This window comes from Lachnospiraceae bacterium JLR.KK002 (assembly GCA_036941025.1).
Taxonomy (GTDB): Bacteria; Bacillota; Clostridia; order Lachnospirales; family Lachnospiraceae; genus Petralouisia.
This window is the reverse complement of the sequence record JAYMNP010000001.1, coordinates 1,882,501-1,940,171: the sequence shown is the minus strand read 5'-3', so window position 1 is coordinate 1,940,171 and position 57,671 is coordinate 1,882,501. Positions and strand designations below refer to the sequence as shown.

General features: G+C 47.8%; 51 protein-coding genes (2 of these 51 only partly in view). 45 read left to right on the top strand and 6 right to left on the bottom strand.

Annotation, left to right across the window (positions count from 1 at the left end):
• The 20 genes from smc to VSQ32_09215 form a co-directional block, all read left to right on the top strand.
• On the top strand, positions 1-110 hold the end of the coding sequence (smc, locus tag VSQ32_09310; protein MEH2943055.1) for a chromosome segregation protein SMC. Its footprint begins 3,451 nt before the window's first position; the window shows 110 of its 3,561 coding nt (coding positions 3,452-3,561); its start codon lies off the left edge, out of view; the stop codon is at positions 108-110.
• Positions 111-130: 20 nt separating this feature from the next.
• Positions 131-1,102 (top strand): signal recognition particle-docking protein FtsY, encoded by a 972-nt coding sequence (ftsY, locus tag VSQ32_09305; GenBank protein ID MEH2943054.1) that lies wholly within the window; start codon positions 131-133, stop codon positions 1,100-1,102.
• A gap of 25 nt (positions 1,103-1,127) precedes the next feature.
• Positions 1,128-2,339 carry a threonine ammonia-lyase gene (ilvA, locus tag VSQ32_09300; GenBank protein MEH2943053.1) on the top strand — a complete coding sequence of 404 codons (1,212 nt, stop codon included), beginning with the start codon at positions 1,128-1,130 and terminating at the stop codon, positions 2,337-2,339.
• 33 nt (positions 2,340-2,372) lie between these two features.
• Positions 2,373-4,457 carry an Ig-like domain-containing protein gene (locus VSQ32_09295; protein MEH2943052.1) on the top strand — a complete coding sequence of 695 codons (2,085 nt, stop codon included), beginning with the start codon at positions 2,373-2,375 and terminating at the stop codon, positions 4,455-4,457.
• A gap of 108 nt (positions 4,458-4,565) precedes the next feature.
• Entirely contained in the window at positions 4,566-4,910 is a 345-nt protein-coding gene (locus VSQ32_09290; GenBank protein ID MEH2943051.1) for a YlxM family DNA-binding protein, read from the top strand.
• Between the two features lies 1 nt (position 4,911).
• A complete protein-coding gene (ffh, locus tag VSQ32_09285) occupies positions 4,912-6,267 on the top strand; it encodes a signal recognition particle protein (GenBank protein MEH2943050.1) in 1,356 nt (451 codons plus the stop codon).
• Positions 6,268-6,392: 125 nt separating this feature from the next.
• Entirely contained in the window at positions 6,393-6,635 is a 243-nt protein-coding gene (gene rpsP, locus VSQ32_09280; GenBank protein ID MEH2943049.1) for a 30S ribosomal protein S16, read from the top strand.
• 18 nt (positions 6,636-6,653) lie between these two features.
• Positions 6,654-6,884 carry a KH domain-containing protein gene (locus VSQ32_09275; GenBank protein MEH2943048.1) on the top strand — a complete coding sequence of 77 codons (231 nt, stop codon included), beginning with the start codon at positions 6,654-6,656 and terminating at the stop codon, positions 6,882-6,884.
• Between the two features lie 138 nt (positions 6,885-7,022).
• On the top strand, positions 7,023-7,559 hold the full coding sequence (gene rimM / locus VSQ32_09270; protein ID MEH2943047.1) for a ribosome maturation factor RimM: 537 nt from the start codon (positions 7,023-7,025) through the stop codon (positions 7,557-7,559).
• Between the two features lie 8 nt (positions 7,560-7,567).
• Positions 7,568-8,338 carry a tRNA (guanosine(37)-N1)-methyltransferase TrmD gene (gene trmD / locus VSQ32_09265; GenBank protein MEH2943046.1) on the top strand — a complete coding sequence of 257 codons (771 nt, stop codon included), beginning with the start codon at positions 7,568-7,570 and terminating at the stop codon, positions 8,336-8,338.
• Between the two features lie 87 nt (positions 8,339-8,425).
• Positions 8,426-8,779, top strand: a complete 354-nt coding sequence (rplS, locus tag VSQ32_09260) for a 50S ribosomal protein L19 (protein MEH2943045.1) — start codon at positions 8,426-8,428, stop codon at positions 8,777-8,779.
• A gap of 127 nt (positions 8,780-8,906) precedes the next feature.
• Positions 8,907-9,488 carry a signal peptidase I gene (gene lepB, locus VSQ32_09255; GenBank protein MEH2943044.1) on the top strand — a complete coding sequence of 194 codons (582 nt, stop codon included), beginning with the start codon at positions 8,907-8,909 and terminating at the stop codon, positions 9,486-9,488.
• A gap of 15 nt (positions 9,489-9,503) precedes the next feature.
• Complete coding sequence (ylqF, locus tag VSQ32_09250; GenBank protein MEH2943043.1) at positions 9,504-10,355, top strand: ribosome biogenesis GTPase YlqF; 852 nt, start codon at positions 9,504-9,506, stop codon at positions 10,353-10,355.
• Positions 10,356-10,467: 112 nt separating this feature from the next.
• Complete coding sequence (gene lepB, locus VSQ32_09245; GenBank protein MEH2943042.1) at positions 10,468-10,998, top strand: signal peptidase I; 531 nt, start codon at positions 10,468-10,470, stop codon at positions 10,996-10,998.
• A 52-nt stretch (positions 10,999-11,050) separates the two neighbouring features.
• Positions 11,051-11,821 (top strand): ribonuclease HII, encoded by a 771-nt coding sequence (locus VSQ32_09240; protein ID MEH2943041.1) that lies wholly within the window; start codon positions 11,051-11,053, stop codon positions 11,819-11,821.
• 5 nt (positions 11,822-11,826) lie between these two features.
• The gene (locus VSQ32_09235) at positions 11,827-13,704 is read left to right on the top strand and encodes a flagellar hook-length control protein FliK (protein ID MEH2943040.1); all 1,878 of its coding nucleotides are present in this window, start codon (positions 11,827-11,829) and stop codon (positions 13,702-13,704) included.
• 126 nt (positions 13,705-13,830) lie between these two features.
• Complete coding sequence (locus tag VSQ32_09230) at positions 13,831-14,115, top strand: EscU/YscU/HrcU family type III secretion system export apparatus switch protein (GenBank protein MEH2943039.1); 285 nt, start codon at positions 13,831-13,833, stop codon at positions 14,113-14,115.
• Positions 14,116-14,200: 85 nt separating this feature from the next.
• Positions 14,201-14,569, top strand: a complete 369-nt coding sequence (locus VSQ32_09225; protein ID MEH2943038.1) for a YraN family protein — start codon at positions 14,201-14,203, stop codon at positions 14,567-14,569.
• Positions 14,570-14,871: 302 nt separating this feature from the next.
• Positions 14,872-15,738, top strand: coding sequence for a peptidoglycan editing factor PgeF (gene pgeF, locus VSQ32_09220; protein MEH2943037.1), 867 nt, complete (start codon positions 14,872-14,874; stop codon positions 15,736-15,738).
• A 27-nt stretch (positions 15,739-15,765) separates the two neighbouring features.
• Positions 15,766-16,797 (top strand): M42 family metallopeptidase, encoded by a 1,032-nt coding sequence (locus VSQ32_09215; GenBank protein MEH2943036.1) that lies wholly within the window; start codon positions 15,766-15,768, stop codon positions 16,795-16,797.
• A gap of 43 nt (positions 16,798-16,840) precedes the next feature.
• Here VSQ32_09215 and VSQ32_09210 read toward each other — a convergent pair whose 3' ends face one another.
• On the bottom strand, positions 16,841-18,481 hold the full coding sequence (locus tag VSQ32_09210; GenBank protein MEH2943035.1) for an ATP-binding cassette domain-containing protein: 1,641 nt from the start codon (positions 18,479-18,481) through the stop codon (positions 16,841-16,843).
• Positions 18,482-18,697: 216 nt separating this feature from the next.
• Between VSQ32_09210 and VSQ32_09205 the strand changes: the two genes are divergently transcribed.
• A complete protein-coding gene (locus VSQ32_09205; protein MEH2943034.1) occupies positions 18,698-21,898 on the top strand; it encodes a diguanylate cyclase in 3,201 nt (1,066 codons plus the stop codon).
• Between the two features lie 181 nt (positions 21,899-22,079).
• Positions 22,080-25,616 (top strand): pyruvate:ferredoxin (flavodoxin) oxidoreductase, encoded by a 3,537-nt coding sequence (gene nifJ, locus VSQ32_09200; GenBank protein MEH2943033.1) that lies wholly within the window; start codon positions 22,080-22,082, stop codon positions 25,614-25,616.
• Between the two features lie 183 nt (positions 25,617-25,799).
• Here the strand turns inward: nifJ and VSQ32_09195 are convergent, their stop codons facing one another.
• A complete protein-coding gene (locus VSQ32_09195; GenBank protein MEH2943032.1) occupies positions 25,800-27,089 on the bottom strand; it encodes a GHKL domain-containing protein in 1,290 nt (429 codons plus the stop codon).
• A gap of 9 nt (positions 27,090-27,098) precedes the next feature.
• Positions 27,099-27,833, bottom strand: coding sequence for a LytTR family DNA-binding domain-containing protein (locus VSQ32_09190; GenBank protein MEH2943031.1), 735 nt, complete (start codon positions 27,831-27,833; stop codon positions 27,099-27,101).
• Positions 27,834-28,085: 252 nt separating this feature from the next.
• Here VSQ32_09190 and VSQ32_09185 point away from each other — a divergent pair, with 252 nt between their 5' ends.
• The 9 genes from VSQ32_09185 to VSQ32_09145 all read left to right on the top strand — a co-directional run bounded on the left by VSQ32_09185 (position 28,086) and on the right by VSQ32_09145 (position 39,165).
• A complete protein-coding gene (locus VSQ32_09185; GenBank protein ID MEH2943030.1) occupies positions 28,086-29,405 on the top strand; it encodes an aspartate kinase in 1,320 nt (439 codons plus the stop codon).
• Between the two features lie 352 nt (positions 29,406-29,757).
• Entirely contained in the window at positions 29,758-29,883 is a 126-nt protein-coding gene (locus VSQ32_09180; protein ID MEH2943029.1) for a hypothetical protein, read from the top strand.
• Positions 29,880-30,332 carry an HD domain-containing protein gene (locus tag VSQ32_09175; GenBank protein ID MEH2943028.1) on the top strand — a complete coding sequence of 151 codons (453 nt, stop codon included), beginning with the start codon at positions 29,880-29,882 and terminating at the stop codon, positions 30,330-30,332. The genes VSQ32_09180 and VSQ32_09175 overlap by 4 nt, the downstream gene beginning before the upstream one ends.
• 45 nt (positions 30,333-30,377) lie before the next feature.
• Positions 30,378-32,426 (top strand): TIM-barrel domain-containing protein, encoded by a 2,049-nt coding sequence (locus VSQ32_09170; protein MEH2943027.1) that lies wholly within the window; start codon positions 30,378-30,380, stop codon positions 32,424-32,426.
• Between the two features lie 16 nt (positions 32,427-32,442).
• Entirely contained in the window at positions 32,443-35,250 is a 2,808-nt protein-coding gene (locus tag VSQ32_09165) for an ATP-binding protein (protein ID MEH2943026.1), read from the top strand.
• A gap of 21 nt (positions 35,251-35,271) precedes the next feature.
• The gene (locus tag VSQ32_09160) at positions 35,272-36,540 is read left to right on the top strand and encodes a hypothetical protein (GenBank protein ID MEH2943025.1); all 1,269 of its coding nucleotides are present in this window, start codon (positions 35,272-35,274) and stop codon (positions 36,538-36,540) included.
• Positions 36,537-37,205, top strand: a complete 669-nt coding sequence (locus tag VSQ32_09155; GenBank protein ID MEH2943024.1) for a DUF6320 domain-containing protein — start codon at positions 36,537-36,539, stop codon at positions 37,203-37,205. Before VSQ32_09160 ends, VSQ32_09155 begins: the two co-directional genes overlap by 4 nt.
• Before the next feature lie 20 nt (positions 37,206-37,225).
• A complete protein-coding gene (locus VSQ32_09150) occupies positions 37,226-38,161 on the top strand; it encodes an alpha/beta hydrolase (GenBank protein ID MEH2943023.1) in 936 nt (311 codons plus the stop codon).
• Positions 38,162-38,310: 149 nt separating this feature from the next.
• The gene (locus VSQ32_09145) at positions 38,311-39,165 is read left to right on the top strand and encodes a ZIP family metal transporter (GenBank protein MEH2943022.1); all 855 of its coding nucleotides are present in this window, start codon (positions 38,311-38,313) and stop codon (positions 39,163-39,165) included.
• A 7-nt stretch (positions 39,166-39,172) separates the two neighbouring features.
• Here the strand turns inward: VSQ32_09145 and VSQ32_09140 are convergent, their stop codons facing one another.
• Positions 39,173-40,402, bottom strand: a complete 1,230-nt coding sequence (locus VSQ32_09140) for a 6-phosphofructokinase (protein ID MEH2943021.1) — start codon at positions 40,400-40,402, stop codon at positions 39,173-39,175.
• A gap of 250 nt (positions 40,403-40,652) precedes the next feature.
• Here VSQ32_09140 and VSQ32_09135 point away from each other — a divergent pair, with 250 nt between their 5' ends.
• The 8 genes from VSQ32_09135 (at position 40,653) to VSQ32_09100 (ending at position 48,851) form a co-directional block, all read left to right on the top strand.
• A complete protein-coding gene (locus VSQ32_09135; GenBank protein MEH2943020.1) occupies positions 40,653-42,050 on the top strand; it encodes an ECF transporter S component in 1,398 nt (465 codons plus the stop codon).
• Positions 42,051-42,274: 224 nt separating this feature from the next.
• On the top strand, positions 42,275-43,651 hold the full coding sequence (locus VSQ32_09130; protein MEH2943019.1) for an ATP-binding protein: 1,377 nt from the start codon (positions 42,275-42,277) through the stop codon (positions 43,649-43,651).
• Entirely contained in the window at positions 43,644-43,967 is a 324-nt protein-coding gene (locus VSQ32_09125; protein MEH2943018.1) for a hypothetical protein, read from the top strand. The genes VSQ32_09130 and VSQ32_09125 overlap by 8 nt, the downstream gene beginning before the upstream one ends.
• 199 nt (positions 43,968-44,166) lie before the next feature.
• Positions 44,167-45,840, top strand: coding sequence for a M3 family oligoendopeptidase (locus VSQ32_09120; protein ID MEH2943017.1), 1,674 nt, complete (start codon positions 44,167-44,169; stop codon positions 45,838-45,840).
• Between the two features lie 54 nt (positions 45,841-45,894).
• Entirely contained in the window at positions 45,895-46,530 is a 636-nt protein-coding gene (locus VSQ32_09115; GenBank protein ID MEH2943016.1) for an ABC transporter permease, read from the top strand.
• Between the two features lie 23 nt (positions 46,531-46,553).
• Positions 46,554-47,453, top strand: a complete 900-nt coding sequence (locus VSQ32_09110) for a glycine betaine ABC transporter substrate-binding protein (protein MEH2943015.1) — start codon at positions 46,554-46,556, stop codon at positions 47,451-47,453.
• Positions 47,416-48,216 carry an ABC transporter ATP-binding protein gene (locus VSQ32_09105; protein ID MEH2943014.1) on the top strand — a complete coding sequence of 267 codons (801 nt, stop codon included), beginning with the start codon at positions 47,416-47,418 and terminating at the stop codon, positions 48,214-48,216. Before VSQ32_09110 ends, VSQ32_09105 begins: the two co-directional genes overlap by 38 nt.
• Entirely contained in the window at positions 48,213-48,851 is a 639-nt protein-coding gene (locus tag VSQ32_09100; protein ID MEH2943013.1) for an ABC transporter permease, read from the top strand. The genes VSQ32_09105 and VSQ32_09100 overlap by 4 nt, the downstream gene beginning before the upstream one ends.
• Before the next feature lie 2 nt (positions 48,852-48,853).
• Here VSQ32_09100 and VSQ32_09095 read toward each other — a convergent pair whose 3' ends face one another.
• The gene (locus VSQ32_09095) at positions 48,854-49,093 is read right to left on the bottom strand and encodes a hypothetical protein (GenBank protein MEH2943012.1); all 240 of its coding nucleotides are present in this window, start codon (positions 49,091-49,093) and stop codon (positions 48,854-48,856) included.
• A gap of 194 nt (positions 49,094-49,287) precedes the next feature.
• Here VSQ32_09095 and VSQ32_09090 point away from each other — a divergent pair, with 194 nt between their 5' ends.
• From VSQ32_09090 to deoC, 6 genes are all read left to right on the top strand, one after another.
• Entirely contained in the window at positions 49,288-51,330 is a 2,043-nt protein-coding gene (locus tag VSQ32_09090; protein MEH2943011.1) for a cadherin-like beta sandwich domain-containing protein, read from the top strand.
• A 14-nt stretch (positions 51,331-51,344) separates the two neighbouring features.
• Positions 51,345-51,716: a GntR family transcriptional regulator gene (locus VSQ32_09085; protein MEH2943010.1), complete on the top strand. Its 372-nt coding sequence runs from the start codon at positions 51,345-51,347 to the stop codon at positions 51,714-51,716.
• A gap of 37 nt (positions 51,717-51,753) precedes the next feature.
• Entirely contained in the window at positions 51,754-54,207 is a 2,454-nt protein-coding gene (locus VSQ32_09080; GenBank protein ID MEH2943009.1) for an ATP-dependent Clp protease ATP-binding subunit, read from the top strand.
• Positions 54,208-54,331: 124 nt separating this feature from the next.
• Positions 54,332-54,748: an endosialidase gene (locus tag VSQ32_09075; GenBank protein MEH2943008.1), complete on the top strand. Its 417-nt coding sequence runs from the start codon at positions 54,332-54,334 to the stop codon at positions 54,746-54,748.
• A gap of 89 nt (positions 54,749-54,837) precedes the next feature.
• Positions 54,838-56,205, top strand: coding sequence for a DNA repair protein RadA (gene radA, locus VSQ32_09070; protein ID MEH2943007.1), 1,368 nt, complete (start codon positions 54,838-54,840; stop codon positions 56,203-56,205).
• A gap of 84 nt (positions 56,206-56,289) precedes the next feature.
• Positions 56,290-56,958: a deoxyribose-phosphate aldolase gene (deoC, locus tag VSQ32_09065; protein MEH2943006.1), complete on the top strand. Its 669-nt coding sequence runs from the start codon at positions 56,290-56,292 to the stop codon at positions 56,956-56,958.
• Positions 56,959-57,014: 56 nt separating this feature from the next.
• Here deoC and VSQ32_09060 read toward each other — a convergent pair whose 3' ends face one another.
• Positions 57,015-57,671: the 3' end of a heavy metal translocating P-type ATPase gene (locus VSQ32_09060; protein MEH2943005.1), read on the bottom strand. 1,758 nt of this gene lie beyond the right edge of the window; only the last 657 of its 2,415 coding nucleotides appear in the window; its start codon lies off the right edge, out of view — the gene reads right to left on this strand; it ends in the stop codon at positions 57,015-57,017.

Below are 57,671 nucleotides of genomic sequence, written 5' to 3'. Positions count from 1 at the left end.
GGCGGGGAACCATGGAAGCGGCGGACCGGCTGTATGGAATTACCATGCAGGAAAAAGGCGTGTCCACGCTGGTATCCGTGGATTTAATTGAGACGCTGGCCACAGAGTGAGGACAGGAAGGAGTTTATCAATGAGTGAAGAAAAAGAAAAAAAAGGCTTTTTCAGCCGGCTGGTACAGGGGCTGACGAAGACCAGAGACAATATCGTATCCGGAATAGATTCCATATTCAGCGGATTTTCCAGTATAGATGGAGACTTTTATGAAGAAATCGAGGAGATTCTCATTATGGGGGATCTGGGCGTTCATGCCACGGAAGAAATCATCGGGAACCTGAAAGCGAAAGTAAAGGAACAGCATATCAAAGAACCTGCCCGATGCCGGGAACTGCTGATTTCCAGTATCCGGGAGCAGATGGATGTGGGAGAGACCGCATATCAGTTTGAACATGAAACCTCCGTGGTTCTTGTCATCGGCGTCAACGGGGTGGGAAAGACCACTTCCGTGGGAAAACTGGCGGGAAAGCTGAAAGACCAGGGACGTAAAGTGGTGCTGGCAGCCGCAGACACTTTCCGGGCGGCCGCAGGAGAGCAGCTCAGCGAGTGGGCCCATCGCGCGGGCGTGGAAATGATTGGCGGCCAGGAAGGGGCAGATCCGGCTTCTGTGATTTACGATGCGGTGGCGGCGGCAAAAGCCAGAAATGCCGATGTGCTGCTGTGTGATACGGCGGGACGCCTTCATAACAAAAAAAATCTGATGGAGGAACTGAAAAAAATTCATCGGATTCTGGAAAAGGAATATCCGGAAGCATTTCGTGAGACACTGGTGGTACTGGACGGAACTACCGGACAGAATGCGCTGGCACAGGCGCGGCAGTTTTCAGAGGTGGCGGATATTTCCGGTATTATTCTGACCAAAATGGACGGTACGGCCAAAGGCGGAATTGCGGTGGCCATCCAGTCGGAACTGGGCATACCGGTGAAATACATCGGTGTGGGAGAAACCATCGAGGATTTGCAGAAATTTGATTCGGAGCAGTTTGTAAACGCTTTATTTTCCGGCAGTGAGAAAACCGGGGAGGAAGCGCAGGAACCGGAGCAGTAAGCCGGGAAGACAGGAGAGAGAAACCATGCTGACGCTGGAAAGATTTGAAGAAGCAAGTAAGATTGTAAAAGAAGTGACACTGGAAACGAAACTGATGTACAGTGATTTTTTAAGTGAGCAGACAGGAAACAAGGTCTATCTGAAACCGGAAAACATGCAGTTTACCGGAGCCTACAAAGTACGCGGCTCCTATTACAAAATCAGTACCCTGTCAGAAGAAGAACGGGAAAAGGGACTGATTACCGCATCTGCAGGAAACCATGCCCAGGGCGTTGCCTATGCGGCGAAATGTTTTGGCGTGAAATCCACCATTGTCATGCCCACTACCACTCCGCTGATTAAAGTAAACCGTACCAAAGGTTACGGGGCCGAGGTCATTCTGTACGGAGATGTGTACGACGAATCCTGCCAGAAGGCATATGAGCTGGCGGAGGAACATGGATATACGTTTATCCATCCCTTTGACGACCTGGCGGTGGCCACGGGACAGGGCACCATTGCCATGGAGATTTTCAAAGAACTTCCTCTGGTGGAATATATCCTGGTGCCCATCGGAGGCGGCGGACTGGCGGCGGGCGTATCGGTGCTGGCCAAACTGCTGAATCCCAAAATCAAAGTCATCGGCGTGGAACCGGCCGGAGCAAACTGTATGCAGGCTTCTCTGGAAGCGGGGAAAATTGTGACGCTGCCCGGCGTCAGCACCATTGCGGACGGAACAGCCGTAAAAACTCCCGGTGAGAAAATTTTCCCGTATATCCGGGAGAATCTGGACGATATTATTACTGTGGAGGACGATGAGCTGATTGTGGCCTTTCTGGACATGGTGGAAAACCACAAGATTGTGGTGGAAAATTCCGGACTGCTGACCGTAGCGGCCCTGCGTCACCTCCAGGTGGAAAACAAACGGGTGGTATCTATTTTAAGCGGCGGAAATATGGATGTGATTACCATGTCCTCCGTAGTACAGCAGGGACTGATTTTCCGGGACCGTATTTTTACCGTATCTGTACTGCTGCCGGATAAACCTGGAGAATTATGTAAAATTGCAAATACTATTGCCACAGAGCTGGGTAATGTTATAAAATTAGAGCATAATCAGTTTGTGTCAACCAACCGCAATGCGGCGGTGGAGCTCCGCATTACCATGGAGGCTTTTGGCACGGAACATAAGAAGAAAATTATGGATGCCCTGGAACAGAAAGGCTATCAGCCCAAACCGGTGCAGACCAGTCTGTAAGACGGAATACGGAAGAAACGGAAAGGAGATACCATGAAGAAACTGATATGTGTGCTGCTGATTCTTCTGCTTGGCGGTATGGGAAGCATGGAGAGTTACGCGGCTTCCCTGGGAGAGGACGCATATACGGCAGAATTGTCCGGACGGGGCGCCGGTGAAAGCTCAGGGGACAGCTCAAATCAGAATACCGATGACAAACCGGATGATAATCCGGATAACAAACCCGGTGATAATCCGGATAACAAACCCGGTGATAATCCGGATAACAAACCAGATGATAATCCGGATAACAAACCTGGCGATAATCCGGATGACAAACCCGGCGATAATCCGGATGACAAACCGCCGGTCAGCACGGAAAGCCCCATACGTGTGCTTATGGTGGGAAACAGTTTTACAAAATACAAGCCTCAGAATGTCACATATTCTGTGGAAAAGCCTCTGGAGGAACTGGCAGCCTGGGAAGGCCATAACCTGGATGTGAAAACCGTAAGCCATGGAGGCGCCTGGCTGAGTTATTATGCAGGAATGCAGAGTGAATACCTGTCCTATCACAAAGAACTGATGGTACAGCTTTTGAATGAAAAATGGGATTACATTGTCCTCCAGGAACAGAGCAAATCCATGGTGGAGCAGTTTGACACCAAAACTTATCCGGCTGTGGAACGTCTGCTGCGGATGATAAAGACATATCAGCCCCAGGCTACGCCTCTGCTGTATATGACCCACGGTTACAATGATAATTCTCTTACCAGGGTCAATGGAGTACCCACAATGCTTACCGCGGGAGAGCTTGAGCTCTACGTTGCGGCTGCCTGCAAATCTCTGGAAGTCAGACTGGGCATTGAAGTGGTTCCGGTGGGAATGCATTATAACCGGGCCCATATTCTTTATCCATGGATTCGCATGGTAGGGGCGGATTTCAAACATCCCACCTATGCCGGGTATTATCTGGCGGCCTGTTCCTTTTATTACCAGATTTACCGAAATATTCCGGATCCCAGGAAAGCCAGGCTGAGCAACTGTGATATCGGAGAACGGGAACAGATACTTCTGGCTTCCCTGGTGTCAGGCTCCATTCGGATGAGTACCGGCAGTATTGTAATGAATCCCGGTGAATCCACAAAAGTGACAGCATTGTCCGGATACTCTCCAATTTCCAGCGTGAAGTATAAGAGTCTGAATACCGAGGTGGTATCGGTAAATCCCACCACCGGGGCAATTCGGGCAAAACAGGGCGGAACCACCTCGGTGGCGGCCATAACGCCGGACGGCCTGCAGGCTTTTTGCGATATTACAGTGAGAATTCCTTTATCCTTTCCGCGGGAATGGTATCTGGCCAGCAAGGGAGACCGACTGCAGATTCAGCCTGCCACTAATGCAAAGAATCTGAAATGGACCAGCAGCCGGACAAAAGTGGCCACAGTAGATTCTGCTACAGGAATGGTGACGGCAAAAGCCACAGGCAGGGCTGTGATTACCGTTCGCAACAAAGATGACGCAAACGATAAGGCTTCCTATTATCTGTATGTGACCTGCGACACTCCTGCAGGGCTGAAAGCATCTTCCGTGGATACTTCTGCGGAAAAAGATACTTACGGAAGTATAAAACTGACCTGGAAAACCACGTCCGATGCCAGCAGTTACGGCATTTACCGTTCCACTAAAAAGAACGGTTCCTATACTTTAATCGGAACCAGCAAAAAGCCCACATATACGGATAAAAAGGCAAAGGTAAATCAGTGCTATTATTATAAAGTGGCAGCCAGAAATTCATATCCTCAGTGCAACAGCAGACTGAGTGACAGCGTACGGGGCGTTATCCTGAAAGCTCCCACTCTGAAAGGCAGCATTACCTCCAAAGGATATGCAAAACTTACCTGGAACAAAAATAAAAATGCCAGCGGCTATATTATCTATGCCTCTGCCAGAAAAGATTCCGGTTATAAAAAGATTATAAAGCTCACTTCTTCCTCCAGAAAAACCTATACGGATAAATATCTGAAGAAAAAGAAGCGCCATTACTACAGAATCCGGGCCTTTAAAGTGCTGGACGGAAGAACTTTTTACGGAATGAAATCAAAAACGCTGGAAATTCCGTATACCGCTTCCAGATAGAATATGATAACAGGGCAGTTGTCTGAACTGTCACAAAATATCCGGAGTGTCAGGGAAAAACCCTTGACACCCCGGATATTTTATAGTATGATAGCTCAGGTGATAGAAATGGAAAGAAAAGTAATGCAGACTTACCTCTATGATTTTTACGGAGAACTGCTCACAGAACACCAGAGGGATATTTTTGAAGACTTTGTGCTGAATGATTTATCCCTGAGCGAGATTGCCAGGGAAGAAGGAATCAGCCGCCAGGGAGTTCACGACCTGGTGAAACGGTGTGACAGGATACTGGAAGGATATGAGGAGAAGCTGCATCTTCTGGAACGGTTTCTGAAGACGAAAGAGAAGGTCACCCGAATCCGGACACTCAGCCGGAACTGTCAGGAACAGAGAGAATCGGAGGTAATGGCGGAGATTGAAGCCATTTCCAATGAGATATTAGAGGAGTTATGAAATGGCATTTGACAGCTTGTCAGAAAAACTGCAGAGCGTATTCAAATCTCTGCGGAGTAAAGGACTTCTTACGGAAGAAGATGTAAAAACAGCATTGAAAGAAGTAAAGCTGGCGCTGCTGGAAGCGGATGTCAACTTTAAAGTAGTAAAACAGTTTGTGAAATCTGTGCAGGAGCGGGCCGTCGGCCAGGATGTGATGAACGGACTGAATCCCGGCCAGATGGTAATAAAAATTGTAAATGAAGAACTGGTATCCCTGATGGGGTCTGAGACCACGGAGATTTCCTTAAAGCCGGGCAGTGAGATTACTGTAATCATGATGGCGGGCCTGCAGGGTGCGGGTAAGACCACCACCACCGCCAAGATAGCGGGAAAACTGAAACAGAAGGGCAGAAAGCCTCTGCTGGCAGCCTGCGACGTTTACCGGCCTGCAGCTATTCAGCAGCTGCAGATTAATGGGGAAAAGCAGGGCGTGGAAGTATTTTCCATGGGAGACAGCCATAAGCCTGTGAATATTGCCAGAGCGGCAGTGGAACATGCCAGAACCAAAGGCTTTAACGTGGTGATTCTGGATACGGCCGGACGACTCCATGTGGATGAAGACATGATGGAGGAACTGCAGGAAATCAAGGCACAGGTGGACGTACACCAGACCATTCTGGTGGTGGACGCCATGACCGGACAGGACGCAGTAAACGTAGCTTCCACATTTGAAGAAAAAATCGGTATCGACGGCGTGGTACTGACCAAGCTGGACGGTGATACCAGAGGCGGAGCGGCATTGTCCATCCGGGCAGTGACAGGCAAGCCCCTGTTATATGTGGGTATGGGAGAAAAACTTTCCGATTTGGAGCAGTTCTATCCGGACCGTATGGCCAACCGGATTCTGGGTATGGGAGATGTGCTGACGCTGATTGAAAAGGCGCAGGAGAACATCGACGAGGAAAAAGCCAGAGAACTGGAACAGAAGATGAAGAAGGCGGAATTCGGCTTTGACGACTATCTGGAGTCCATGAACCAGATGAAGAAAATGGGCGGTCTTTCCAGTCTGCTCAGTATGATGCCCGGAATTGGAAGTTCCCAGATTGCTGAAATTGAAAACGCCATGGACGAGAAGAAAATGGCCAGAATTGAAGGCATTATTTATTCCATGACGCCGAAGGAGCGGGCCAATCCCTCCATTTTGAATCCCAGCCGGAAACACAGGATAGCCCAGGGAGCCGGCGTGGACATCAGCGAAGTAAACCGTCTGGTGAAGCAGTTTGAGCAGAGCCGGAAAATGATGAAGCAGATGCCGGGGCTGATGGGCGGCAAAGGGAAACGCCGGGGCGGATTTAAACTGCCCTTTGGATTTTAGAAGGAATTATTTCCGCGGGGTGCTGCCGGTTTGAGGCAGTAAAATAACGTTCGTAACAGGACAGGCATTCGCAGGTTCTGATTACTGATAGAAAACAGTTTAACAACCAGGAGGTGAGATGTGCGATGGTAAAAATCAGACTGAAAAGAATGGGACAGAAGAAGGCTCCTTTCTATAGAATCGTGGTAGCTGATTCCCGGTCTCCGAGAGACGGTAAATTTATCGAGGAGATTGGAACCTATGACCCAACAAGGGATCCAAGCGAGTTCCATGTAAATGAAGAACTGGCAAAGAAATGGCTGGCAAATGGTGCTCAGCCTACAGAAATGGTAGGAAAGATTTTTAAAGCAGCCGGTATCGAAAAATAATCTTCGTGAGGTGACGTAATGAGAGAATTGGTAGAAGTAATTGCGAAAGCACTTGTGGATAATCCTGAAGAAGTTGCAGTTACAGAGACTGAGAACGAAAAGTCCATTGTGATAGAGTTACGTGTTGCCCAGGCAGATATGGGAAAGGTCATCGGAAAGCAGGGGCGCATTGCCAAGGCAATCCGTTCCGTTGTAAAAGCAGCAGCAGCTAAAAGCGAAAAGAAAGTTATTGTGGATATTATGCAGTAACAGACGAAAATCACAGTGAAGTTTCACTGTGATTTTCGTCTGCACAGGCCCGTGCAGAGAAAATATGCCGCTGAAGCAGCGCGCGGGCCGCGCGGCGGGCAGGGAAAATCTCTTCTGCCCGCTCGGAAAGGAAACCCTATGGAAGATTTGTTTCAGGTGGGTGTGATAACCACTACCCATGGAATCCGGGGGGAAGTAAAAGTATTTCCCACCACGGACGATGCAGCAAGGTTTAAAAAATTAAAAAAAGTACTGCTGGACACCGGCAGGGAAAAGCTGGAACTGGAAATTGTCCAGGTGAAATTTTTTAAGAATCTGGTGATTCTGAAATTTAAAGATATTGATAATATAAATGATGTGGAAAAATATAAAGGAAAAAGCCTTTTCGTAACCAGGGACCAGGCGGTAAAATGCGAAAAAGACGAATACTTTATTGCAGACTTGCTTGGGGTCAGAGTTCTGACAGAAGAAGGACAGGCGCTGGGACAGATTGCAGATGTACTGCAGACCGGGGCCAATGACGTCTATGTGATTCAGGCAGATGAAACGTCTTCTTCTGCCGGCAGGAAGAAAGAACTGCTGATTCCGGCAATTAAAGAATGTATTCTGGATGTGGATATGGAACAGAGGACCATGCGGATACATCTGCTGCCGGGCCTTCTGGAAGAGGACTGAGGAAAACCATGAATTTTTATATACTGACTTTATTTCCGGATATGGTAATGAACGGACTGAATACCAGTATCATCGGGCGGGCCATGGAAGCAGGACGACTGCATATTGAGGCCATTAATATCAGAGATTATTCCGCAAATAAACATGAAAAAGTAGATGATTATCCGTATGGCGGCGGAGCGGGAATGCTGATGCAGGCCCAGCCAGTATACGATGCCTGGAAATCTGTGGTGGAGCGAATCGGGAAAAAGCCCCGGTGTGTCTATGTGACCCCTCAGGGAAAAACCTTCTGCCAGAATGACGCCAGAAGGCTGGCCGGAGAGGAAGATATGATTCTGCTCTGCGGTCATTACGAAGGCATAGACCAGCGGGTACTGGAAGAAATTGTGACAGATTACATGTCCATCGGAGATTACGTCCTGACCGGAGGGGAGCTGCCGGCCATGGTGATGGTGGACGCCATTGCCCGTATGGTTCCGGGGGTTCTGGGCAATGAAAGTTCCGGCAGCACGGAGTCCTTTGAAGGCGGCCTGCTGGAATATCCCCAGTATTCCAGACCGGAGGAATGGAATGGCAAAAAGGTACCGCCCATATTGTTATCTGGCCACCATAAAAAAATTGAAGCTTGGCGGCGTCAGCAATCTGTCCTGCTGACCAGAGAGCGCAGGCCGGATTTGCTGGCCCAGGCGGAACTGTCGCCTCAGGAGCGGGAGTGGCTGGAGGAATATGAAAAATCCTCTGATTCCCGCGGGGTTGTTGACTTTTCAGAAAAATTATGATAGAATATCAACCTGTGAGACAGAAAATGATGGTCCTCTGTTACGAAAGGTATTAAGAACATCGGAATATAATCAGGAGGTCACAGGATGAACGCAACAGAAATTATGAAAAGTATTGAACAGGAACAGTTAAAATCAGAGATTACGGAATTCCGCGTAGGCGATACCATTAAAGTATATGGTAAGATTAAAGAAGGAAACCGTGAAAGAATTCAGGTTTTTGAAGGAATTGTGTTAAAGAGACAGGGCGGCAGCAACCGTGAGACTTTCACCGTAAGAAAATTCTCCAACGGTGTGGGAGTTGAGAAGACCTGGCCGCTGCATTCTCCCAATGTTGAGAAGATTGAAGTTGTCCGCCGCGGTAAAGTAAGACGTGCGAAATTAAATTACCTGAGAGGACGCGTAGGCAAGAGAGCAAAAGTAAAAGAGCTGGTAAAATAATCCGGACAGAATGCAGAAGGGACAAATACAATTGTAGTTGTCCCTTTTTCCTCATACAGGAGATTCCTCCGGGTTTCCTGTATGAGGAAAATGATATGCAGGATACAGGCACCTTGCGGAGAGAAAAATGAGAAGGACATCAGGATTAAATTTTAACCGGAAAAAGCGAAAAGTAAATACAGGATTACTGAGAGAGATTGCGCTCTGGACAGGGGAGATTCTGCTGACCATGTTTGTGGCAGTCCTTTTGGTGTTATTTGTGGGATTCCGCATTTCTGTGGTGGGCCCTTCCATGTCTCCCACGCTGGAGAACGGAGAGAAAATTCTGGTCAACCGGCTTGTGTATAAAATATTCAGCCCGAAGCAGAACGATCTGATTGTATTTCTGCCCAATGGAAACGAGAAATCCCATTACTATATCAAGCGGGTCATCGCCATGCCGGGAGACAAAGTGCAGGTAAAGGAAGGCATGATTTATATTAATGGAGAGCCTTTTGAAGAAAAGGTGGAAGTTCCCGCCATTGAAAATGCACTGCTGGCAGAAGAAGAACTCACCGTGGGCGAGGACGAGTATTTTGTGCTGGGGGATAACAGGAACAACAGCGAGGACAGCCGGTACGCCAGTATTGGAAATGTAAAGAAAGAATATATTGTGGGAAAGGCATGGTGTATTGTCTGGCCCTGGGACAGATTCGCTCTGCTGAAATAACGGAAAGGTGATAATATGCAGTTTCAATGGTATCCTGGACATATGACGAAAGCCAGACGTCAGATGCAGGAAGATATGAAATTAATAGATCTGGTAATTGAACTGGTAGACGCCAGAATTCCCTTAAGCAGCCGCAATCCCGATATAGATGAACTTGGAAAGCAGAAAGCCAGACTGATTCTTATGAACAAAGCGGATCTGGCCAGTGAAGAACAGACAGCCGCCTGGGCGGAATATTTCAGGAAAAAGGGCTGGTTTGTGGTAAAACTGGACGCCAGGTCCCGGACAGGGATGAAGACCATCAGCAGCGTGATTATGGAAGCCTGCAGGGAGAAAACGGAGCGGGACCGGAAACGAGGCATTAAAAACCGTCCCATACGGGCCATGGTGGTGGGAATTCCCAACGTGGGTAAATCCACGTTTATCAATACCTATGCGGGAAAAGCCTGTGCCAGAACGGGAAATAAGCCGGGGGTAACCAAAGGAAAACAGTGGATTAAGCTGAATAAGAATGTGGAGCTTCTGGACACGCCTGGAATTTTATGGCCCAAATTTGAAGATCAGCAGGTGGGGCTGCTGCTGGCACTGATTGGCTCCATAAAAGACGAAATTTTAAATATTGACGAACTTTCTCTGGAACTGATTGGAATTCTGAAGGAAAATTATCCTGGAGTGCTGGCTGCACGGTACGGGGTGGAAGAAGACCGGAATCCGCCGGAACTGCTGATGCAGATTGCCGAAAACCGCAACTGTGTCAAAAAGGGAAATGAGCCTGATTACAGCAAAGCGGCAGCCCTTGTCATTGACGAGTTCCGCAGCGGACGCCTGGGAAACATAACCCTTGAATTCCCCAATGAGGAGAGTTGAAAAGAAAGAAGAATGTATGATTATGAATAAAAAGGAAGAGGACAGGAAACAGGAAGAAAACCGGAAGGAGAAAAGGGCGGGAAAGGAGAAATCTCCCAGGGATAAGTCGGATATGGTGAAAGAGACCCTGAGTTTTATTCTCTATATTGCAATTGTATTTCTGGTGACCTATCTGGTGATTCATTATGTGGGGCAGCGCACCCAGGTAAGCGGTACTTCCATGGAATATACCCTCAGTGACGGAGATAATCTGATTGTGGATAAAATCAGCTACCGGTTCCACGACCCGGAACGGTTTGATATCATAGTATTTCCTTTTCAGTACAAAGAAGATACTTATTATATCAAGAGGATTATCGGCCTGCCGGGAGAAACGGTACAGATTGATGACGAAGGGAATATCTATATTGACGGGGAAGTGCTGGAGGAATCCTACGGAAGAGAGATTATTTTAGATCCGGGAGAAGCCGCCAGTCCCATTGAACTGGGAGAAGGAGAATATTTTGTGCTGGGAGATAACAGGAATGCAAGTTCAGACAGCCGGGATCCCAGTGTGGGCAAAATACGCAGAGAAGATATTATCGGAAGAGCCTGGCTGCGGCTTTATCCCTTTGACCGGATTGGATTTATCAAACATCAGTAGGGGGATAAATCCGGAATCCTCAGGAGACAGTACAGGATAAGAGGAGAATACAGTGGGAGAACAGAAGAAAATCAGTGAGATAAAAGAGGAATTACAGGCAGCAGAGGAGACGATGCTGCCTGCCTTTATTTCCGAATATAACAATGACAGTCGCGCCGGAGTTCAGAAATTGCTGCAGCAGGCCGGAAAACGTCTGGAGAAGCTGCAGCAGGAGCGGGAGAGAATCGAGAGACTGAAAGTTTATGAAAGGCAGTACGAACAGGCAGGCCATGTGTGCGGAATCGACGAGGCGGGCAGAGGGCCACTGGCAGGCCCTGTGGTGGCCGGGGCAGTAATTCTGCCCAAAGACTGCGGAATTCTTTATATCAATGATTCCAAAAAGCTCAGTGAGAAAAAAAGAGAAGAACTCTATGAGGTGATTATGGAGCAGGCCCTGGCCACAGGAATCGGCATGGTAAGTCCCGCCAGAATTGATGAAATCAATATTCTTCAGGCAACCTATGAGGCTATGCGGCAGGCTATTCAAAATTTAACTCTGACGCCCGATATATTATTAAATGATGCTGTGACCATTCCCCAGGTGGACATTCCTCAGGTTCCCATTATCAAAGGAGATGCGAAAAGCATTTCCATCGGAGCGGCAAGTATCATTGCAAAAGTAACCAGAGACAGGCTGATGGTGGAATACGACAAAATTATGCCGGAGTATGGATTTGCCCGCAACAAAGGATACGGTTCCCAGGAACACATGCAGGCAGTCCGGACTTTTGGGCCCTCGCCCATACACCGTCAGACCTTTATAAAAAACATAGAAAGGCAGTGATGGATATGTCATTTTTGGAGGGTGTTCATCAATATCAGGCCAATACAGCATCCAATACACAGACCCTGAATTCTGTAAAGGAAACAGCTTCCGTGCGTCCGGCCTCTCAGCTTCAGGAACTGGTTCCGGGCAAAGTGTTTGAAGGAATGGTGACAGACATAAAAAGCAACGGTCAGGTAACCCTTGGACTGAGCGACGGAAGTACCATACAGGCCAGAATGGAGACGGGAGTCACACTGGAACAGGGGCAGCCCATGCTGTTTGAGGTAAAGGGTACCACAGAAGAACAGATTTCCATCCGCCCGGTGGTTCTGGAAAGTGCTCAGAATCCCACATTGATGAAAGCGCTGGAGGCGGCGGGACTGAAGGTAAATCCCCGTAACCTGTCCATGGTAAACCAGATGATGATGGAGCAGCTTCCCATAGACAGAAACAGCCTGCTGCAGATGGCGCGGGCTGCGGCCGGTTTTCCTCAGGCAGACATGCAGACGCTGGTTCAGATGCAGAAGCTGGGATTTCAGATTACGGAAAATTCCCTGAACCAGTTTCAGAATTATCAGAACGGACAGCAGGCAATCCTGCCGGATTTGCAGAACCTGATGGAAGGTCTTGCAAATCTGCCGGAGCAGCTGTTCGGACAGGAAGGACAGGGACTTACGGAGAATTTTACGCTGGGCGGCAGCGGGCAGAATCCGGCGGCAACAGGGGCCGGACAGAATCCGGCAGCGGCAGAAGCCGGACAGCAGACAGGCCGGATTCCCGGAATTCAGCAGCAGATTATGGAAATTCTGCTGGGCAACAGTACACAGGCAGAGGGAGCGGGTGCGACAGGGGGACAGACGGAGACCGTGAATCCGGATTTGCAGAATCCGGTATCTCAGAATCCGGCTTCTCAGGGTACAGGAGTACCGGAAAGCCTTACCGGCGCAGCCCAGGCGGAGTCTCAGGCCCAGGTACAGGCCAAAGCAGAGTCCCAGGTCCAGGTACAGGCCCAGGCAGGAGTTCCCCCGGAAGCTCCGGAATCTGCCGGGAAAGAGAGCGGCGCCCAGGCGCAGAATACCATAAACCAGATACTGACCGGAGAACAACAGGAGAATCTGGCCTCCATGCTGAAAGAATCCGGGGCAGCGGAAAATCAGCAGCTTCTGCCCCAGGGCAGGCTGAATGCGAACCTTTCTGCCGGAGAATTTCTGCAGCAGATGATGAAAGCCCTGGAAAGCAGCGAGTATGGAGAGGCCGGGGCCATGAAGAAGCTGTTTTCTTCAAAAGAAGTGAAAAACCTGATGAAACAGGCCATGACAGAGCAGTGGATGCTGACGCCGGAAAAATTAAAAGAAGAAGGGGCTGTAAAGGAGCTGTACCAGCGTCTGAACCGGCAGATGTCAGAGTTGCAGCAGGTGCTGTCCCAGGCGGGAAAGGAAGGCAGCGCCCTGGCAAAAACAGCTCAGTCCGTGCAGAACAATCTGGATTTTATGAATCAGTTAAATCAGGTGTACACCTATGTGCAGCTTCCGCTGAAACTGCAGCAGCAGAATGCCCACAGCGATTTGTATGTGTATACCAACAAAAAGAATCTGAGGGAAAAGGAAGGCGATTTGTCCGCACTGCTCCACCTGGATATGGAACATCTGGGTTCCACCGATATTTATGTGAAAATGCATGGACAGTCGGTGCAGACGGATTTCTACCTGGCAGATGAGAAATCTTACCGGCTGATTGCCGGATTTACAGATAAACTGGCGGAACGTCTGGAGCAGAAAGGATATAGCTGTGAGATAAAGGTGGAAAACAGGAAACTGCAGAAAGATTCTCCCCGGGAATTTCTGGAGCAGGAAAAGCCTGCCGGAAAGCTGCACCGGTATTCCTTTGATGTGAAAGCATAGAACTTATGTTTTACAGAGAAAGAAAATGGAAATCCGGACTGACAGGCTGTGAGTAAATATGGGAACGGAGGGAGCCAAAGGGCCATGGACGGAACAAGATACAGAAATACAAAAGAGCTGGTAACCATGGAAACCACATCGGGTGAAAAGCAGAAAACCGCTGTGGCCATAGCCTACAATCCGGGGGAAACCGCACCGAAAATCATAGCTACCGGAAAAGGGCATCTGGCGGAGCGGATTATTGAAAAGGCGAAAGAAGACAACATCCCCTTTTACCGGGATGATAAACTGGCAAAAACCCTGTCCAAACTGGAAATCGGCGATATGATACCGCCGGAACTGTATGAAGTGGTGGCGGAAATACTGGTATTTGTAGATGATATGGAGCGAATGCGGGAGAAACTGCGGTAAATCACAGAATAAGAAATAAGCGGAGCAGATACAGGGGAGACCGTATCAGGTGACAGTAAACAGGAGACAGAAGGGGTATGTAAATTTGGGAAAAGCAGGAAATGAGAACCGCAGTCTTGGCATGGCCTTCGAACAGCAGGCGGCAGAATTTCTGAAAGAAAAGGGTTATCAGATTCTGACGGCAAATTTCCGCAGCAGGTATGGAGAAATAGATCTGGTGGCCAGACAGGGGAAATACCTGGTATTTGTGGAAGTAAAATACCGGAAAGATATAAGAGGCGGCCATCCGCTGGAGGCGGTGAATCTTTCAAAGCAGCGGAAAATCTGCCGGACGGCGGAATATTACTGTCTCCGTTATGGATATGGAGAAGAGACGCCCTGCCGGTTTGACGTAATCGGAATTCTGGGAACAGAGATGATTCATGTGGAACATGCGTTTCCTTTTCGGCGCTGAAACTATCCAATTATCAAAATTTCATGTACAATTTCCACAGTTTCTTTTAAATATCTCCTTCATACAAAAGGCCGAAATGCCAGACGCACCGGACATTCCAGCGAGCCTCTGAATGCAAAGAATCATGTTCAGCAGAGGCTTTCATGCTTCTTTAAGTCTCGCTTCCATAGTGCTGAAATGCATTTCTCACCTTTTGCATGAGAAAATATTTATATTCAAATCTTTTGAATTGTACATGAAATTAACACAATTATTGAGTTTCACAATTATCTGTTTATGCATAATAACAGGAAGGAGCGGTTATGGAGCAGCAAATCGTATTTCAGTCCGGAAGCAGGAAACCAGTTCCGGTATTAAAACAGGCAGAGACGGAGGCGGGAATCTTTCCGTACCTGTCTTTTCCGCTGGTGGAAGAAACCCATCTGGTAAAGCACTGTTTTACCACCAGACTGGGCGGCGTCAGCAAAGGCATATTTGAAAGTCTGAATCTGAGCTTTACCAGAGGAGATGAGAGGGAAGCTGTGGAAGAAAATTTCCGCAGAATCTCACAGGCCCTTGGGACAGAGTATGGGAATTTTGTGCTGACAGACCAGACCCATACCGCCAATGTAAGGCGGGCGGGCAGGGAAGATGCGGGAAAGGGACTGCTCAGAGAAAGGGATTATACGGATATTGACGGACTGATTACCAATGAACCGGGGCTGGTACTGTCAGCCTTTTTTGCGGACTGCGTGCCCCTGTATTTTGTGGATACCAGGCAGAAAGCCATCGGGCTGTCTCATTCCGGCTGGCGGGGAACTGTGGGCCGCATGGGAAAAGCCACGCTGGAGGCCATGAAACGGGAATTTCAGACAGAGCCGGAGGATGTGGTCTGTGCCATCGGCCCCTCCATCTGCCAGAACTGCTATGAGGTCAGCGAAGATGTGGCGCTGGCATTTGAGCAGGGATTTCCCGGACGCAGAGACGAGATTCTGCAGGATAAGGGAAATGGAAAATACCAGCTTGATTTGTGGCGGGCCAATGAGATTGTCCTGCTGGAAGCAGGTATCCGGCAGGAACACCTGACAGTGACAGAAATCTGTACCTGCTGTAACCATAAATTACTGTTTTCCCATCGGGCCAGCCATGGGAAACGGGGAAATCTTGGGGCATTTCTGTGCCTGAAATGACAGGAGGAAATATAGAAAATGAAAAAAATGGAAACAATTATGGAATATATTCTGGATGAGACCAGAAAAATTCTGGCCATAGACAGCCCTACCGGATATACGGAAGAAGCGGCGGAGTATCTGATGAAAGCGTACCGCTCTCTGGGATATGAACCGGTAAAAACCGTAAAAGGTGGCGTGCTGGTGAATCTGGGCGGACAGGAGCCGGAGAACGGGATTTTACTGGAAGCCCATATGGATACGCTGGGCGCCATGGTTTGTGAAATCAAAGGGAACGGCAGGCTGAAAGTGTCGCCTCTGGGCGGTCTGAATCCCAACAATGCAGAAGCAGAAAACTGCCGGATTATTACCAGATTCGACGGCGTGTATGAGGGAACCTTTCAGATGGAAAATGCTTCCGTCCATGTAAACGGCGATTACAGCACAGCCAAACGGAGCTTTGATACCATGGAAGTGGTACTGGACGAAAAAGTCAGCTCCATGGAAGAGACGGAAAAACTTGGTATTATGGCAGGGGATATTGTGGCCTTTGCGCCCAGAACTGTGATTACGGAAAAAGGCTATATCAAGAGCCGGTTTCTGGATGATAAGCTGAGTGTGGGTGTTTTGCTGGGATTTGCGAAATATATAAAAGAGGAAAAGATTATTCCTGAACGGAATATTTACCAGCACATTACCGTTTATGAAGAAGTGGGTCATGGAGCCTGCGGAACGGTACCCGACGGCGTAACAGAAATTCTGTCTGTGGACATGGGATGTGTGGGCGAGGGACTGAACTGTACGGAGCACCAGGTATCCATCTGTGTGAAAGACAGCGTGGGCCCTTACAGTTATCCTGTGGTAAGCGGTCTGATAAAGGCGGCGAAAGACCATGGCATTGACTTTGCCCCGGACGTATATCCCCATTACGGGTCAGATGCGGACGCTGCACTGGAGGCGGGTTATGACTGCCGCCATGGGCTGATTGGTCCGGGAGTCTATGCCTCTCATGGCTATGAGAGAAGCCATGTGGACGGAGTAAAGGCCACGCTGGATTTGCTGAAAGCATACTTACTGTAAATTCAGTTCCTGAAAATCAATCCACAGGGATTCCTTTCCGTTATCAGTCGTCTTCTTCCTGTGCGTTACTGGTAGAATATACCTGACGCTTTCTGGCCATTTCGTCGCTTTCCAGATACTCGTCGTAGGTGGTGATTTTGTCAATCATGGAGCCGTTTGGAAGAAACTCAATGATACGGTTGGCAGTGGTCTGTACCACCTGATGGTCTCTGGAGGCAAACAGCAGGACACCGGGGAACTTCATCAGCCCGTTATTCAGGGCGGTGATGGACTCCATGTCCAGATGGTCGGTGGGTTCGTCCAGAATCAGCACGTTTGCTCCGGTAATCATCATACGGGATAAAAGCACCCGTACTTTTTCCCCGCCGGACAGCACTTTCATTTTCTTCACGCCGTCTTCTCCGGCGAACAGCATTCTGCCCAGGAAGCCCCGCACATAGGTGGCGTCCTTGATTTCAGAATACTGGGTCAGCCATTCCACAATCTGCAGGTCGTTGTCAAAAATCTCCGTATTATCCTTGGGGAAGTAGGACTGGCTGGTGGTTACGCCCCATTTGTAATTGCCCTCGTCGGGCTCCATCTCTCCTGCAAGGATTTTGAACAAAGTGGTCTTTGCAGTTTCGTTGCTTCCCACAAATGCAATTTTGTCGTCATGTCCCACAATAAAGGACACGTTGTCCAGTACCTTTACTCCGTCGATGGTCTTGCATAAGTTTTCCACGGTCAGCACCTCATTGCCGATTTCCCGGTTGGGGCGGAAGTCAATATAAGGATATTTCCGGCTGGAAGGCTTGATTTCGTCAAGCTGGATTTTCTCCAGCGCCTTTTTCCGGGAGGTAGCCTGTTTGGATTTGGAAGCATTGGCGGAGAACCGGGAAATAAATTCCTGCAGCTCTTTGATTTTTTCTTCCTTTTTCTTGTTGGCTTCTTTCATCTGCCGGATTAAAAGCTGGCTGGACTCATACCAGAAATCGTAATTTCCCGCATAGAGCTGGATTTTAGCATAATCAATATCTGCAGTGTGGGTGCAGACCTTGTTCAGAAAATACCGGTCGTGGGACACAACGATAACCGTATTGTTGAAATTGATTAAAAATTCTTCCAGCCATGCAATGGCGTCTAAATCCAGGTGGTTGGTGGGCTCGTCCAGGAGCAGGATGTCCGGGTTGCCGAACAGTGCCTGGGCCAGCAGGATTTTCACTTTCTGCTCTCCTGATAAGTCCTTCATAAGAGCGTAGTGGAATTCCGTTTCAATGCCCAGACCGTTTAAGAGCTGGGCCGCGTCCGATTCCGCATTCCATCCGTCCATCTCCGCGAATTCCGCTTCCAGTTCGCTGGCGCGAATCCCGTCCTCATCGGTGAAATCTTCCTTCATGTAAATGGCGTCTTTTTCTTTCATAATGTCATACAGATGCTGATTTCCCATGATAACCGTGTCCAGCGCGGAGAATTCATCGTATTTGAAATGATCCTGCTGCAGGAAAGAGAGCCGCTGGCCGGGAGTGATGAAAACATCTCCTTTGGTAGGCTCTAACTGTCCGTTTAAAATTTTGAGAAAGGTGGACTTTCCGGCTCCGTTGGCGCCGATGAGCCCATAACAGTTTCCTTCGGTGAACTTGATATTCACGTCCTCGAATAAAGCCTTTTTGCCGATTCGCAGTGTTACATTGTTTGCACTAATCATATTAAAATCCTCGTTTTTCTGAATTTTCTGTTCTTTATCGTATTATGATACGCCCATATTTTCTCTTATGGAGCAGACAGTAACTATTATACATAAAATCCCTGTATTTTCAAGGAAAACAATTGAAAATAAGGGAAATATTTGGTATGATTGAAAATAATGAAATTTTCATTTTAAAACAAAGCCACATAAAAGAATGAAACGGGGAATGCTTTTATGGACAAACAGGAAATCAGAGAAACATGTCCGGCGCAGCAGGCCGGAGCGGGGGAAACCGATAAAATGTCTGACCGGACCGTGCAGAAAATGCCTGCGGGCTGTGCAGTTATCCGGGGCTTTGACTGCCGGGAACTGGTGAACGGCAATGAAGAATTTTTTCATGCGGCAGGCTATACGCAGGAAGAAATACAGGCAATGGAGGGGAATTTTTCCGATGTTCTGTACCAGGAGGACAGAGAGTGCCTGAGAGAAATCATGAAAGACGCAACGGACAGCGACAGGGTGGGGCAGTGCGAGGTGCGCTTCTGTGACAAAGCCGGGAAAAAACGCTGGCTGGCACTGAAAGTCCGCCTGTTTTATTATGAGAACAACATACCTTATTTTCTTGTAGCAATCTGGGATATCCACAGCCGGAAACGGATGGAGGAAGAACTGCACCTCCAGACGGAGCGGTACAAGCTGATGGAGGAAATCAACCAGGAATTTCCCTTTGAATACGATGTAAAAAATGAAACCATGTTTATTTCCGCCCGTTCCAATGTTATACTGGCAGACCGGAACGGGAAGGATTACAGTGTACCCAGGACTATTCTGGAGAAGGTGCTGCACCGGGAGGACTGCGAGCAGTTTTTCAAAGTGCTGGACCGGGCTTCGGAGCAGGAAGAACACGGAGTGCTGGAATACCGGGTGAATATTGCCGGAGACGGAGAGCAGCCGGTATATGCCTGGCACAGAACCTGCTATAAGAGTATCCGGGGCGTGGGAGGACGTATTGTGCGTATTCTGGGCAGGACGGAAGATGTTACCAGAGAGCGGCTGCAGCAGGATGAAATGGCGCAGCGTCTGAAACGCGATGATTTAATCGGCCTGCTGAACCGGGCGGCTGCAAAAGCAGAAATCGAGTCATTTTTAAGGAGCAATCCCAACGGTACCCATGCGCTGTTTCTGGTGGACGTGGACAATTTTAAATATGTAAACGATACGCTGGGCCATCTGTTCGGAGATAATGTGCTGGTAAATATCGGGAAGAAAATACAGAGCCTGTTCCGGGGGACAGATATTATCGGAAGGATTGGCGGAGATGAATTTCTGGTGCTTATGAAACACACCGATTCTTTTCAGGCGAAAAACAAGGCCGGGAGTATCTGTGAGCTGGTGCGGCAGACTTATCACGGCAGACACGAGGAAAAAGTGGAGATAAGCTGCAGTGTGGGAGTAGCCATTTACGGAACGGTGAAGGAAAGCTATGCGTCCCTGTTTTCCAAGGCGGATATGGCCATGTACCAGGCAAAGGAAGCAGGGAAGAACCAGTACCGCCTGGCAGAAATTGCAGATCCCCTGTGGAAGACCAGAAAAGTGACGAAGATAGAGTCGGGAAGCGGCCAGTACAGGGCGGGGCAGATACAGGACATGGATTTTATATCCGAGGCCTTTACCCTGCTCTCCCATGCCAGGGATGTGAACGATTCCCTGAATCTGCTGATGGAGCGGATCGGAAGACAGTACGATCTGGACATGGTGTCAGTACTGGAATGCAACAAAGAGAGGAAGGAACTGGTGCAGACCAATTGCTGGACCAGAGAGAACGGAATCCTGACCAGGCCTCAGTTTGTAGACAGATATGAGAACTGGGATGGCTTTTTTGCAGGATTTGACGAGTGGGGCCTGTCTTACATTAACGACTGCCAGGGGGACGATAAGGTTACGGAATCCGATAAGGCGGTATTCCGGGAGCGCAGAATGCGGGCGCTGGTAAACTGCAGCTTCTCCTGGTTTGAACTGGGAGAAGGGTATGTGTCTTTCTGTGATATGGAAAAACCCAGGCTCTGGACAGATTTTGAGAAAGAGACATTTCTGGAACTGTCCCGGATGATTTCCGTATTCGTGGCTCTGCGGGTGCAGAGAGAAGAGGATCAGAAAGCTATTCTGCGTCTGAAGAAGCGGGACCTGCTGACGGGTCTGTATGTGGAGGACGCCTTTAAAAGCCGGGTGCAGCAGGAACTGGAGAACTGGCAGGAGCACAGGCAGTATGCCATAGTTTATACGGATATCAATGATTTTTCCTATTTGAATGATAATTTCGGCCATGAGGCGGGAAACGGAATTCTGAAAGATTTTGCAGCCATGATTCAGAAGGACGGGCGGATGGTTTCCTGCCGGCTGTATTCTGATTTGTTTATTACCTTTCTGTGGGACACGGACCGGGAATCCATTATGCAGAATATTGTGAAAATCAGCCTGAATTTTACCAGGCGCCAGAAGGAATTCTATCCTTCCTGCAATGTCAGGCTGACCACAGGCATTTACTTTATGGAGAGCAGGGATGAGAATCTGGACATGGCCATTGAAAATGCCAATCTTACCAGAAAAAGCATTAAGGGCAACCACAATGCCTTCTGCAAAGTGTATGAGAGCAAAATGCGCAGCCAGCGGGAGGAAGAGAAGCGAATTCTGGCGGAATTTCAGGGAAGTCTGGATAAAGGGGGCTTTCAGGTGTATGTGCAGCCCAAATTTTATCTTTCCCAGTTTGTTCTTTCCGGCGGAGAAGCGCTGGTGCGCTGGAAGAAGGAAAACGGAAGGATTGAGCCGCCCGGCCAGTTTATTCCCCTGCTGGAGAAAACAGGATACATTGTGGAGCTGGATTTTTATGTGTATGAGCAGGTGCTGATTTATATGCGCAGCTGGCTGGAAGCCGGGAAAGAACCACCGGTAATTTCCGTGAATTTTTCCAGGAGCCATTTTGAAAAGGACGGGATTTACCAGCGGATTCTGTCACTGACAAGAGCCTACCGGATTGAACCCGGATATATTGAAATTGAAATAACGGAAAGCCTGTTTGTGGCGGGGTATGATCTGGTGAAAATAGAAGTGCAGCAATTGCGCCAGGCAGGATTCCGGGTGGCTATCGACGATTTCGGGACAGGGTATTCCTCCCTGGGGATGCTCCTCGATATTCCGGCAGATATTGTGAAGATTGACCGGAGCTTTCTGAATCAGGGAACCCGTGAAAATGCCAGAGAATTTATACAGAATGTGGGCAGATTAATTGAGAGCGTCAAGGAGGAAGTGATTTTTGAGGGAATCGAGACGGAAGAGCAGCGGGAGTTCCTGGTGGACTGCGGTTTCCGCTACGGCCAGGGCTTTTTGTTTGACCGGCCTCTGCCCATTGAGGTGTTTCAGGAAAAATACATGAAATAAGCGAAAAACTATTGATTTTTTCAGTCACAATTATTATAGTATAAAGGAAGAATCTGTTATTGTCCGGCCGGATTTTCCGGGTATCAGCGGAAGAAGGCGGCAGAGTCACCGGACGGGCAGCAGCAGGTTAAATTGTAACAATGAAGATGTTACATTAAATTCAGGCAGGAGGAAAAATGTAATGAAAAGATCTATGAAAACCATGGATGGTAACCATGCAGCAGCTCATGCTTCTTATGCATATACAGATGTTGCAGCCATCTACCCAATCACACCGTCTTCTGTTATGGCAGAAGCTACCGATGAATGGGCAACACAGGGAAGAAAGAACATTTTCGGACAGACTGTTCAGGTAACAGAAATGCAGTCTGAAGCCGGAGCAGCAGGTACGGTACACGGTTCACTGGCAGCAGGTGCTCTGACCACTACTTATACTGCATCTCAGGGACTGTTACTGATGATTCCCAATCTGTACAAAATTGCAGGTGAGGGGCTTCCGGGCGTATTTAACGTATCTGCCCGCTGTGTGGCAACTCATGCACTGAACATTTTCGGTGATCATTCTGACGTATATGCCTGCCGTCAGACCGGTGCGGCAATGCTCTGCGAATCTTCCGTACAGGAAGTTATGGACCTGACTCCGGTTGCACACTGTGCCGGACTGGAAGGACATCTTCCTTTCATCAATTTCTTTGATGGATTCCGTACTTCCCACGAGATTCAGAAAATTGAAACATGGGATTATGAAGACCTGAAAGACATGGTGGATATGGACGCAATCGACGCATTCCGTAAGAATGCGCTGAATCCGAATCATCCCCGTCAGGACGGTTCCGCACAGAACCCGGATATTTTCTTCCAGACCAGAGAGTCCTGTAACTCCACCTACGATGCATTGCCGGCAATCGTACAGAAATACATGGACAAGGTAAATGAAAAGATTGGAACAGATTACAAACTGTTCAACTACTACGGAGCTGCTGATGCAGACAGAATCATCATTGCTATGGGTTCCGTATGCGACACCATTGACGAGACCATTGACTACTTAATGGCAAAAGGCGAGAAAGTGGGCGTTGTAAAAGTACGTCTGTATCGTCCGTTCAGCAAAGAAGCATTGATTGCAGCAATTCCTGATACCGTTAAGACTATTGCTGTATTAGACAGAACCAAAGAGCCTGGCTCCCTTGGCGAGCCGTTATATCTGGATGTGGTAGCAGCATTAAAGGGAAGCAAGTTCGACGCTGTTAAGATTACAAGCGGACGTTACGGATTAGGCTCCAAAGATACCACACCCGGACAGATTATCGCTGTATACAACAATACTGAGAAAGAAAGATTCACCATAGGTATCTATGATGATGTAACCAACCTTTCTCTGGAAGTAAAAGAAGACCCGGTAACCACACCGGAAGGAACTATCAACTGTAAGTTCTGGGGTCTGGGCGCAGACGGTACGGTTGGAGCAAACAAGAACTCCATCAAGATTATCGGTGACAACACAGACATGTTCGCTCAGGCATACTTTGATTATGATTCCAAGAAGTCCGGCGGCGTTACCATGTCCCACCTGCGTTTCGGTAAGAAAGCAATCAAATCTACTTACCTGATCAAACAGGCGAACTTCGTGGCATGTCATAATCCTTCCTATGTACGCAAGTACAACATGGTTCAGGAACTGGTACCGGGCGGAACATTCCTTCTGAACTGCTCCTGGACTCCGGAAGAACTGGAAAACCATCTGCCTGGACAGGTTAAGAGATACATTGCGGAAAACGATATCCAGTTCTATACCATCGACGGTATTAAGATTGGTAAGGAAATCGGACTTGGCGGACGTATCAACACCGTGCTTCAGTCCGCATTCTTCAAACTGGCAGCTATTATTCCGGAAGAAAGAGCCATTGAGCTGATGAAGGCTGCTGCAAAGGCAACCTACGGCAAGAAGGGCGACAAGATCGTACAGATGAACTACGATGCAATCGACGCCGGAGCAACCGGAGTTGTTAAGATTGACGTACCTGCAGGCTGGAAAGACGCTCAGGATGAGAGCTTTGCAAAAGTTGCAACCGGAGACAGAAAAGATGTTGTTGATTTCGTAAACGAGATTCAGATTCCGGTAAACGGACAGGAAGGTAATAAGATTCCCGTATCCGTTGTTAAGAAATACGAAAACGGACAGACTCCTTCCGGTTCCGCTGCATACGAGAAGCGCGGTATCGCTGTTGATGTTCCTGTATGGAATCCGGAAAACTGTATCCAGTGTAATATCTGCTCCTATGTATGTCCTCACGCAGTTATCCGTCCGGTAGCTCTGACAGAAGCAGAGGCTTCCAACGCTCCGGAAGGAATGCAGACACTTCCTATGACAGGAATGCCGGAGTACAAGTTCAGCATGACCATTTCCGCACTTGACTGTACCGGATGCGGCTCCTGTGCAAACGTATGTCCTGGCAAGAAGGGCGAGAAAGCGCTTACCATGCAGAACTGCGAAGCAAACGTTGGAGAGCAGGCATTCTTCGATTATGGTCTGACCACAGAGAAGAAAGTGGATGTAGTTGAGAAATTCAAAGAGAATACCGTAAAAGGTTCTCAGTTCAAACAGCCGTTGCTTGAGTTCTCCGGAGCCTGTGGCGGATGCGGCGAGACACCTTATGCAAAACTGATTACACAGCTGTTCGGTGACAGAATGTATATTGCAAATGCAACCGGATGTTCTTCTATCTGGGGTAACTCTTCACCGTCCACACCTTATACCGTAAATGAAAAAGGACATGGTCCCGCATGGTCCAATTCCTTATTCGAAGATGCTGCAGAGTTCGGCTATGGTATGCTGCTGGCTCAGAAGGCAATCAGAGAGAAACTGAAAACAAAAGTAGAAGCACTGGTAGCAGAAGGCAAGAATGCAGACGTTGCAGCAGCAGGAAAAGAGTGGCTTGACACTTACGGAATCGGCGCTGTAAACGGAACAGCTACAGATAAATTAGTTGCAGCTTTAGAAGCATGTGGATGCGACGCTTCCAAAGAAATCCTGGCTGAGAAAGATTTCCTGGCTAAGAAATCCCAGTGGATCTTCGGCGGTGACGGATGGGCATACGATATCGGATTCGGCGGCGTTGACCATGTTCTGGCAAGCGGACAGGATATCAACGTAATGGTATTCGATACGGAAGTTTACTCCAACACAGGCGGACAGTCCTCCAAGGCTACACCTACCGGAGCAATTGCACAGTTCGCAGCAGGCGGAAAAGAAGTGAAGAAGAAAGACCTTGCTTCCATCGCAATGAGCTACGGCTATGTATATGTTGCACAGATTGCCATGGGCGCTGACTACAATCAGTGTATCAAAGCTCTGGCAGAAGCAGAAGCATATCCGGGACCGTCTCTGATCATCGCTTACGCTCCATGTATCAACCATGGTATCAAGGTTGGTATGAGCAAGGCTCAGACCGAAGAAAAGAACGCTGTAGAAGCCGGTTACTGGCATAACTTCCGTTTCAATCCTGCATTGAAGGAAGAAGGAAAAGCAGCATTCTCCCTGGACAGCAAAGCACCTACCGGAGATTACAAGGCATTCCTGAACGGAGAAGTTCGTTACAATGCCCTTGCAAGATTCAATCCGGAAAGAGCAGAAGAACTGTTTGCCGTATCTGAGAAACATGCAAAAGAGCGTTATGAATATCTGAATAAATTAATCACTTTATACGGTGAGAAATAAGACGAAATCGTCTGTAAGAATACCCCTTTCACGTACTGGCGTGAAAGGGGTATTCTTTTCTTTATGGCCGATGATACGGACCGCCTGATTGGGCTTGCGCTGGAGCGGCAAACAGGCAGGTAGTCCGGTTTCTGAGAGGCGGATAAGGCAGCAGAAAACTTCAGAATAGAAATGAACGGAACATCAGAACTTTGCAAACAGTATAATCTGAAATAAGTTATTTTCACAGAAGCAGTCGATGGTACCTCCTGTTTTTTCGGAGAACGCCAGCACACTCTGCATACCCAGACCGTGATTTACGCCTTTTTCGCTTTTGGGAAGGCCGGTTTGGGTATCGAAGGTAAGGGCGTCATGGCACTCATTTTTTACCTGAATCAGCAGATGATCTTCCGTACAGTGGACTTTCATTTCTATGTACCGGTGTGCTTCCTCATAATCTTTCACACAGCTTATGGCATTTTCAAACAGGTTGGCAATCACCGCTGTAAATTCGTAATGGTTGACCGGAATTTTTTCCGGAACCATAAGATCCAGCGTTACTGTAATTCCGAATTTATCCGTCCACTTTATCATTTCAGAGATAATGGCGTTGACAATCAGGTTTTTGCAGTACTTTGTCACTTTGCTCTCGTCCATGACATCATTGATATGGGCCATGATTTTGTCAATTTCCTCGTATTCTCCCTGGCTCAGAAGCTGATGAATCAGCCTGGAATAGTGGCGCATGTCGTGGCGCAGGATTCTGAGTTTCTTTTCTGACTTTTCTACCATATAATACTGATTTTCCAGACCCCTGATATAAGTTTCGAACAGTACATTTTTATAGTAGATATCCTTTCTGTTGGAGTCACTCTCAATATATCTCAGCACCACCACATAAGATACGCACATGGTGAGCATCATGCACAGAATACCCGGAATGTTCTGGGGATTATCGTAAAGGGTATAAGGAAAAAAAGCAATACAGGAAAAGCTGCAGTAAAAGAGAGCAGGTATCAGGCACAGTTCCGGCCAGCCCTTGATATATTCGTTTTCATATTGTCTGAGCCATATGTTCCGGAGGCTTTTATACAGGATGTAAAGGATAACGAAATGGATTGCAAAATTGGCTGCCAGAGCAAGGACCATGCTGCGGGTATTAATCAGCATAATAGGGGCCAGGACACTGCCAATGATGGTGTAATTGGAAGCGCTCAGGCCTATAAAGAGAACTTTGCTGTTTCTTTTGCTGGATATAAAAATACCTGTGAGCTGTGTGATAAAGATTTGCAGGACAGTAACAAGGAAATAGCATGTATCACTGTTCGGAAATATGTTTAACTTGATTACATCGGTAAAACTCAGAAGCAGAAAAGAAGACAGGCATATCAGCCTGGTTACCCTTGCGGAATAGCGGTGGGTGATAAAGAGATAAATAAAACTCATTAAAAATAAATGGCTGATCATATAAGATATATTGTCAAAATAGTTCATGCTGTTACCTTACCTGTACTGTTCTGAGATAAACATAAGATATTGCCTCCTTACGCTTGCGGTATTCTTTTTGCTGACGGGAATCTGGGCGCCGTTATCCATGATGATACTGTTTCCTTCCAGTTTTTTTATATGGTTCAGGTTGACGAGAAAAGATTTGTGAACCTGAATGAAACTTTTTTCCGTAATCAGGTCTCTGATTTCATCGTCAAAGGACTTACGGATGAAAATACTGGTAATTACGGCTCCGTCTGTTAAGTGCACATTCAGCATACGGGAGGAATTCTCGATATATTCAATTTTGGAACAGGGGATGGATATCATGCCCGTTCTGGTTTTCACCAGATACAGAGGGCCCCGTCTGGTTTCCTGGTAAGAGCGGGCATAGTCCATGGCCTCAAAAAATTTATCTTCTGTTACCGGTTTCAACAGATATCTTACCGCATGTACGTCATATGCATCCAGTGCAAAATCATCGGAAGAAGTAATATAAATAATGGCGGCTTCGCTGCCGGAATGTTTGATTTGGTTGCCGATATCAATGCCGGTGGTTCCGGTCATGATGATGTCCAGGATATAAATGTCAGCCATCTTCTTTTCCTGTATTTTCTCAGACAGGTGAGCGGAATTTGTGAACTTCTCTATGGTAAATTCTGCCTGGGGGTAACGTTCCTTATATTTTCCCAGCAGGTGCTCAATCGCTGCCATGTCTTTCATGCTGTCGTCACAGATTGCAATTTTCATTTATTTTTCCTCAAAAAAATACTGCAAAAACAATTACATAACTGTATTTATTTTGCAGTATATGTTATGTTAAATTATAAGTATTATAATATAAGTATCTGGAAAATGCAAGGCCTGTTCCAGGAACGTGTCAGGGAACAGTAACCATATAACTGCCAAAAAGACAGAAAAATTCAAAAAATCAGTTCCCATATGGAAGGTTTTATGGTAAAATGTCCAGTGAAATTTTGAAGAATCCGAAGGAGTGGGGACATGATAAAGGTAGTAAAGTTTGGCGGAAGTTCCCTGGCAAGTGCCGGACAGTTTGCAAAGGTTGGGAAAATCATCCGGGAAGATGAGAGCCGCAGATATGTGGTGCCCAGTGCGCCTGGGAAACGCAACGCCAAAGATACGAAAGTAACAGATATGCTTTACCAGTGTTATGCGCTGGCAGAAGCAGAGGAGAATTTTACATCTCTGCTGAAAAAGATACAGGAACGGTACGATTCTATTATCAATGGGCTGAACCTGAATTTTTCTCTGAACCGGGAATTTGAAGTAATAGGGGAAAATTTCCGGAAAAAAGCGGGAGTGGATTATGCGGCTTCCCGCGGAGAATATTTAAATGGAATCATTATGGCCAATTATCTGGGCTTTGAATTTGTGGATGCGGCGGAAGTGATTGTGTTTGGAAATGACGGAGAATTTGATGCGGATAAAACCGGTAAAATTTTGTCCGAGCGGCTGAAAAGTTGCGAGTATGCGGTGATTCCCGGATTTTACGGTGCCAGAGAAGACGGAAGGGTGAAGACCTTTTCCAGAGGAGGTTCCGATATTACCGGTTCCATTGTGGCAAAAGCGGTACGGGCGGACCTCTATGAGAACTGGACGGATGTTTCGGGATTTCTCATTGCGGACCCCCGGATTATCAAAAATCCGGAGGTGATTAAAGTAATCACTTACCGGGAGCTGCGGGAACTGTCCTATATGGGAGCCACGGTCCTTCATGAGGATGCGGTATTTCCGGTGCGTAAAGAAGGAATTCCCATCAATATCCGCAATACCAACGCACCGGAAGATGAGGGAACACTGATTGTGGAGAGCACCTGCCGCCAGCCGGATTATACCATTACGGGAATTGCCGGAAAGAAAGGATTTGTGGCGGTCAATATTGATAAAGACATGATGAATGCGGAAGTGGGATTCGGCAGAAAGGTTCTCTCCGCTTTTGAAGAACATGGCATTTCCTTTGAGCATGTGCCTTCGGGGATAGATACCATGACGGTATTTGTCCATCAGGAGGAGTTTGAGGGAAAGGAACAGCAGGTACTGTCTGCCATTCATCGTCTTGCCCGGCCGGACAGCATAGATTTGGAGGGAAATCTGGCGCTGATTGCAGTGGTGGGCCGGGGAATGAAATCCACCAGAGGCACAGCAGGAAGAATTTTTTCCGCCCTCGCCCATGTGAATGTAAATGTGAAAATGATTGACCAGGGTTCCAGTGAGCTGAATATTATTATTGGTGTGCAGAACAGTGATTTTGAGGAGGCAATCCGGGCGATTTATAATATCTTTGTAGTGACTCAGATTTAGAATTGCAGCAGATACGGAAAGGTGTATGGAAAATGCAAGATTTTTTCATGTGCCTTTTTGTTGTTTGCCTTTTAGTTGCTGTCAGTGGCTGCCGGCATCCGGCCTCTCACCGAAGGTGACTTTAAATGGCCGGATGCCGTTACCGGAACACCCGTAGGGTGTGAACAGTAACGCATTTTTATCTTATAGGAAATACTGTGTCACTGTGAAGTACTAAAGTATATAGATTTCCTATAAGATAAAGCCCTCCGGGCGGGATGCACAGCTCGCGGAGATGAAGTTTATTGCCAGGCAATCCGCTCGCGCGCGGAGAATGCGCCTGCGCATTCTTTTTTACAGCAGTTTCCTGGAAATGTCAAAATACGGAAGAAATTTTACGGAAGATATGGTAGAATATGCCTTGAGGAGGGACCCGGCAAAGCCGGGAGGAGACCTGAAGGCGAAAAAGCAGAAAACAGCAGGAATCAGAGAACTATGAATCAGACAGAGGGAAAGAGGATGATAGCGGAAATCATCCGTGAATTGAGCAGGGAAGGACGCATCAGGAAATCCCGGAGTTTTACACAGCATGGAAACACTTCGGTGTATGAGCACAGTGTCCGGGTGGCATATTATAGCCTGAAAGCAGCAGAATTTCTGCATTTAAACGGTCACAGAAAAGAACTGGTACGGGGCGCTCTGCTGCATGATTATTTTCTTTATGACTGGCATGAGAAAGACAGAAGCCACAGCCTTCACGGATTCCGTCATCCCTTTACGGCCCTCAGAAATGCCAGTGCAGATTACAGGCTTACCAGGCGGGAGCAGAACATCATTCTTCGCCATATGTTTCCGCTGGTTCCCATACCGCCCGCCTGTCCGGAAGGATGGATTGTGTGTATGGTGGACAAAGGCTGTTCTCTTTATGAAACGGTGCGCAGGCGGTGACAGACGCCGGATGTGAAAAATAAAAAGCAGAAGGAGTATGAGTTTATGAGCAGAATACGCAGATTTTCCATGGGAAATCCCATTAATACGGAAGCAGTGGTACGGAGTCTGCCAGAAGAGAAAGGAAAAATCCCCTATTTTAAGCATATGGAGGTTTCCGTAACAGATACACAGGAAGCCGCAGAGCAGAAGAGTTACCTGATGTATCCGCTGGAGGGGGAAACGCGGATTTACGGGCTGGGAGAGAATATCAGGGGGATTAATAAACGGGGCTGGATTTACGAGAGCAACTGTACGGACGATCCCCATCATACCGAAGGAAAACGCTCCCTGTACGGAGCCCACAATTTCTTTGTGGTGGATGGAGTGGAGACTTTCGGTGTATTTCTGGATTATCCGGGGAAGCTGACGCTGGACATGGGATATGAAAAGATGGATGAGATGCGTATCATGCCGGAAGAATGGAATCTGGATTTGTATATTCTGGAAGGGGACAGCATACCGGAAATTGTAAAAGGGTTCCGGCAGTTAATCGGGCGAAGCTATATTCCGCCCAGGTGGGCCTTTGGATTCGGGCAGAGCCGCTGGGGATATCAGAGTGCGGAAGATATCCGGGAAGTGGTACAGGGGTATCGGGAGCATGGAATTCCTCTGGACAGCGTATATCTGGATATTGATTATATGGAAGAATTTAAGGATTTTACGGTAAATCAGGAGCGGTTTCCGGATTTTCCGGAATTTGTGGAGGAAATGAAACAGCGGCATATCCATCTGGTGCCCATCATTGATGCAGGCGTGAAGATTGAAGAAGGGTACGAGGTATATGAGGAAGGCCTGGAACAGGGATATTTCTGTAAAGATGAGACGGGAAAAGCATTTACCGGGGCAGTATGGCCGGGCAAAGTACATTTTCCCGATGTGCTGAACCGGGAGGCCCGGCGCTGGTTTGGCGGGAAATACCGGTTCCTGCTGGAACAGGGCATAGAAGGGTTCTGGAACGATATGAATGAGCCGGCCATTTTCTATTCGGAGAAGAATCTGGATTATGTGATGGATAAAATCAAATCAACTGAGAGCCGGAATCCGGACATGTGGGAGATTTTTGCATTGAAAGACCTGGTCAACGGGCTGGCTAATAATCCGGAGGATTACAGGAGTTTTTACCATAATCTGAATGGAAGCAAAATCCGCCACGATAAGGTACACAATCTGTACGGATACGGTATGACAAGAGCAGCAGGGGAAGCCTTTGAAGAACTGGAGCCAGAGAAGCGGATTCTGATATTTTCCCGTTCTTCTTATATCGGAATGCACCGTTACGGAGGAATCTGGATGGGGGACAATCAGTCCTGGTGGTCCCATCTGCTGCTGAATCTGAAAATGCTGCCTTCTCTGAATATGTGCGGGTTCCTGTATACGGGGGCAGATTTGGGAGGATTCGGCGCAGATGTTACGGAAGATTTGCTGCTGCGCTGGCTGGCGCTGGGGATTTTCACCCCTCTGATGCGCAATCATTCAGCCCTGGGCACCAGAACTCAGGAATGCTACCGGTTTACCCGGACAGAAACCTTCCGCAATCTTATCGGAATCCGCTATGGCCTGATGCCTTATCTCTACAGCGAATATATGAAAGCGGCGCTGGAAGATGAAATGCTGTTTCAGCCTCTGGCTTTTGCATATCCGGAAGATGAACATGCAAAAGATGTGGAGGATCAGCTTCTGCTGGGAGAGAGCATTATGATTGCGCCGGTTTATACTCAGAATGCCGGCGGCAGATATGTATACCTGCCGGAGCCCATGAAGCTGGTACGGTTAAAGAGCATGGAGCAGATGGAGACAGAGGTGCTGGAACAGGGTCATTATTATATTGAGATTCCGCTGGATGAAGTCGTATTTTTTATCCGTCCGGAAAAAATCGTTCCTTATACAAAGGCCGGCCAGTACATGGAAGTTCCGGAGGGACAGGAGCTGAAACTTCTGCATTTCGTCACAGAAAGAGCCGTATATGAGCTGTATCAGGATGACGGTTACGGAAAGGACTATGAGAATCCTCTCCACAGAAAGAAACTGGTTGTGGAAACATCTGCAAGATAAGATATGAGGAATAGATATGGAAAATGGAATGTTTGATGATAATATAAGAATGGGCTCAATCCTTTACGATGCCAAAATCGGACTGTGGTATATTGAAATAGATGAGGGAAAACCGGGACGCATGTATGCGGACCGGGCCATGATGGAGCTGCTGGGGCTGGAGGAAATTCCAACTCCGGAGGAGTGTTACCGGCACTGGTATGAGCGGATTGAGAAATCTTCCCTGGGACTTGTGGAGGAGGCGGTGGGAACCATGGCCTCCGGACAGCATGGGGAAATCAGCTATCCCTGGTATCATCCCGTAAGAGGAAAGATGTATGTGCGCTGCGGCGGAATTCTTGACCGGGGGTATACCAGAGGCCAGCGGTTCCGGGGGTACCATCAGGATATTTCAGAAATGATTTCATTGCAGAAAGAAACGGAAAAGCTGCGCAGCTTTAATGAAACCATGCTTCTATCCCTGAAGGATCTGTATATTTCTGTTATGATACTGGAGCTGGACAGAAATGAAATCTACCCTGTCCATGTGGTGAATGAAGGGGAATCTGCTATTACGGAAAAATCTGTGTCCGGAAACAATTTTCAGGATAAGGTGCAGTTCTACCATCCGGAAGAGCAGATGCAGCTCAGGGAAGAAATCACCCTGGACTACCTGAAATTTCAGATGGAGAGCGGAAAAGACAAATTTATCCGGGAGTATCGGAGGAATATTAACGGAGAATACCATTGGGTGAGTATTACCTGCTATTTTATGCCAAGATTTTCCAGTAACCGAAAGGTTCTGATTGCGGTACAGGATATTGACGAACAGAAAAGGCAGGAAAAGGCATATCAGGAATATCTGAAAAACCGTTACGAAGGCAATATGGAAATTCTGAGGATGTCACTGAAAAATACAAATATTCTGGAATATTTTTATTATCCCAAAGAAAATAAAGTTGTTCTGCCGGGAAAAACAGCCCGCTACTACGGGTGTGCGGAAGAATTTTCAGATGTAAAGCATGATTTTGCAGAGGCGCTGGTGGATGAGGAGTATCATGATTTGTTCTGCCGGGTGCATGAATATATCAGAGACGGCGGGAAAACCGATTATTTTTATTACAGTTCCTGTCAGGGAAAGTTCTGGTGTAAATGCAGTATTTCCAGCGTGAATTTTGACGAAGAAGGGAATACTGTCTTTGCAGTGGGAATTATTGAAGACCTGACGCAGCAGCGGAAAATGGAGAGGGAAAATGAGCGGTATCAGTCCATTTATAAATTTACCGTGGACACGGAATATGACGGAATCGGTATTATTGATGTGAAAAACGGCCATACGGATGTGAAGGTGGCGGAACACATCAATCCCAAAGAGCCCATTAAACAGGGGGTATTTTCGGAAATTAAATCACGGTTTATCGACATTTTCATGTGTACAGAAGACAGGAAACGCTATCATGAAGCCACCATTACCCTGGAGACCATTCTGGAGGAGCTGGACCGGACGGAAGAAGGGGTGCGTTACTATTTCCAGGGCCGGGAAGAAAAAGGAAAAAATCACAAAGAATGTACTATACGTTACTTTGATGAGGAACATACGAAGCTGTTTGCCTGTGTCCGGGACATTGAGCAGCAGGTTCTGATGGAAGAGGAGAGTAAACGGGCACTGCAGCAGGCATTTGAGACAGCGGAACAGGCCAACCGGGCAAAGAGTGAGTTTCTGAGCAGGATGAGCCATGATATACGTACTCCCATGAACGCCATCGTGGGAATGACAGCCATTGCGGAAGCCAATATGGAAGACCCGGAAAGACTTCGGGACTGCCTGAATAAAATTACCATTGCCAGCAACCATCTCACCAGTCTGGTCAATGAGGTGCTGGACATGAGCCGGATTGAGAGCGGCAAGATGAATCTGGTAATTGAAGATTTCGATTTGAAAGAGCTGATTGACGAGGCGGCTGCCATTTTCCAGACAAAGGTGGAAGAAAAGCAGCAGCATTTTGAACTGGCCATGAACATTGAGCACCGGAAAGTAATGGGAGATTATCTGAGTCTGCAGAAGGTGTTCCACAATATTCTGGGCAATGCGGTGAAATATACTCAGAAAGAAGGCCATGTGGCTTTTCGGATAGAGGAACTTCCCTCCCTGCACCAGAATTACGGATATTACCGTTTTACCATCGAAGACGACGGATACGGCATGTCCAAAGAGTTTCAGAAAAATCTGTTTGAACCTTTTGAGCGTTCCGGAGATCCCCGTGTGGAGAGCCTGGAGGGCACGGGACTGGGCATGACCATTGCCTGGAATCTGGTGCAGCTGATGCAGGGAGATATTCAGGTGGAAAGCGAACTGAACAAAGGCTCAAAATTTATTATTACCCTGTTTCTTCCGCTGCAGGATGAGGCACAGGACAGTACGGATGATGTTCCGGAATCCGGAAAAGAAGAAACGGTTTCTTTCCCCGGAAAGCGTGTGCTGCTGGTGGAAGATAATGAGCTGAATATTGAAATTGCCATGGAAATTCTCCGGATGTTTGAACTGGAAGTAATTCTTGCATACAACGGGAAAGAAGCGGTAGATTTGTACCGGGAGCAGGAAGCGGGATATTTTGACATTGTATTTATGGATATTCAGATGCCGGTGATGGACGGATATACTGCGGCGAAGGAAATCCGCAGCAGCGGCCGGAAGGATTCGGAAAAGATTCCCATTGTGGCCATGACTGCCAATGCCTTTTCCGAGGATGTGCAGAAAGCCATACATACAGGGATGAATGACCATGTGGCCAAACCCATTGATATCCGGCTTTTTGTGAAAGTACTGACAAAATGGCTGGCGTAAGGGATAAGGAGTTTAGGAATAATGGCAGAAATAAAATGGGATAAGCTGGACAATACCGCCCATCTGTTTCCTGTGATTGCAGGAGAGAGTATGAGCAATGTGTACCGGATTTCTGTTACTTTAAAAGAAGATATAAGGCAGGAGATATTACAGGAAGCCCTGGAACGGGTGCTGCCCTGGTTTGACGTATTCCGGGTACGCATACGTTATGGGGTATTCTGGTATTATTTTGAGACAAACCAGAAACCGGCTCCGGACGTGAAAGAAGAATACCGTTACCCCTGCCAGTTTATTTCCCCCAACCGGAACCGGAATTACATGTTCCGGGTCAACTATTACAAAAACAGGATTAATCTGGAAGTATTTCATGTGCTGACAGATGGAATGGGGGGAATCACGTTTCTGAAAGAACTGACTTACCAGTATCTCCGTCTTGTCCATCCGGAGCTTCAGGAAAAAATGGGGGACGGCCTGTGCAGCGACACATCCCTGAACCGGGAGGACAGTTATCTGAAAAATTACAAAAAAAGCCACAGAAAGGGCTACAAGACAGAGCGGGCCTATCTGGTGAAAGGGGAAAAATTAAAACCCCTGCAGCTTGGAGTTATGCACGGATACATGCCCATTCAGGCGCTGAAAAAGGTGTGCAACGGATACGGGGTATCCATCAATGAATATCTGGTGGCTTCCTTTCTGTGGAGTATTTATCAGGAATGCCTGCATGGAATGCCTTCCGGGCGGCCGGTCAGCTCCTGTGTTCCGGTGAATCTGCGGCCTTATTTTGATTCCATTACCATGAAGAATTTTTTTGTGATTGTATCGGCTGTGTTTCGGCCGGAAAAAGAAAGCTATACCTTTGAGGAAGTGGTGCAGATTGTGGCGGAGAGCCTGCGCGGCCAGATTAACCGGGAACATCTGGAAAATCTCTTTGCCTACAATGTGTCCAATGAGAAGAATTTTATTCTGCGGGCCGTGCCTTTGTTCATTAAAAATATTGCCATACGTTATGTGTATCACAGCAGCGCTCTTGCCAATACCACAACAGTGACCAATATCGGAAATATTCAGGTGCGGGAGGAATACCAGGACTATATTGACGGGTTTCGGGCTTTTCTGTCCATGTCCAAGGGGCAGAATATCAAGGGAACCATCTGTTCTTACCGGGATACGCTGGTATTTACCATCAGCAGCAATCTGGCGGATGTGTCGGTGCAGCGGGGATTTTTCCGGCGCCTTTCTCAGGATGGAATACCGGTAAGAATTGAGACGAATGGAGTATATGACGAATGAGAGAATGTAAAAAATGCAGGGTGGAAATTCTGGATGATACCAGAGTCTGCCCCCTGTGCAGCAGTGTGCTGGAAATATCCGGGGAGCCGGGAACCTGTACCGGTTATCCGGATGTAAAATCCACAGTGCGGAAACTGAATTTTATTGTGCGGCTGTACAGTTTTCTGGCTATTATTGCGGAAGTGACGCTGATTATTGTTAATTATCTGAATTTTCACGGCGTCTGGTGGTCGGCAGTCAGCGGCATCTGTATTTTGTATTTTTATATTACCCTGAAATATTCTCTGCAGAAAAATAAAGGGTATCAGACCGTTATTGTGGTTCAGGTGATCGGCGCCGTACTTCTTGTAATTGCGGCGGACTATATTGTAGGCTACCGGGGATGGTCGGTCAATTACGCATTGCCGGGGGCCGTGCTTCTTCTGGATGTTACCATTGCCAGCCTGATGATTGTAAATGCTTCCAACTGGCAGAGTTATCTGCTGATGCAGATTTTTACAGCGCTGATTTCCATTGTCTGTACTGTGCTGTGGTGGCTGGGAATCATCACAAGGCCCATGTTTTCCCTGACAGCTCTGGCGGTATCCCTGTGTATGCTGCTGGGTACGCTGATTTTCGGAGATCGTCGGGCAAAGGCGGAATTAAAAAGAAGGTTTCATGTGTAAGGGAAAGCAGAGGAGGAATTATGAGAGAGGTCAGTGTCAGAGGAAAAGTTATTCGTGATATGATTGCCCATGTGGCCAATGACAATCTGATTGGAAGAAAATTAAAGACGGGGGAATTGCGCAAAAAGCTGGTGGAGCCCAAATGGCATTGTCCGGACTGTTTTTATCTGGAAGAAATCGGGCTGCCGAACTTTCAGATGGAATATCTGATCAGTAAGGAATCACCAAGACAGGATTATGTGATATTGCAGCTTCACGGAGGCGGATATATCGGAGCCATGCGTAACGCCTACCGTTCTTTTGCGGGACTGTACTGTGAAGTCAGCAGAGGTATGAGCGTACTCACCATTGATTATCGGGTGGCGCCGGAGGACCCCTATCCGGCAGCACTGCAGGATGCAGTGGAGGCCTGGGACTGGCTGAAACAGGCAGGATGGCACAGCAGGCAGATTTTTGTGGCCGGAGATTCGGCGGGAGGAGGTCTGGCCCTGGCCCTCTGCATGTACCTGAAAGACCACAACAGACGGCTGCCGGGAGGCCTGGTTCTCATGTCTCCCTGGGCAGATCTGACCGCCAGCGGCCCGTCTTATGAGGATAATTATGAACGTGACCCCCTGTTTGGAAAGACCAGGGACAGCCTGATTTATAACCGGGATTATGTGGGATGGCACGACCCCAGAGATCCTTATATCTCTCCCATGTTCGGAGAATACTGGGGGTTTCCGCCCATGCTGATTCAGGCAGGCTCCATGGAAATGCTGCTCAGTGATTCTGTTGTGGTGGCTTATAAAGCGAAACAGCAGGGAGCAAAAGTCCGCCTGAGCATATACGAAGGCATGTTTCATGTGTTCCAGATGGGCATGATGATGATGCCGGAATCTGTAGAGGCCTGGCGGGAAATCGGCAGATATTTTGAAGTGGTGGCGGGAACAGGAGAATCGCGCCGGAAAATGTAATGCGAGTTTACGCTTTGGCGAGCTGTGCATCTTAGTTTTTCTTCTACAGGAAAGACACTTTCTCGCTTTAGCGTGACAAGGTCTTTCCTGTAGAAGAACAAATAAACCCCTTCTGCATAGAGTAATAGAAATGCAGCAATGGAGTTTTTATGATTCATATATTAATGCAGGTACTTTACGGTACCGGATTCACATTTCTGATGACTTCGCTGGGAGCGTCCCTGGTGTTTTTCTTTCGCGGGACCATTGGTGAAAAGCTGAACCGCGCTTTCCTGGGATTTGCCTCCGGCGTTATGATAGCAGCCTCTGTATGGTCTCTGCTGATTCCGTCCATGGAACAGAGCAGTGAACTGGGAATGCCTGTCTGGCTGCCTCCGGCAGCAGGGTTTGCCCTGGGAGGCTGCTTTCTGTATCTGGTGGATAAGACATTGCCCTGGTTCCATGGAGACAGCAGGGAATGCAGTTCCCTTCTCTCCAAAGACTGTCGTGCAGCCTGCTGCCTGGCAGAAGAAGGAGGGTATGAGAAAGGGCAGAAGAAGAAAGACGGGACGAAACTGCTGGTACTGGCAGTCACAATGCATAACATTCCGGAGGGCATGGCGGTGGGCCTGGCCTTTGTCCTGGCGGGACAGCATCCCCAGGATCCGGTGTATCTGGCTTCTGCCATGGGTCTTGCCATGGGAATCGGAATTCAGAACTTTCCGGAAGGAGCCGCTATTTCCCTGCCGGTCCGGCAGTCCGGTGCGGGAGCTTTTAAAGCATTTTTCACGGGCTGCCTGTCCGGGCTTGTGGAGCCTCTGGCGGGAATTCTTGTATTTCTCACAGCGGCGGCGGTGGTTCCGCTGATGCCCTGGCTTCTTGCTTTTGCAGCAGGCGCCATGATTTATGTGGTGGCGGATGAAATGATACCTCAGGCGCAGCCTGACGAGTCATCCAATGTGGGAACCATCGGTGTTATGGCTGGTTTTCTGATTATGATGGTGATGGATGTGGCGCTGGGATAGCAGGAAATCACAGCAGGTGCGGAATCGGAAGGTAGCAGGGAAGTCCCTGCTCAAAAGCAATTTCCGCCTCTCCCTGAATCAGGGGCTTCAAATAGGAAATCATCTTGTCTGTTACATCATTTCCCTGCGTATTGATAAAGTCTGCAGGAACTGATTTTACCTGGTTGGCAATCTCAGATACCGGAGCATCGCCGCAGACAGCCTCATAGGGCTCGTCGCCGGTGCGCCGGAGGATTACCATCCGGCCGGTTTTTCCTTCAGCAGCCAGAGAAACGCCGTAAACGCCCTGCCGGAACGATTCGTCCAAATCTGTCCGGGAAGCGGCCAGAGAACTGCAGCGCTGAAGGATATTGAATTCAATGGAGCGTACTTTTACGTCCAGGCGCTCCTCCACCAGATATTCCAGTGTTTTGCCGGCTCCGCTCAGGCGGCTGTGGCCAAAGTTATCGGCAGTTTCTCCGGAGGCACTGATATATGTCCCATTTTTGTCACGGATTCCCTCTGAGACAGCCACAATCACATTGTCGTATTCCTGAAGAAGGCTTCTCACATCATCCAGAAAGTTTTCCGTATCAAAGGGCTGCTCCGGCAGATAAATCAGGTGAGGGGCGGCGCAGTATTCATTTCGGGCAAGAGCTGCGGCGGCAGTCAGCCATCCGGCGTCACGTCCCATAATCTCCACAATGGTAACGCTTTTCATATTATAAATGGAAATATCGTGGAAAATTTCCAGCATGGAAGAAGCCACGTATTTGGCGGCCGAGCCAAAACCAGGGGTATGATCTGTCACGCATAAATCATTGTCAATAGTTTTGGGAATACCGATAATACGGACAGGGCTCTTTATGGCAGCGGCGTAAGCGGACAGTTTGGCCACGGTGTCCATGGAATCGTTACCGCCGATATAGAAAAAGGCTGCGATTTCAAGTTCCCGGAATACCCTGAAAATAAATTCATAAGTGTCCTGGCCATCCTCCGGTTCCGGGAGTTTGTAGCGGCAGGAGCCCAGGTACATGGCCGGGCTTACCATCAGGCGGCGTATATGTTCCTGTTCCCTGAAATCGTCGGTAAGGTCCAGAAAACGTTTTTCCAGAATTCCGGTAATCCCATTGAGGGCGCCGTAGATATGCTCATAATCAGGGTGCTCCAGGATACCCTGAATAACGCCTGCAAGGCTTGCATTGATAGCGGCTGTGGGGCCTCCGGACTGGGCAACAATACAATTTTTCATGTGAATTCTCCTTTTCATATACTGGTAACAGGCAATTGCCTGCGCATACCAGTTAAATTTTATTATATTTTGGAGAAAAAGGCAAACAAATATGATATGGATTTTACCAAAAATATCGGAACATATGCTTTTTGGGAAATTTGACTTTTTATGGAAAATAAACTATACTGATTGAAATGTTTCTGAACAGAGATTAATATGAAAATAAATGACAGGACAAAAGTTCCGGCGGGGAAAGACAGGAGAGGTACGTGAAATGAAGATAATAAAAAAGGTGTGGGGAGATTCCTGTTTTGACCGTTATTCTTTCGGAATTCTGATTGCAATAGAACTTCTGATGTCCTTTACGTTTCTGGGATATCTGCATATACCGCCTATTTCTGTCACGGTGGCATACCTTCCCATTCTGGTGGCGGGATGTGTGTTTGGTCCCGTGCAGTCTGTAATCATGGGGGCTGTTTTTGGAGCTGCCAGTATGTATAAAGCGTCTGCTTCTTACGTTATGCCGGCAGACGCAGTCTTTTCTCCTTTTTTAAGTGCTTCTCCGGTCGGCAGTCTTTTGCTGAGCGTGGGAACAAGAGCGCTGTTTGGCCTTGTCATCGGGCTTGCATTTCAGTTTGTGAAAAAAAGAAAATACGGTCGTCTGTGGATTGGCGTGATTTCTGCAATTGCGCCTAAGATACATTCCCTTTTTGTTTATACAGCCATGGGACTTTTATTTCCGGAACTTGGGTATCATTACAGCAGAGCCTTTCAATATGACTGGGACGATGGAGTTTTTGCAGCGGTCTGTGTAATTACGGTGGAATTATTGTGGGCTGCTTATCAGAAAGATACGGTGCAGAATATCAGGCAGTGCATAGATCAGTCAGGGAATAATCCCTATGCTTCCGGAAAAATGAATGTATTTTTTATGGGATTTGAATGTTTTCTGCTGGGTATGGCTGTTTCTGCGGCGGCCTATTTTTCCCAGAGAGAATCTTATATGCTGGAGCGGCACGGGGTGAAGGTATCGGATTTGATTTCTTCTGATTTGTTCCATCTGCAGATGCAGTTTCTGATTGCTTCCCTGGCGCTGAATATAATCTCCGTTATTTTGCTGATTTCCATTTACAAATATATGTCTTACAAAGAATACCGGGGAGAAATGGATGGGCTCACCGGCGTAATGGGAAGAAGAATGTTTCTCTACCACTGTGAAAAGGTTCAGAAAGCCAGTGGTACCGACGGGAAAAAAGCAGGATGGTTTCTGTTTGTGGATGTGGATTACTTTAAGGAAATCAATGATACGTTCGGCCATTCTGCGGGAGACAGGGTTCTGAAGGAAATTGCGGGGCGGCTGCACAGTACCTTTGTAGATGGCGGTACGGTTGGGAGAATCGGCGGAGATGAATTTGCTGTTATCATCGAAAATGCCATGTCCTGCCAGGAGCTGAACCGGCGGCTGGAACAGTTTCTGGCGGTGATTTCCGGGATACTGCCTGGAAAAAAGGTGAGCTGCAGCATAGGTGCGTATCAGTTTGCGTTTCCGCAGAATGTGGCGCATATACTGGCAGAAACCGATAGTATGCTGTATCGGGCCAAGGAAAATGGCCGGGCCTGTTATGTGATGAAAACATGCGGGTCCGGGGAATCACGGGATGGAGCGGAATGATAAAATTTTACAGAATCAGATAGTTTGCCGAAGCGGCGAATTTAAAACCGGGGGATGGAAATCATAATCCTGTCACCTGGTTTTATTTTGTTTAAATATAATAAGACAGGAGAAAAATACACATTTTAAATGCCAAAAAAATGTGAAATATTACATAATAAAATTGACAATGTGATAAAATCACAATATAATAAATCTAATCTGATTAGAAAGCAGGTGTTTATATGTTGATAGGATTTTCTGTAAGCAATTACAGATCATTTTTTGATACACAGACTATTTCACTGCTGGCAGGCAGAGTCACCAGGCACAAAGAGCATGTAATGATGAACAGTAATAAAAAAATTTTAAAGAGTGCTCTGATTTATGGTGCAAATGCCAGCGGAAAAAGCAATTTGATAAAAGCGGCACATTTTTCCAGAAAAATAATTTTGAACGGGCTGGATAAAGTGGATTTGACGAAAAAGCATTTCCGGGTAGAAAAAGAAACATACCGCCAGCCCGGAGTGTTTGAATACAGAATCCTGGTAAATGAAAAAGAGTATTCTTATGGACTGGCGGTTTCTTACGAGAATGAAGAAATTATATCGGAATGGCTTGTAAGAATAGAAGGAAGCGGGAAAGAAATATGTCTTTATAATCGTGAAACAGACGAAGATGGCAGGAGCCATGTCGGTACGGAGATTGTCCAGAAACGTGCAGAAGAAAATGTTCGCCTGAGGATTTATCTGGAGGATTTTGGATGGAATATTTCCGAAGCGTTCAGGAAAAAGACAATTCTGAGCGATATAGCTGAACGGGGAAATGAACAGAACGGCATATTTGCAGAAATTGCAGACGTGCATAAATGGTTCAGGCACATGATAATTCTGTTCCCCGGAACGAAGTACGGGGGTCTGAATGATGTTATTTCAGATGAAGATACGAAAGAGGTTTTTGCAGATTTGCTGTCATATTTTGATACTGGAATAGAGTCAGTGGAAGGTCAGCAGATGGAAATGGATTTTGATAAGGTACTGGAAAATCTGCCTGAAGAAAAAGTGGAGAAGATTAAAGAAGACATATTCGGTAAAGTGAATAAACATCCTGTGATGTTCAATATAAATCAGAAGATGTATGTGCTGCATAAAGATGAAAATGGAAATGTGATTTATAATAAAATGCTTTTAAATCATGGAAATATGGAGGATTTGTTTGAATATGCAGACGAGTCGGACGGGACAAAGCGTTTATTTGATCTGATTCCTCTGTTTTATGAAGGCGGTGATGACTGTGTGATTTTAATTGATGAGATAGACCGAAGTCTTCATACAAATATAACCAGGCGGTTTCTGGAATTGTTTTATGCGCTGACGGACAGTGAGAAAAAGCAGATGATAGCAACTACCCATGATACGAATCTGCTGGATTTGGATTTACTGCGGCAGGATGAAATCTGGTTTGTGGAAAGACAGGAAGACCACGGCTCCAGTATTTATTCCCTGAATAAGTTCCGGGCAAGATTTGATAAAAAAATTGACCGGGAATATTTACTGGGAAGATATGGCGCGATTCCCGTTTTTCATAAAGAATTTTCAGATCAGGAGGAAAGATATGTATAATAAATACAGGCTGTCCTCCGGTGCTTTTGAACGTGAGAAGGAAGAAGAAAAAGTTGATGTGGAAAAAGAATATGGTGATAAACTGGAAATTATAAAAGAAAATCCCAAAGTATCCTTAAATCATACATTTGTGAGCAAAGAAGTTTCAGAAAAAGCCTGTCATGGAAAAAGCGGGATTAATTTCAAAAAGAATTATATGCCATTTGTAGATAAAGCTATTCAAAGAGCAAAGAGAATGCCGGGTGACGAAGCAGAACTGGTTGACAGGATTGGCTGTAATATCTGGAAACTGCTGGAAGAGATGAGGAAAAGCTGAATTTTGTCATATACTGGCAGGAAAATTATGGTATAATATCGACAGATATTATACCGCCCGAATGGGCAAGGGTACCATACCATATCACGGGGTGATTATGGTATAATATGCACTGAGGAGGGACCCATCGTTTGCCTTGAGATGGGAGGAGACCTGAGTGCGAAAAGAAACAAAACAAAACGCAGAACGGAGGACAGCTATGAAATTTTCAGAAATGCCATATCAGAGACTGAACCGGGAAGAAACAGAAGCCGCCATGCAGGAACTGACACGCCGTCAGAAAGAGGCGTCCGGCGGTGAAGAACAGTTTGAAATCCACAGAGAGTACTACAAACTGGCTGACCATATCAAAACCTGCAGGATTCTGGCTATGATACGCCATGACATCAACACTGCCGACGAATATTATGAGAAAGAACAGGAATTCTATGACGAAGTGCAGCCTGTGCTGGACAATCTGGACAACGAATACCACAAAGTATTGTTTGAGTCCCCGCACCGGACGTATCTGGAAGAAAAAATCGGGCCGGTGGCTTTCAAAAACATGGAACTGGATTTTAAGTCCATGGACGAAAAGCTGATTTCCCTGATGCAGCAGGAAAATGCTCTGGTCAGCAGATACTCCAAACTGATTGCCTCAGCGGAAATCCCTTTTCGCGGGGAAATCTGCAATCTGTCACGGATGGGCAAATTCATGTCAGATACGGACCGGGACACCAGAAGGCAGGCCTGGAAGGCAGTCAGCAACTATTTTATGAGCGTAACCGGGGAAATCGACAGTATTTATGATGAAATGGTAAAGAACCGTACGGAGCAGGCCCGGCAGATGGGCTGTGAGAATTTTATTCCGCTGGGGTACTGCCGAATGCACCGGAACAGTTATGGGCAGGCGGAAGTGGAACATTTCCGCAGGCAGGTGAAGGAATATATTGTGCCTCTTGCAACGAAAATCCATGAAAACAGGCGGAAACGGCTGGGCGTGGAGCAGCTTTCCTATATTGATAACAATATGTATTTTGCAGAAGGAAATCCGGAACCGAAAGGTACTCCGGAGGAGATTTTGGCCAAAGGGCAGGAAATGTACCGGGAACTCTCTCCTGAGACGAAAGAATTTTTTGATTTCATGATGGAAAATGAACTGCTGGATGTGCTGGGCAGGAAAAATAAAGTGCAGGGCGGTTATATGGATTACCTTCCGGAATTTGAATCTCCCTTTATTTTTGCCAATTTCAACGGAACCAGCGGCGATGTGGATGTGATTACCCATGAATGCGGACATGCTTTTCAGGGGTATCTGGTGCGGAAAGAAGAGATTCGTGAACATCTGGATATTACCATGGAGACAGCGGAAATCCATTCCATGGCCATGGAATATTTTACGGAACAGTGGATGGAACAGTTTTTCGGCAGCCGGGCAGAGGATTACCGTCTGATGCACCTGGAGGACGGAATATGCTTTGTGCCTTATGGCTGTATGGTGGACGAGTTCCAGCATATTATCTATGAACATCCGGAACTGACGCCGGAAGAACGGAAACAGGTGTGGAAGAAGCTGGAGCAGGAATACCGTCCCCATATGAATTACGAGGATGATTCCTTCTTCGGAAAAGGAGGCTGGTGGCAGCGGCAGGGCCATATTTTCCAGATGCCCTTTTATTACATTGATTACTGTCTGTCTACCGTATGCGCCCTCCAGTATAAAATGAAAATGGACTTGAATTATAAAGAAGCCTGGGAGAGTTATCTGGCTTTATGCAGAATGTCGGCCCGGAAGTTCTACGTGCCCATGCTGGAAGAAGTCGGACTGAAAAATCCCTTTGCGGACGGATGTATCCGGGAGTTGACGGAGCATTTTGAAAAAATCATACTGTAACAGGAAACAGGAATGGGAAGAACGAAAAAGGACATGATAAGCAGGGAGGCATGTATGGACAAAATAGCGGAATATTTTTCCACAAACGGAGCAGAATACCTGCAGCTTCTGCGGGAGCATATGGAAATCAGCGGGAGTGTGGTACTGCTGGCCATGATTCTGGCGATTCCTATGGGAATTCTCTGCTCTCATTTTACAAAACTGCAGCTTTTTCTGGAACGCTTTTTCGGAGTTCTGCGGATTATACCCGGCCTTGCGGTGCTGCTGCTTTGCATTCCTGTGATGGGAACCGGGGTAAAACCTGCGGTGACGGCACTGACTATCCTGGCAATTCCTCCCATTCTGATGAATACCGTGCAGGGATTTCAATCCCTGCCGAAGGAAATTCTGGAGGCGGCGGAAGCCATGGGGATGAGCCGCCGGAGGTGCTTTTTCCAGGTCAGGCTGCCTCTGGCTTTTCCCATTATGTATGCCGGAATCCGGACAGCAGCCGTGGAAGTGATTGCAAGCGCCACGCTGGCCTCCTATATCGGAGCCGGAGGGCTGGGAGATATTATTTTTACAGGACTGGGGCTGATGCGGATGGATCTGTTGTATATCGGAGGAGTGTCCGTGGCAGTTTTATCCCTGCTTACAGGTTATGTGCTGGACCGGATTTACCGATATCAGACAAGATATCTCTGCAACTGAACCTTTACAACAGGAGGAAACGAATGAAGAAGATGATGAAAAGAGCAGGTACATTGCTGCTGGCAGGTGTTTTGGGAATGGGAGTTCTGGCCGGATGCGGTTCTTCCGGAGATTCCGATAAACTGATTCGCATTGCATCCAAAGACCTGACTGAAAATGAAATTGTAACGGAAATCTATGCGCTGGCGTTAGAGGACGCAGGATATAAAGTAGAGCGGAAATTCAATATCTCATCATCTGTGATACACACCACCATTACCAGTGATGAAATTGATGTATATCCGGAATACACAGGAACGGGTCTGCTGACGGTTCTCGGCATGGAGCCTCTCACCGATGAGCAGGAAGTGTATGACACGGTAAAAGAGGCCTATGACAGACAGTATCAGCTCACCTGGCTGGATTATTCCGCAGCAAATGACGGACAGGGCCTTGCCATCCGCACGGAAACGGCTGAAAAATACGGAATATCCACCATTTCCGATTTACAGCAACATGCAGGAGAACTGCGGTTTGCTTCTCAGGGAGAGTTTGACGAGCGTTCGGACGGAATTCCGGCGCTGGAAGCAGTGTACGGACCCTTTGAATGGAAATCCAGCAATATCTACAGCAATGCTCTGAAATATCAGGTTCTGGAAAATGATGAGGCAGATGTGGCTCCCGTATATACCACAGAGGGCAGGCTGGTGGAAGAGCAGTTTACATTGCTTGAGGATGATAAGCACGTGTGGCCCCCTTATAACCTTGCTCCGGTTATCCGGAACGATGTACTGGAGGAACATCCGGATATTGCTGATATTCTCAATAAAATCAGCGCAGAATTTACCACAGAGAATATTACCGGGTTAAATGCAAAAGTTGAAATCGACAAAGAGGAATACACAGATGTTGCAAAAGAATTCTACGAAAGTATCAAAAAGTAGAGGCGGGAAAATCGCAGTAGAACTGATACATGTGGAAAAACGGTTTCCGGGCATGACCTGTCCGGCGCTGGATGACGTCAGCATCCGAATCCAGGAAGGGGAATTTGTGACGGTGCTTGGCTCCTCCGGGTGCGGCAAGACCACGCTGATTAAAATGCTCAATCGGCTCTGTGAGCCGGACAGAGGGGAAATTCTACTGTTTGGCGAACCTGTCCGGGAGCAGAATCCTGTGATATTGCGCAGAAATATCGGTTATGTGATTCAGCAGATTGGCCTGTTCCCCCATATGACCGTAAAAGAAAATATATCTACCATTCCGAAAATTCTGAAATGGGACAAAAAGAAAACACAGCAGAAGGTGGATGAAATGCTGCGGCTGGTAGCGCTGGAGCCGGAAGAATACCGAAACCGGTATCCGGCCCAGCTGTCCGGCGGACAGCAGCAGAGAGTGGGAATTGCACGGGCGCTGATTGCAGACCCGCCCCTTATGCTGCTGGACGAGCCTTTCGGGGCCATTGACGCCATCAATCGGGAAGTACTCCAGACAGAGCTTAAAAAGATTCAGGAACAGTCCGGGAGAACATATCTCTTTGTAACCCATGATATCCGGGAAGCCTGGAAGCTGGGCACAAAGGTGCTTGTGATGAATCAGGGGAAAATTCTGCAGTTTGATTCCCCGGAGGAGATTCAGGCCCATCCGGCGGATGAATTTGTAACAGAACTTTTGCGGACGGCAGATATGGGGAAAGGTGAGGAAGTATGATACGGTATTTTGCAGAACACTGGGAGCTGTTTGGGACAGCATTTGCGGAACATCTGTACCTGGTGTTTGTGACTCTGTTTTTTTCCCTGTTGCTGGCCGCGCTCATTTCCGGTCTGATTTTAAGGAAAAAATGGCTTTCCAACGGGGTGGTGCAGATATTCAGCGCTGTTTATTCCATTCCCAGTCTGGCATTGTTTGCCATTCTGATTCCCATATTCGGACTGGGTAATCAGACGGCTGTTATCGTGCTGGTGATATATAACCAGTATCTGCTGATACGGAATATTCTGGCAGGAATCTGGAATATTGACGCCACAATACTGGAAGCAGGAATCGGAATGGGAATGAGCCGGTGGCAGTTAGCCCGTACCATTCAGATTCCGCTGGCCATGCCTTCCATTCTGGCGGGAATCCGCCTTGCAATTATATCCACTACGGGAATCGCCACAATTGCCGCCACGATCAATGCGGGTGGTCTCGGTACCGTATTATTCTCCGGACTGCGTACCATGAACGTGTATAAAATTGTATGGGGAACGATTTTAAGCATGGTAATAGCCCTTGGGGCAGATGTGAGTCTGAAAAAACTGGAAGAACTGTGGAGACGGAAAGGAGAAGCAGGACGTAAGCTGTGAACTTACAGTCCTGCCATAATCATAATTGCAAGCTGATCCCTGCGCACGGCGTCTTCTGTTCCCTTTACCGCAGAAGCACTGGCGTCGAGCTCCATGTTACAGGAGGCGGAACGCATAAGTTTCTCACGAAATGCTTCTTCTTCCTGTTTTGCTTTCTCAGCCCTCTGTTCGGCCTTTGCCTGCATCTGCAGCTTCATGGCATTTTCCATGGAATCCAGCATACGTGTCATTTGATATATCATGAACAGAACCTCCCTTTACGAAAAATCATGTCATAAATTTTCTCTGTAATACTTTTATCGGAAACTTTCGTGAATTCTTAATGTTCCAGCTTGACAATCCGGGATGAGGAAAATTATAATAGTACTGTTCATTATGGGAGATTATGTAAATTTATAAGAAATATGGATGATAAAACAGAAGAAAGGTGTGTTATATGAGAAGAACGAAACAGATAACAGGTATGGTATTATCCCTTATGCTGCTCACCGGGCTGTTCTGGCCAATCAGGGCTCATGCGGCAGGAACGGTGACAATTTCCGTGTCCTCCTCCACGCTGAATGTGGGAGACCAGGTGACGGTAACCGCCTGGGCAGCCGGGCCAAACGGAGAGAAGGCAATTGCAAAACTGGGATTTAATTACGACAGCGGGAAACTGTCTTTTGTCAGTTGCAGTGAATCCTCCTATTCCGGCGGAGAAGGAGGCTATGTGGGCGTATCAGCCAATACAGCGTCCATTACCCTGAAAGCCACTGCTGCCGGAACTGCAGCAGTGACAGTCAGCGGTTCCAACGGGGTCAATGTCAGCGACGGAACCCTGGAATACGGAGAACTCACAGCAGGGGGAACGAAACTGACGGTAAGCGGCACAGGAACAGGGAACGGACAGCAGGGCAGTGAAGGGACTGCCGGCGGCACAGAAAATGGAGTGAAATCTGAAGACAACAGCCTTGCCTCTCTTAAGATTTCACCGGGTACTCTGTCTCCGGCATTCCAGTATTCTGAAACAAACTATACGGCAACCGTGGGTGAAGATGTCACCAGCATTTCAGTGGATGCAAAACCTTCCAATGAAAAAGCGACGGTAGAGTCCATAACCGGGCATACGGATTTAAAACCGGGGCAGAATACCATAAGTATCGTGGTAAAGGCAGAAAACGGTTCGACTGCCACATATAAAATTACAGTGACCAGAGGCGGAGCAGGAGAAACAGCCGCGCCGGAAACTCCGGAAGGAGAAGGGGAAACAGCCACGCCGGAGGCACCGGCCGAAAATCCGGAAGGAATTACCTTAAACGGTCATCCGTTTAATCTGGCAGCCACTGTTCCGGAGGATGTGATTCCCCAGGACTTCACGAAAACCACCACCACATGTAATGGCCAGCAGGTGGAAGGGCTTCTGTTTGACAAAGCGCCCCTGATGCTGGTGTATCTCACCACGCCCAGTACGGAGGTGAAGAATACCCTGGCAGTTTTTGAGGAGGCCAGCGGGGTTGTTTACCCGTTTCGGAAAGTGGATTTGGGAGAAAATTACCTGATTCTGTTAAATCCCCCTGCAGAACCGGGGCTTTCCGCAGAATATACGCCTGCTGCAGGAACCCTGGCAGGTTATGAAAATGTTCCGGTGTTTGTAAACGGGGCCGCAGTGCAGACAGCAGCCGCTCCTACAGAAGCTCCGGCCGAAAATCCCGAAGGGGAAGCTGCCGCTCCGGAGGGAGAAGCCACTGTTCCGGAGGATGGAGCAGCCGCTCCTGTCACGGAACTGCCGGAGTTTTCTCTGGTATACGGTGCCAGCAGCCAGGGAAATGTAGGCTGGTATCAGTATGACGCAGCAGAAAATACCTTCCAGCGCCATGTAATAGCGGCAGCCGCTCCGGAGACGCCCCAGGATACGGAAGAAGGAACAGACAGCGTGGAACTGCAGGGACTGCAGAGCGCCTATAAGGATCTGGAAGAACAGTTTAATGAGAAAAAGGAAAGTTCCACGAGAAATACGGCTATTATGATTTTTGTTATTGCAGTGCTGCTTGTGGTTATTGTAAATCTGATACTTCGGGGCAGGGGAGACGATGAGGAAGACGACGAAGAAGAATTTCTGCCCAAAGAACGCAAATTCCTTCTGAGCAGGCGGAAAGCCAGGGAAGATGACGATGAAGAAGAACTGTGGGAAGAAGAAAAACCCAAATCCAGGCCGGCAAAGAACGTGAGCCAGGAAACCAGACCCATTGGGAAGCCGGAACCTCAGAAAGGACCGGAAGGCGTACAGCATCCGGATATCCATCGGAAACTGGAAATTCCCAGAAAAATGGAACCGCCCAGGAAAGTGGAGCCGCCCAAAAAGCTGGAACCTCCCAGAAAGATGGAAACAAAAAAGAAAACAGAAGCACCAAAAGCTCCGGAAACGCCTGTAATGACAGAACCCGGAAAGAATCTGGAATTAGAGGATGATTTTGAAGTGATTGATCTGGAAGATTTATAAAAGACAGGTGTATCATGTATATAGAAATTGATTTTAACAGTGATGAAGCCATTTACATGCAGCTGCGCAACCAGATTGTGCAGGGAATAGCCACGAACCAGTATCAGGAGGGGGAATCCCTGCCTTCGGTGCGCCAGCTTGCGGAAAGTATCGGAATTAACATGCATACCGTAAATAAAGCATATCATGTATTACGGCAGGAAGGATTTATCCGGCTGGACCGGAGAAACGGAGCGGTGATTTTTCTGGAGGAAGATAAAAGCCAGGCAGTCCGGGAACTGCGGGAGACTCTGCAGGTAATTCTGGCAAAGGCAGTCTGCAAAAATATTTCCAGAGAAGAAATACATCAGCTTACAGACGAGATACTGGATGAATATGAATTTTAACGGAACGCAGCTTTTGCTGTGTTGACAGGAGGAGCGAATGCATAAAAAATATACGCCCCAGGCAGGAAAAGTCCTGGAGCTGGCAGCCAGGCTGTCCAAAAAGCTGCAGCATAATTATGTCGGTACCGAGCACATTCTGGCAGGACTGCTTCAGGAAGGAACCGGAGTGGCGGCAAAAGTTCTGACGGATAACCATCTGGAGGAGAAAAAACTGCTGGAGCTCATCGAGGAACTGATTGCTCCGGGAGAGGGCACTGCTTTGCTGGATGGAGACGGGTATTCTCCGCGGACTCAGAAAGTGCTGGATACGGCAGAGAAAGAGGCGGGCCATTTTAACAGCAGTGAGACAGGTACGGAGCATCTGCTGCTGGCCATTATCAAAGAAAATGAATCTGCCGCAGTGCGCCTTCTGAATACCATGGGCATTAATTTACAGAAGTTGTATATTGATTTGCTGGTGGCCATGGGAGAGGAAGGCAGTTTTTCCAGAGAAGAACTGAAATCCGCCAAAGGAAGGAAGCGCAGCCTGGAGTCCACGCCGGTGCTGGACCAGTATTCCAGAGATCTGACCAGGATGGCTCTGGAGGGAAAGCTGGATCCGGTAATCGGAAGAGAAGAAGAAATACGAAGGGTTATCCAGATTTTAAGCAGGCGCGGGAAAAATAACCCCTGTCTGATTGGAGAACCAGGAGTGGGCAAAACGGCCATTGCGGAAGGGCTGGCACAGCAGATTTCCCTGGGCCTGGTGCCGGAATCCGTAGCGGGGAAACGGGTGATTACCCTGGACCTTTCCAGTATGATTGCAGGCTCCAAATACCGGGGAGAATTCGAAGAACGTATTAAAAAAGTAATCCGGGAAGTGGTGGGAGCCGGAAATATTCTGTTGTTCATGGATGAACTTCACACGATTATCGGCGCCGGAGGAGCAGAGGGAGCCATGGACGCCTCCAATATTCTGAAACCCTACCTTGCACGGGGGGAATTCCAGATGATTGGCGCCACCACCGTGGAAGAATACCGGAAATATATCGAAAGAGATGCGGCGCTGGAGCGGAGGTTCCAGCCGGTGATGGTGGAGGAACCCACCATAGAAGAAACGCTGGAGATTCTGAAGGGACTGCGCAGATTTTATGAAAAGCACCATCAGGTCATGATTACGGACGAAGGACTGGAGGCAGCGGCAAGGCTTTCCGACCGGTATGTCACCGACCGTTTCCTGCCGGACAAAGCCATAGATTTGATGGATGAGGCAGCGGCAAAAGTCCGTCTGGAAGGCGTAAAGACTTCCACAAATCTGCAGGATATCCGTATAGAAATCAACCGGGTTACCGAAGAAATGGAAGATGCCATTCAGAAAATGGAACTTCAGCAGGCTTCTGAGCTGCGCAGAGAAAAAGAAGCTCTGCAGGCAGATTATGATAAGTTGCAGAAAAAGGCAAAGAAATCCATGAAGCGCAAACGGGCGGAAGTGGGGGAAAATGAAATAGCCGAGGTGGTGTCCCAGTGGACAAAAATTCCCGTAAAACGGCTGGCAGAGGAAGAGTCCGCCAAACTGCGGAAACTGGAATCCGTGCTGCATAAACGGGTTATCGGCCAGGAAGAAGCAGTGTCTGCAGTGGCAAAAGCAGTGCGCCGGGGCAGAGTTGGCTTAAAAGACCCCAACCGTCCCATTGGCTCCTTCCTGTTTCTGGGCCCTACCGGCGTGGGAAAGACAGAGATTTCCAAAGCCCTTGCAGAGGCCATGTTCGGCAGCGAATCCGCCATGGTGCGGGTAGACATGTCGGAATATATGGAAAAGCACAGCGTGTCCAAAATGATTGGCTCGCCTCCCGGATATGTGGGATATGACGAGGGAGGACAGCTAAGTGAGAAAGTAAGGCGGAATCCGTATTCTGTCATTCTTTTTGATGAGATTGAAAAGGCCCATCCGGATGTGTTTAATATCCTGCTGCAGGTACTGGATGACGGTCACATTACTGACGCCCAGGGCAGAAAGACAGATTTTAAAAATACGATTATCATAATGACTTCCAATGCGGGGGCCCAGTCTATTATTGAGCCGAAAGCGCTGGGATTTGCTTCCGTGGAAGATGCAAAGCACAATTATGACCGGATGAAGGACAGCGTAATGGAAGAGGTGCGCAGGATTTTCCGGCCGGAATTTCTGAACCGTATTGACGAGACCATTGTGTTCCATGCCCTCACCAAAGAAGATATGAAGAAGATTGTAACGCTGATGACCAGAACGCTGATTGAGCGCTGCAGGACTCAGATGGGAATTGAACTCCGTATCACCGGAGCGGTAAAAAGCCATATTGTGGACACAGCTTATGAGCCGAAGTACGGTGCACGTCCTCTGCGCAGAATGATTCAGAATAAGATAGAAGACGGTCTGGCGGAAGAAATCCTTTCCGGCAGAGTAAAAGCAGGAGATATGGTGGAGGCTGCCATGCACAAAAAGGAAATTACCTTTGTAGTCAGAACGAAATAGCAGTCCGGGAGCAGACAGCAGAATGACTGTAAAAGTATGTAAAATATTGCTGGCAAAACCGGAGGATTTATTATATAATTAATGGTGTCAGGAAAGCAGACAATTTCAACAGGAGGATAAAAAAATGGCTGTAGTAGAAGAACTGATCCGTACAGAAAGCAATGGAACTTTAAGTTTTGGGAATTACAGGCTGACGTCCAAGGCAAAAGCAGATAATTTTGAATTCGGCGGAGACCTGTATAAGGTAAAGACTTTTCATGAAATCACCAAACTGGAGCGAAATGGTATGTTTGTGTACGAATCTGTACCGGGGACCACAGTGAGTCAGCTTCAGGTGACAGACAGCGGCGTTGCGTTCCGGGTAGAAGGAGCAGAAGACGCACAGATTACCCTGGAACTGGAAGAACAGGCAGAATATGAAGTGGTGGTAGATGGCGTGAATGCAGGCCATATGAAGACGAATCTGGGTGGGAAGTTAAGTCTCAGCGTGGAATTGAATGAAGACACTCCGGTTGCTGTTCAGATTGAAAAAGTTGGATAACATACAGACAGTCAGGGCATTTCAGAAGTCCGTGCAGGACTTTTGAAATGCCCTGTATTATGTATACGTCAGGCAGAAGAGGATGAAATATGGCAAAGGGAAAAAAGATCACCGTGTATTTCTGCCAGTCCTGCGGATACGAGTCTTCCAAATGGATGGGGCAGTGTCCGGGTTGCCGGGAATGGAATACATTTGTGGAAGAATCGCTGGAGAAAAAAGCGGCGGGAAAGATAAAAAGCACTCCGGGGGGAAAAGAAGAACTGAAAACCGCCAGAATATCGGAGATTGACATTCAGTCCGGCAGCCGGACAGCGACAGGATTCAGAGAACTGGACCGGGTGCTGGGCGGAGGAATCGTGTCCGGTTCACTGGTACTGGTGGGAGGCGACCCAGGGATTGGGAAGTCCACCCTTTTGCTGCAGGTGTGCAGGAATCTGGCAGAAACGCAGGAAGTGCTGTATATTTCCGGAGAGGAATCACTGCAGCAGATTAAGATGCGGGCCCAGCGGATTGGGCAGTTTTCCGATAATCTGCAGCTATTTTGCGAAACAGGCATGGAACGGATTGAGCAGGTTGTGGAGCGGCAGAAGCCGCAGGTTGTAATTATTGATTCCATTCAGACCATTTACAGTGAAGAAATAAGCGCCGCACCTGGAAGCGTATCTCAGGTGCGGGAAACCACCGGAAGACTTTTACAGATTGCAAAGGGCATGGGGATTACGGTTTTTATTGTGGGACATGTGACGAAAGAAGGGGTTGTGGCAGGACCGAGAGTGCTGGAACATATGGTGGACACGGTACTCTATTTCGAGGGGGACCGCCATGCTTCTTACCGGATTCTGCGGGGCGTCAAGAACAGGTTTGGCTCTACCAATGAAATCGGGGTATTTGAAATGCGGGAAGAAGGGCTTGTGGAAGTGAAAAATCCTTCAGAGTTCATGCTGAACGGAAAGCCCCAGGGCGCCTCCGGCTCTGTGGTTGCCTGCTCCATGGAAGGTACCCGTCCCATACTGGTGGAAATACAGGCCCTGGTGTGCCGCAGTAATTTTGGAATTCCCAGGAGAACAGCGGCCGGAACAGATTTGAACCGGGTAAACCTGCTGATGGCAGTGCTGGAAAAACGGGCGGGAATGTCCCTGTCAGCCTGTGACGTCTATATAAATATTGCAGGAGGCATCCGGATGAATGAACCGGCCATTGACCTTGGGATTGTGATGGCCCTTGCTTCCAGTTTCCGGGACAAAGCCATAGATGAGAAAATGATCTGTTTCGGGGAAGTAGGGCTGAGCGGTGAGGTACGGGCAGTCCAGATGGCCCAGCAACGGGTGACGGAAGCCCGGAAACTGGGATTTGAGACGTGCATTCTGCCCAAAGTGTCCATTCCGGGACTGACGGATACCAAAGGGATAAAAATTATCGGTGCGGGAACCATCGGGGAGGCCATTCGGCAGATGTAGCCCAAAAACCGCGTTCGGTGCAGATTTGTCCGAATTGTTCAGAATCAGGAGAGAGACAGATGAAGGAGGAAAGAAATGAACAGTATGAAATCAGACAGAACGGAGATTTATGCAAAAACAGACCATACATTATTGAATCAGACAGCTACATGGAAGGAAATTCAGCAGATTTGTGAGGACGCCCTGGCCTATGGCACTGCCTCCGTCTGCATCCCTCCTTCTTATGTAAAACAGGCGCGGGAATATCTGGGAGACAGAATGGAAATCTGTACGGTAATCGGATTTCCCAACGGTTATAATACCACGGCTGTAAAAGAATTTGAAATCAGGGACGCTGTTGCCAACGGAGCCGGTGAACTGGACATGGTTATCAATCTGGGATGGGTAAAAGACAGCCGGTTTGATCTGGTGGAAGAAGAAATACGTATTCTGAAAAAAGCCTGTCAGGGAAGGATTCTGAAAGTCATTGTGGAAACCTGTCTGCTGACAGAAGAGGAGAAGCAGAAGCTGTGTGAAACCGTAACCAGCGCCGGAGCTGATTTTATCAAAACTTCCACGGGATTTTCCACTGCAGGGGCTACCTTTGCCGATGTGAAACTTTTAGCGGAACATATCGGCCCGGAAGTAAAAATAAAGGCGGCAGGAGGAATTTCTTCTTTTGCAGATGCGCAGGAATATCTCCGGCTGGGCGCAGACCGTCTTGGCACCAGCCGGATAATAAAACTGGCAAAGGCAGAGGCAGAAGAAAGCTGAAAAGAAAATACCCGCTTGCAGAAGAAGCAGATGACAGCCCCGTACACTTTGTTATGTTATCCGGAAATCTGTGCTTTTCTGTTCCGGTACAGAATACGAATGGAGTTCAGTACACAAAGCATGGCAACCCCGCTGTCTGCAAATACTGCCATCCACATGGAAGCATACCCGGCAAGGCCCAGAACCATAACCAGTGCCTTGACGGTCAGTGCAAAGACCACATTCTGCCAGGCAATCCGGGTAGTACATCTGGCAATGGAGATGGAGTCCGGGACAGCTTCCATGTCAGAGGTCATGAATACCACGTCGGCAGCCTCAATGGCTGCGTCTGCGCCGCTGCCCATGGCGGCTCCCACATCAGCCCCGGCAAGAACGGGCGCATCGTTGATGCCATCTCCCACAAACATGACGGAACCGTTTGTCCTGCGGATTTCCTGCAGCTTTTCCAGTTTTTCTTCCGGGAGCAGACGGGCATGTACCTGTTCAATACCGGTTTCTGCCGCAACTGCCTGGGCGCTTTCCAGTGCGTCTCCGGTCAGCATGGCAGTGGTTATATGAAGGCGTTTCAGGGAGGCAACAGCTCTGGCAGATTCCGGTTTAACCGTATCGGAAATCAGCAGATATCCGGCCAGAACTCCCTGGACTGCAAGAAAAACTTCGGTTCCGTAAACAGTCTTTGTGCAGTCCGATAAATCCACATGAAATTTTTCCAT

Coding starts and splice junctions, on each gene's coding strand:
- VSQ32_09145 (MEH2943022.1), top strand. CDS start 38,311: ATGATTCATATATTAATGCAGGTACTTTACGGTACCGGATTCACATTT.
- ilvA (MEH2943053.1), top strand. CDS start 1,128: ATGCTGACGCTGGAAAGATTTGAAGAAGCAAGTAAGATTGTAAAAGAA.
- VSQ32_09125 (MEH2943018.1), top strand. CDS start 43,644: ATGTATAATAAATACAGGCTGTCCTCCGGTGCTTTTGAACGTGAGAAG.
- ylqF (MEH2943043.1), top strand. CDS start 9,504: ATGCAGTTTCAATGGTATCCTGGACATATGACGAAAGCCAGACGTCAG.
- VSQ32_09095 (MEH2943012.1), bottom strand. CDS start 49,093: ATGATATATCAAATGACACGTATGCTGGATTCCATGGAAAATGCCATG.
- VSQ32_09275 (MEH2943048.1), top strand. CDS start 6,654: ATGAGAGAATTGGTAGAAGTAATTGCGAAAGCACTTGTGGATAATCCT.
- VSQ32_09085 (MEH2943010.1), top strand. CDS start 51,345: ATGTATATAGAAATTGATTTTAACAGTGATGAAGCCATTTACATGCAG.
- ftsY (MEH2943054.1), top strand. CDS start 131: ATGAGTGAAGAAAAAGAAAAAAAAGGCTTTTTCAGCCGGCTGGTACAG.
- VSQ32_09180 (MEH2943029.1), top strand. CDS start 29,758: ATGTCAAAATACGGAAGAAATTTTACGGAAGATATGGTAGAATATGCC.
- VSQ32_09165 (MEH2943026.1), top strand. CDS start 32,443: ATGGAAAATGGAATGTTTGATGATAATATAAGAATGGGCTCAATCCTT.
- lepB (MEH2943042.1), top strand. CDS start 10,468: ATGGTGAAAGAGACCCTGAGTTTTATTCTCTATATTGCAATTGTATTT.
- pgeF (MEH2943037.1), top strand. CDS start 14,872: ATGGAGCAGCAAATCGTATTTCAGTCCGGAAGCAGGAAACCAGTTCCG.
- VSQ32_09195 (MEH2943032.1), bottom strand. CDS start 27,089: ATGAACTATTTTGACAATATATCTTATATGATCAGCCATTTATTTTTA.
- ffh (MEH2943050.1), top strand. CDS start 4,912: ATGGCATTTGACAGCTTGTCAGAAAAACTGCAGAGCGTATTCAAATCT.
- VSQ32_09090 (MEH2943011.1), top strand. CDS start 49,288: ATGAGAAGAACGAAACAGATAACAGGTATGGTATTATCCCTTATGCTG.
- VSQ32_09150 (MEH2943023.1), top strand. CDS start 37,226: ATGAGAGAGGTCAGTGTCAGAGGAAAAGTTATTCGTGATATGATTGCC.
- VSQ32_09130 (MEH2943019.1), top strand. CDS start 42,275: ATGTTGATAGGATTTTCTGTAAGCAATTACAGATCATTTTTTGATACA.
- trmD (MEH2943046.1), top strand. CDS start 7,568: ATGAATTTTTATATACTGACTTTATTTCCGGATATGGTAATGAACGGA.
- VSQ32_09185 (MEH2943030.1), top strand. CDS start 28,086: ATGATAAAGGTAGTAAAGTTTGGCGGAAGTTCCCTGGCAAGTGCCGGA.
- VSQ32_09290 (MEH2943051.1), top strand. CDS start 4,566: ATGGAAAGAAAAGTAATGCAGACTTACCTCTATGATTTTTACGGAGAA.
- VSQ32_09115 (MEH2943016.1), top strand. CDS start 45,895: ATGGACAAAATAGCGGAATATTTTTCCACAAACGGAGCAGAATACCTG.
- VSQ32_09160 (MEH2943025.1), top strand. CDS start 35,272: ATGGCAGAAATAAAATGGGATAAGCTGGACAATACCGCCCATCTGTTT.
- VSQ32_09135 (MEH2943020.1), top strand. CDS start 40,653: ATGAAGATAATAAAAAAGGTGTGGGGAGATTCCTGTTTTGACCGTTAT.
- VSQ32_09105 (MEH2943014.1), top strand. CDS start 47,416: ATGTTGCAAAAGAATTCTACGAAAGTATCAAAAAGTAGAGGCGGGAAA.
- deoC (MEH2943006.1), top strand. CDS start 56,290: ATGAAATCAGACAGAACGGAGATTTATGCAAAAACAGACCATACATTA.
- rplS (MEH2943045.1), top strand. CDS start 8,426: ATGAACGCAACAGAAATTATGAAAAGTATTGAACAGGAACAGTTAAAA.
- VSQ32_09210 (MEH2943035.1), bottom strand. CDS start 18,481: ATGATTAGTGCAAACAATGTAACACTGCGAATCGGCAAAAAGGCTTTA.
- VSQ32_09215 (MEH2943036.1), top strand. CDS start 15,766: ATGGAAACAATTATGGAATATATTCTGGATGAGACCAGAAAAATTCTG.
- VSQ32_09120 (MEH2943017.1), top strand. CDS start 44,167: ATGAAATTTTCAGAAATGCCATATCAGAGACTGAACCGGGAAGAAACA.
- rpsP (MEH2943049.1), top strand. CDS start 6,393: ATGGTAAAAATCAGACTGAAAAGAATGGGACAGAAGAAGGCTCCTTTC.
- VSQ32_09295 (MEH2943052.1), top strand. CDS start 2,373: ATGAAGAAACTGATATGTGTGCTGCTGATTCTTCTGCTTGGCGGTATG.
- VSQ32_09205 (MEH2943034.1), top strand. CDS start 18,698: ATGGACAAACAGGAAATCAGAGAAACATGTCCGGCGCAGCAGGCCGGA.
- VSQ32_09110 (MEH2943015.1), top strand. CDS start 46,554: ATGAAGAAGATGATGAAAAGAGCAGGTACATTGCTGCTGGCAGGTGTT.
- rimM (MEH2943047.1), top strand. CDS start 7,023: ATGGAAGATTTGTTTCAGGTGGGTGTGATAACCACTACCCATGGAATC.
- VSQ32_09080 (MEH2943009.1), top strand. CDS start 51,754: ATGCATAAAAAATATACGCCCCAGGCAGGAAAAGTCCTGGAGCTGGCA.
- VSQ32_09190 (MEH2943031.1), bottom strand. CDS start 27,833: ATGAAAATTGCAATCTGTGACGACAGCATGAAAGACATGGCAGCGATT.
- nifJ (MEH2943033.1), top strand. CDS start 22,080: ATGAAAAGATCTATGAAAACCATGGATGGTAACCATGCAGCAGCTCAT.
- VSQ32_09075 (MEH2943008.1), top strand. CDS start 54,332: ATGGCTGTAGTAGAAGAACTGATCCGTACAGAAAGCAATGGAACTTTA.
- VSQ32_09100 (MEH2943013.1), top strand. CDS start 48,213: ATGATACGGTATTTTGCAGAACACTGGGAGCTGTTTGGGACAGCATTT.
- VSQ32_09230 (MEH2943039.1), top strand. CDS start 13,831: ATGGAAACCACATCGGGTGAAAAGCAGAAAACCGCTGTGGCCATAGCC.
- VSQ32_09175 (MEH2943028.1), top strand. CDS start 29,880: ATGAATCAGACAGAGGGAAAGAGGATGATAGCGGAAATCATCCGTGAA.
- lepB (MEH2943044.1), top strand. CDS start 8,907: ATGAGAAGGACATCAGGATTAAATTTTAACCGGAAAAAGCGAAAAGTA.
- radA (MEH2943007.1), top strand. CDS start 54,838: ATGGCAAAGGGAAAAAAGATCACCGTGTATTTCTGCCAGTCCTGCGGA.
- VSQ32_09235 (MEH2943040.1), top strand. CDS start 11,827: ATGTCATTTTTGGAGGGTGTTCATCAATATCAGGCCAATACAGCATCC.
- VSQ32_09170 (MEH2943027.1), top strand. CDS start 30,378: ATGAGCAGAATACGCAGATTTTCCATGGGAAATCCCATTAATACGGAA.
- VSQ32_09155 (MEH2943024.1), top strand. CDS start 36,537: ATGAGAGAATGTAAAAAATGCAGGGTGGAAATTCTGGATGATACCAGA.